The sequence below is a fragment of the Neobacillus drentensis genome (assembly GCF_036962125.1).
Lineage (GTDB): Bacteria > Bacillota > Bacilli > Bacillales > Cytobacillaceae > Neobacillus > Neobacillus drentensis_B.
Genome location: NZ_JBALOA010000012.1, coordinates 58,397 through 99,198 on the forward strand (window position 1 = coordinate 58,397; position 40,802 = coordinate 99,198).

Consider the following 40,802-nt stretch of genomic DNA (forward strand, 5'->3'; position numbering starts at 1 on the left):
CACACAAGGGAACTGGCAAAACGTCTATCGGGAGGATCCGATGGACAAAACGGCCCGAGGAACCAGATAAAACGTCCATCGGAAGGGAGCCGATGGACAAAACGACCCAAGGAACCAGGAAAAATGTCTATCGCAAAGGTTACGATGGACAAAACCACATAGAGAACCAGGAAAAATGTCTTCCAAAGAGATTCCTAGGATTACTCATAATAAGTCCAATTACGTACCCCTACCGTCTTGAAATGTCTCTCTAGAATTCTGCTTATTCTTTTCTTAGACTTAACCACCATACACCATTCGTGGACAACCTTGGTCGTTATTTTCAGATTAGGAAAGAGGATCTTAATCTCCTTCACATTACGTAAAACAGCAGATTCAACTATCTCTTTGCATCCACAATCATTACACGCAACATTCTTTCCCAAGGCAGTGATCATAAATGAACCACAATCTCTGCAAGTAATCCCCTTCTTCAGTTGCTCATAGTCATATGGCGGTACCTTTATAAATGAGGAGCCCCTTTGATGTAACGAAACTAGTTTTTCAGCTAGCTGTTTATTCTGGTTGGTTAATTTCGACGTAGTTGCATTTAATTCTTCCATTAATGTGTCTAACTGTGTTGGATAAATGATAGGTTCGTTAAGAGGAGCTTGGTATAAGGTAAACCGGGGGTTAATAAAAACAACTTTTCCCTCAATAGATACATTATATCCGTGCTTTTGGAGTAATTGGCGGAATAAGGACTTGCTGCGCTTCAACTGATAGAGCGGATTCTTTATTTCCTTTTCAGCGAGCGTTTCAAAGACACCGTCGCGAAAACAATAATCGCCTTCGGAATTTTTTACATCAAAAAGGCTAATTTTCTTTTGAAAAATGATCGTGGTATCTAATTGGAACGTTGTGTCATTAACCTTCAACACCAAATCATTTAAAATATAACACTCACTCTGAATCTTCTCTGTTAACAAATCAAACTGAACTTCACCCGCATAGCCTTTTTCTTGGTATAAATAATACCGTTTCTCCTCGGGTGATAGATTCATTCGGTTGTGTAGAATTCGTAGTTTGATTAATTCAACTGGGACTGTTCGGGCTTTAAAAGGCATTTCCCACTTCCTCTCTCACTTTCAAATCTCCATATTTATCATACAAAAATTAACAGTCGAAATGCGTGAATACTTTGTTAATCTTTTCTCGAACTTATTGCAATCGTTTTCAATTGCCGAAAATTTTAAACCTTCGTTTCCAAAGATATTAAACTCTTCCTTTTTTTAAATTTGTTAAAGTTAGGAACAGATAAACCAATATAGATAGGAGGTTAAAAGCTTGCAAGAGTTAATAAATACCCAAAAAGAAACCGCTTTAAAAATTCCGTCCGAAAAAAAAGCAGTATCGAAATTGAAAAGCAAAATCGATTATATCATCAAAAACTACCATCTTTATTTACTTATCGCACCAGCTGTTATTCTAACTATCATATTTAAATATATCCCTATGTATGGAGCCGTCATTGCCTTTAAAGATTTTAGTACGATCAAAGGGATATTAGGAAGCGATTGGGTGGGAGTAGAAAATTTCACTAAATTCTTATCCTCACCTAATTTCACTGACATATTTATGAATACACTTAAACTTAGTTTTTGGGGCTTAATCATAGGTTTTCCAGTCCCAATCATTCTTGCATTAATGCTTAATCAACTGCGCAGGGCAGCTGTTAAAAAGAATATTCAACTTGTGCTCTATGCACCAAACTTTATATCGGTAGTAGTAATCGTAGGTATGGTGTTCATTTTCCTATCACCAACAGGTCCCATCAATCAACTTGTTAGTTTCATAACTGGAAAGCCACTTATGTTTATGTCAAACCCAGATTACTTCCGGTCGATCTATATCATCTCTGGTATTTGGCAGGCTGCAGGCTGGTCATCAATTATCTATGTTGCCGCTTTAGCCAATGTGGACCCTGAATTGCACAATGCAGCAACAATTGATGGAGCAAACATTCTTCAAAGAATGATTCATATCGATTTACCGACACTGAAGCCATTAATGGCCGTGACCTTTATTTTGGCGGCGGGAGGGATTATGTCGATTGGCTTTGAAAAGGCCTATTTAATGCAAACCTCAATGAATTTACCTTCATCAGAAATCCTGCCTACTTATGTATATAAGGTAGGGTTGCAATCAGGTGATTATGCGTATTCGACAGCGGTTGGCCTATTTAACTCAGTCATTAACGTCATTCTATTATTTGTTGTAAATAAAATCGTGAAGAAATTAAACGAAGGAGAAGGTTTATATTAACGAAAAAGGAGTCTTGATATGAATATTAAGCACACCCGCATAGACCGAATCATATTAGGCTTTAATAATATCTTTCTATGCATTGCTGTATTAGTCGTGTTAGTGCCCTTGGTTTATGTCGTCCTAGCCTCATTCATGGATCCAACGGTTCTATTAAATAAAGGAATTTCATTCAATTTTTCAGAATGGAGTTTTAAAGGGTATCAGCTGATTTTAACCAATGATGCAATGGTGCGCGGCTTTATCAATTCGATTCTTTACTCGGTAGGATTCGCGATTATCACTGTTGTAGTCTGTATTTTCGCGGCCTATCCGTTATCGGTAAATGGTTTTGTCGGGAAAAACTTCTTCATGACCCTATTTATGATCACCATGTTTTTCGGAGGCGGGCTTATTCCCACTTACCTAGTTGTAAAAGACCTCGGGATGTTAAACACCCCTTGGGCGATTTTGATCCCCGGAGCCGTTAATGTTTGGAATATTATCTTGGCAAGGACTTATTTCAAAGGGATTCCGTATGAATTGCATGAAGCAGCTAAGGTTGATGGAGCATCTGACCTATTAATCTTCTTTAAAATCGTTTTGCCGCTTTCCAAACCAATTATCTTCGTTTTGGCGATGTATGCGTTTGTTGGTCAATGGAACTCGTACTTTGATGCAATGATTTATCTCGAAGATCCAAATTTACACCCATTACAATTAGTGCTGAGATCGATCTTGATTCAAAATCAAACCGGTCCTGGAATGATTAGTGACCAGCAAGCAATGGCTGAACTTAAAAAGCTCTCAGAAATGATTAAATACTCATCGATTGTCATTTCCAGTCTGCCGCTAATGGTTATGTATCCATTCTTCCAAAAATATTTTGAAAAAGGTGTCATGGTGGGCTCATTGAAATAATGAGCCAATTTAATAGATTTACTTGTAAATGCTTACACACAACATTTAGGAGGATAAGTATATGAAAAATGTGAAAAAAGTTATGGCTGCCTCGCTTGCTACGATTTTACTAGTTTCAGGTTGTAGTAACAGCGGCAAAAGTGAAACAGCATCGTCTAAAGAATACAAACTAAAGGATGTAACATTTCCATTAAAGGAAAAAGTAACATTGAATTTTATGACGCAAAGCTCGCCATTAGCGCCTGCTGACCCAAATAAAAAATTAATATATAAGCGTTTAGAAGAACAGTCTGGTGTTCATATTAAGTGGAAAAACTACACTTCAGATGCTTTTATTGAAAAAAGAAACCTGGCAGTGGCGAGCGGTGATTTGCCGGATGCAATCTTAGATGCTGGTTTTAATGACCATGATCTATTAAAGCTAGCAAAAGATGGGGCGATTATTCCAGTTGAAGATTTAATAGAGAAGTACATGCCTAACTTACAAAAGGTCCTTGAGGCTGCACCTGAATATAAAGCGATGATGACGGCTCCGGATGGACATATTTATTCATTCCCATGGATTGAGGAGTTAGGTTCGGGGAAAGAGAGTATTCACTCCGTCGATGATTTCCCATGGATTAATGTGGAATGGTTAAACAAATTAGGGTTAAAAATGCCGACAACAACTGAAGAATTAAAGCAAGTATTAATTGCTTTTAAAACAAAAGATCCAAATGGTAACGGAAAAGCGGATGAAATCCCAATGTCGTTTATTGGTAAGCAAGCAGGCGGAGAAGACTTAGCGTTCTTATTTGGTTCATTTGGCCTTGGGGAAAACTGGGACCATACGGTTGTAAGCAATGATGGGAAAGTCACATTTACTGCCTCAGACAAAGGCTATAAGGAAGGAATTAAATTCCTCAATGAGTTATATAAAGAAGGCCTAATCGATGTGGAAGCGTTTGAACAAGATTGGAATACGTATTTAGCAAAAGGCAAAGATAATCGCTATGGGTTATATTTCACTTGGGATAAAGCCAATATTACGGGAATGAATGACAAATATGACCTAATGAAGCCGCTGGCTGGTCCTGATGGTCATGTGAATGTAGCCAGAACCAATGGTATGGGCTTTGATCGAGGTCGAATGGTCATTACAAGTGCTGATAAAAATATTGAATTGACGGCAAAATGGATCGATCAATTATATGAACCAAAACAATCTGTTCAAGATAACTGGGGAACGTATGGTGATAAAACCCAGCAAAACATCTTTGAATTGGACGAAGCGGCAGGAATGCTCAAACATTTACCATTAGAAGGTGCTGCACCAGTTGAATTAAGACAAAAAACAAATGTCGGCGGGCCATTAGCGATTTTAGATGAGTATTATGGAAAAGTTACCACCAAACCAGATGATGCGGCATGGAGATTAGGGCTAATGAAGGATGTTATGGTACCGCATATGACTGCCGAAAATATTTATCCAAGAGTATTCTTCTCATTAGAGGATAGCGACAAGCTTACTACCATTGAAACAGATATGTTTGCTTTTGTGATGAGAAAACGTGCGGAATGGGTTCAAAATGGCAAAGTGGAAAAAGAGTGGGATGGATATGTGAAAGAATTAGACCGCTTAGGTTTACAAGATTGGCTAAAAATCAAACAAGCAGGATATGATCGGGCAACAAAATAATAGATTAAAAGATTTGGCTGAGGCTGTACAATGCAAGCATTCGTACAGCCTTCTTCCAATGTAAAATAACAAGGGAGTGAAACCAAATGACACAACGATATCAAGAAATGCATCGGCCGCAATTTCATTTTTCCCCTGAGGAAAAATGGATGAACGACCCGAACGGAATGGTTTTTTTTAATGATGAATATCACCTTTTTTACCAGTACCATCCCTTTGGTACAACTTGGGGACCCATGCACTGGGGCCATGCCGTTAGTAAAGATTTAATTCATTGGGAACAGCTGCCCATCGCACTTTATCCAGATGAGCATGGAGCCATTTTCTCAGGTAGTGCAGTCGTTGATTGGAATAACACATCAGGTTTTTTCCAGGATGAACCAGGGTTAGTCGCAATTTATACAAGTGCCGATACCTATCCGGACTCTGACCGGCCGCGTCAGCGTCAAAGTCTCGCCTATAGTGACGACAATGGCAGAACATGGACGAAATACGAAGGAAATCCAGTCCTGTCTGATGTCAACATAACCGATTACCGTGATCCAAAAGTATTTTGGCATGAAGAAACGAATAAATGGGTGATGGTTTTAGCAACGGGGCAAACCGTAACCATCTATACATCTGCTAACCTAAAAGAATGGAAGTTTGCTAGTGAATTTGGCCATCAGGCTGGTTCACATGACGGCGTTTGGGAATGTCCCGACCTGTTTCGTTTGCCAGTAGATGGTGATGAAGACAAGCAAAAGTGGGTCATGTTTGTCAGCATTGGTGATAACCCGGAATTTAAAGAAGGGTCAAGAACCCAGTATTTTATTGGTGATTTCGATGGTACCACATTCGTAAATGATAATTACGATGAAACGGTCCTCTGGTTAGATTATGGGCGGGATAATTATGCTGGTGTCAGTTGGTCAGATATCCCTTCAAACGATGGCAGAAGAATTTATATTGGCTGGATGAGTAATTGGCGCTATGCAAACCAAGTACCAACGGAAGAATGGCGCAGTGCGATGACATTACCTCGCACATTATCGTTAAGAGCGAGTGACGATGGGGTACGCTTAGTTCAAAAAGTGGTTTCAGAAATTGATTCGATTCGAAAAGATTCTAAAGTTTATCAAGATCTAACAATTGAATCAAATAATCCTATTATTTTTCATATGATGAGTTCATTATTGGAAGTAAATCTAGAGTTTGAAAAACAAGCGTCTAATTCATTTGGTCTTGTATTACAAGGTTCTGAAGACGAAAAGACAGTGATTCGGTATGATGCCGAAAAGGAACTAGTAGCAGTTGACAGAGCCAGCGCGGGCGACAATGTTTTTTCAGCATCATTCCCAGCCGTCCAAGAAGCTTCAGTTAAATTGGAGAATAACAGACTCAATCTTCAAATCATGATCGATACTTCATCGGTAGAGGTGCTGGTCAATGATGGTAAAGTTGCTTTGACTAGCTTAATCTTTCCTAATCAACCATATGAGCAGCTTGTTTTATTTTCAGAGGAAGGAAACACCTCGGTATCCTCATTGAAATTAACAGAACTAGAATCCATTTGGGGGAAGTAATTTCATTATTAAACCAAGCTCTAATCGTATATATCTGGTTAGAGTTTTGTTTTTGCAGGAAGAATGATTTTAAAAGAAAGGAAGTGTGAGAGGAAATGAAGACCAGTACATCCGTCATTTGTATCGGTGAATTATTAATCGATTTTTTCTGCACAGATGTAGACATCGATTTAGTTTCGGGACAAAATTTTGAAAAACAGGCAGGGGGAGCGCCTGCCAATGTGTGTGCAACGATTGTGAAACTAGGGGGCAGTGCCCTCTTCAGTGGGAAAGTTGGCAATGATCCGTTTGGGTATTATTTAAAAAATACATTAGACGAAGTGAATATCGATACCTCGATGGTGATCCTCGATGACGAGCATCCAACCACGCTGGCATTTGTTTCATTAAAAGCAAATGGCGAAAGAGATTTTGTGTTCAATCGCGGGGCCGATGCCTTTTTAACGAAGAATGATCTTGATAAAAATAGAATGATGGAAGCTGGTATTCTTCACTTCGGATCGGCCACTGCTTTATTAACGGATCCATTTCAATCGACCTATTTGAACGTCATGAAAGAAGCAAGAGAAAAAGGCAAATTTATCTCATTTGATCCTAACTACCGAATCGACTTATGGAAAGGTAGAAAGAACGATTTTGTGGACTTGTCAAAAAAAGGAATATCTATAGCAGATTTTGTTAAAGTCAGTGATGAGGAATTAATGATAATTTCTGGGATGAACGATATAAGGGAGGGCATCGCTGCCCTTCACCAAATAGGTGCCTCCGTCGTCGCCGTTACATTAGGAAAAGAAGGAACGATGATTTCTACTGGGAAAAATATTGAAATTGTTCCAAGTATAAAAGTCGAATCGATTGATTCTACTGGAGCTGGTGATGCCTTCGTAGGGGCAACTCTTTACCAATTGTCAAACAAAGCAGAACCGAGACAAGTTTTACAAGACTTCGAACAGGTAAAGAAAATCATTTCCTTTAGTAATAAAGTGGGTGCAATGGTTTGTACGAAAGTAGGCGCCATTGCTGCTTTACCATCCCAAGAAGAGGTTCACCAATTTTAAATGAGCTAGAGTCTGCCCTTCCTTTCTAGAGAAGGGCTTTTTGCGTATCCATTATTCCATCTGTCGATAAATACCTGGTGGTAAGAAATTACAGAAAAATATCACCTTAAGACCTTATGAAACAGGGGTATATATGTTAGAATAGAGGAATTAAAAAGGGGCTACTGGCCCTTTTTTTGCGTGGAATAGGATGTCCTATCTAAATGGAGAGCTAGAAATATCTAAATTGAAATGTAATTAAACAAAAGAATGATTTTTTACTGTAATCGCTTTCAAAATTAGAAAGCTTTGATTGTTTACTAAATAGTTTTTTGTTATGTTAATGATAATACTATTTTTATAATTTTGAAGGTAGAAAAAGTTTAGCAGAAAAGGGAGAAACCACAATGAGGACCCAACACATACACTTTAAATATAATTGGATGCTCATCTTTTGTTTAATCATGCTATCAGAACTAGCAGCGATTATTTTTCCGAGCATAAAAATAATCAAGTTTGCTTCCCTTTTCATATTAATCGGGATCCTTCCTTTTGTTATTTTTTCTTTAAAAGAAATGAAGAGAAAGGAAGACGAGCTTCGATTAAGTAAACTAAAATTAAAAAATATATTTGATACGCTAGATATAGCGATTTGGTCACATGATTTAAAGTCAGACTCCCTATTAATCACACCTGGGATAGAGAAGTTATATGGGTATTCGTACATCGACTTTTATAAAGACCTTAATCTATGGAAAAAAGTCATTTATCCCGATGACTTAGAAATCTTAGATGCAAGAGCCCAAAAACTAGCCAAAGGTGAAACGGTTACAAATGAATATCGGATTATTCGTCCTGATGGCGAAGTCCGCTGGATTCAGGATCGCGGGTTTCCTACGCTCGACAATAAAGGAAAATTTGTAGATTTCAATAGTGTATTGTTTGATATCACTGACCGTAAAGAAAGTGAAGACCGGTATCGTAGTTTAGTAGAAATGACGCCGGATATTATCGCGGTTGTTAGCCGGGAAAAAGTTGAATATATTAACGAGGCTGGCTGGAAGCTGGTTGGAGCAGAAAGTCCGGATGAAGTTATTGGTCAATCTGCCTTGAAATTCGCATCATCAAACATTATTAACTCGATTAGAGCAAATTTTGAGAAGCCGAACCACAACCGGATCAGGTTTGAATTCCAGGTGAAACGGCTCGATGGAGAACCCATTGATGTGGAAATGGCTGCAAATTATATCTTTTATGAAGGCAGGTCGGCTATACAAGTTGTTGGAAGAGATATCACGGAGAGAAAGAAAGCAGAGAAAACGATTCAATATATGGCCTTTTTTGATTCATTGACAGGCTTGCCTAATCGAAATCAATTTAGGAATCATCTAAATGAAGTATTAACGAAACAAGTGGACAAAATGCTTGCTGTTTTATTTATAGATTTAGACCGTTTTAAGATTATTAATGATACAAAGGGGCATACCGTCGGTGATTTTATTCTGAAAAAGGTTGCCAATCGCTTAGCAGACACCGTGAGCAGTGAAGGGATTGTTTCAAGGCAGGGCGGGGATGAGTTTATTATTTTACTAGACGACACTGATAAAGAAAATGCGACTCGTGTTGCTCAGCAAATCCTCACTGAATTTTCAAACCCGTTAGAAGTGAATAATCAAGAGTTTTTTGTTACTCCAAGTATCGGCATAAGTCTTTATCCGCTGGATGGGATGGATGTTGAAACCTTAATTAAGAATGCAGACACTGCGATGTACCAAGCCAAAGAACGAGGAAAGAATAACTTTCGGTTCTATTCCTCAAATCTGAATGGAATATCTGTTCGGAAAATGGAGTTGGAAAATGGGCTTCGAAAAGCGCTGGAAAAGAATCAATTGATGCTCCATTATCAACCGCAAGTATCATTGACAACCGGAGAATTGGTAGGAATAGAAGCGTTAATTCGTTGGCAGCATCCTGAACATGGTCTGATCCCACCATCTGAATTTATCCCGCTGGCAGAGGAAACTGGTTTGATTGTTCCAATCGGAAAATGGGTTCTCAGGGAAGCCTGCAAGCAACGTAAAATCTGGGAGTCGTTTGGGTTTCACAACTTTCCTATCGCTGTGAATGTTTCGGTCCGTCAATTTGAGGATGATCATCTTATTGACTATATTTCGGAATTATTGAATGAAATCGGTCTTGCTGGCTGCCAGCTAGAGTTAGAAATAACGGAGAGTATTATGCAAAATCTAGAGAATTCAATCATCATATTAAATCAATTAAAGGACTTAGGGGTACTACTTTCTATTGACGATTTTGGAACGGGCTATTCTTCATTAAGTTATTTAAAACATCTACCGATTGATAAAATTAAGATTGATAAATCATTTGTGGATGATATTATTTATCATTCCAACCAAGGAATTATGGTTAAGACGATTATTGATATGGGAATAAATTTAAACTTTGCAGTTATTGCAGAGGGAATTGAAACTGATGAACAGCTTCACTTCTTGAAGGAAAATGAATGTAAGATTGGTCAGGGCTATTTCTTTAGCAAGCCCATCTCCTCGGAGCAGATGGATGAGTATCTGTTAACTACACAAGGAAAGTTTAGTGGTATCCCCATTTAATTGGGATACCACTTTTTTATAAGATAAGAAATTATTAATTTCGACTTTGAGAATTGTCTAGCTCCAGCGCCCTAACGGCTAGTGTCCTTCGCTCTCCGCCCTATGATAAGTCAANNGCTCCAGGCCATACGCCGCTGACCAGGGCGCTTGCGCTTGTCTTAATGCCCCCATTTCATAGACACCCTTAAGGTGCAGCAGCTAGCAGGGGCGGTTGGGTCCGGATGAGAGGTGAGTTCGAAAATAACTCCAGAGGGAGTGAATTGGGTTTCGACATGTACTTTTAATCCAACTGTCCTAATTAAACGATCAACCTCCGCTTTTTTTCCTTGCTGGGCGGCACTCATCACTTTTCGAGCGAAGTCAAGGTCACCTAAACGGTCCAACAACCTACTCCCTTGCTCCATCAATAGTCGAAACGACTTGACAGAGCTCTCAAATATCTTTACATCAACTGGCGGATAACTTCTTGGATGTGGTTGAAACGGGCTTTGGGGCGTATAGGCAGGCGATGGAGGATAGACGGGATATTGATATGGGTAGTAGTAATACATGGTAACGCTCCTTCCATATTTAAAACACAAGCCAAAATAAGATATGTTATTTTAAGGTCTTTGGTTACTATTACAATCAGCGTAAAGACCACCTCTGGCGTAGAGATTCTTGAACTGGTTAATACTAATGCATCTTTTTCGATATTCGAAAGATTTTCATCATAAAAAAAGAAATTGTGGTATTCTTTGAATGGGAGGGAATCGACTACATGCTGCAAAAGTTAAATAAACAACTAGAAAGAATTATGCCATTAATTACTCCGGTTGGAGTATTAACAGGAGTCATTTTCAGTGTCCATCTAAGGGACTTTTCATACTTAATTCCGTGGATTTTTGCCTTTATGACCTTCGCGGGGAGTTTAGGCTCCAACTTCCGTTCATTAAAAGAAGTGATCGTTCGTCCGTTTCCTATTTTAATAGCGATGTTCATCCTCCATATTCTGATGCCAATATGGGCATGGAGTGTTGGCCATGTCGTCTTTCCTGGTGATATTTATACAATTACCGGCCTTGTTTTAGGAATGGCAATCCCAACAGGAGTGACAAGCTTTATGTGGGTGGCAATCTACAAAGGGAATATTCCGTTGGTCTTATCGATTATTTTAATTGATACCTTGCTTTCGCCAATTATCGTTCCATATTCATTATCCCTATTTTTAGGTGAAAAAATTGAAATGGATTTTATTAATATCATGAAGGGACTTCTAGAAATGGTTGTTATCCCTTCACTGGTTGGTATGTATTTAAACCAAGCGACAAAGGGGAAAATTAAAGACCAATTAGGGACACGCCTTGCTCCTTTTTCGAAACTTAGCCTTGGAATTGTCGTCATGCTTAATGGAGCGGTTGTGGCGCCATACTTAAAAAATATTAATCTTAAATTGGTTAGCATTACCTTGGTCGTCTTTTTAATTGCATTGACTGGGTATTTGTTTTCATTTTTAATTGGAAAGCTTGTCAAAGGTGGACGGGACAATATCATTTCATTGACGTTCGCTGGAGGAATGAGAAATATTAGTGCGGGAGCGGTTATTGCTGTTTCCTTTTTTCCTGCGGCGGTTGCTGTTCCTGTCGTGGTCGGGATGCTGTTTCAGCAAGTACTTGCTTCGTTAAATGGTCATTTTCTAAATAAATACTATGATAAAAAAGTTGAAATGAAGGATTCTGTTGCCTTATAAAAGAAATAAAATCCCCTTGCCCAAAACTGTGGCAAAGGGATTTTTTCTATTTAAATGGATTCGATAGCAATATGTTTAAATTTTGAGACATGGAAAAGTCCCTGGTCTGTAAGTTTTAGTTCTGGAATGACTGGAAGAGCTAGAAATGATAAGGTTAAGAATGGGTTGAAATTATTATTTGCTCCTAATTTATTAAGAGCAAGATTTATTTCATGAAGACTAGAATAAACCTCTTGATAAGGGCGATCTGACATTAACCCTGCAATGGAAAGTTCTAATGCGGCAATGACTTCTCCATGGTTGACAACCACTAGACCACCTTGCATATCTTTGATGGCATTTGCGGCGATAACCATGTCATCATCAGTCGTTCCAGCCATTATTAGATTATGAGAATCGTGGGCAATCGTTGTGGCAATCGCTCCTGATTTTAACCCTAAACCTTTGACAATGCCTAAACCAATTTGTTTTCTCAAATGATGGCGCTCAATTACAGCCAATTTTAATTGGTCATCTTTAATCGAGACTTGAAAATTTCCGCTTTTATTTGTCTCGACCTTTTCAATAATATGGCGTGTGATCAGACTATTTGGGATAATTTCAATAATATTCGCATTGGCTGTTTTTAGAGGAATCTGAAAATGGTTTTCCGTAAGATTTTCGTAACGAACAGAGCTTCTTAAGCGCTCTGTTTCCGTCACGGCAGGTTCTTGAAATTCAATCACTAATTTTTTATCCTCGACAATAGCCGCCCCATCTTTATAAACCTCGGTAATGTTAATTGTCTTCAAGTCATCAAACAGGATAAAATCCGCTTTGTATCCGGGGGCAATTGCTCCCTTATCCTCGAGACCAAAACATTCAGCGGCATTAATTGTGGCCATTTGAATGGCAGTAATGGCAGGGAGACCTGAGGCAATCGCCAGTCTCACATTGTGATCGATGCTCCCATCGTGGATTAGGTCATCTAAATGTTTATCATCTGTAACAAATAAACATCTTCTAGCATTGCGCTCATTAACAACGGGAATCAGTTGTAGTAAGTCCTTCGCAACTGTACCTTCGCGAATCATTAAGTACATCCCTCTCCTGAGACGCTCTTTTGCTTCCTCAGCTGTTGTGCTTTCATGATCGGTACGGATTCCAGCAGACATATATACATTTAAATCTTTGGCAGATAAACCGGCGGCATGGCCGTCAACTTTTTTACCAGCGCACTTTGCTGTTAGGATTTTTTCAACCATGTCATCTTCGGCATTTAGAACCGCGGGGAAATTCATGACTTCTGCTAGTCCTAAGACACGCGGCTGTTGATAAAAAGGTTTAAGATCTTGGGCATTAAGAGTAGCACCTGAATTTTCAAATTCAGTCGCTGGTACACTTGAAGGAAGCATAAAGTAAAAGTCAAACGGCAGGTTTTCAGAGGAATCCAGCATATATTGTATCCCATCAGCACCTAGTACGTTGGCAATTTCATGAGGGTCACAAATAGCCGTTGTTACCCCATGCGGAAGCAAGACCTTTGCAAATTCAGTTGGTGTCACCATTGAGGATTCAATATGAACATGGCCCTCGATAAAGGCAGGGGAGATATATCGGCCGTTTGCATCGATTACCTGATGCCCCTCATATTCTCCAATCCCCGCAAAATATCCATCAACAATCGCAAGATCTCCTTCAATAATTTCGCCATTAAAAACGTCGATAATTTTACCATTTTTAATCACAGTATCCGCAGGTTCTCTTTTAGCCGCTACAGAGATTCGTTTCTTTAATTGGTTTCCATCCATAGGACAACATCCTTTTTTGTTAAATTAATACTCCGTTTTATCTTTTACATTCTCCCAAGTTCTAAACGGTATGTCGCCATCTGGTGGAAAAAGCTTTTTCATCGGTATTTTTCGTTGCTCTTCTGGAAGCGAGAGCTGTTCATAGATAAATTGGTCATCGAAGCCTATCTTTGCTGCATCTTGTTTGGTGCAGGCATAATAAACAGCCTTGGGGCGAGCCCAATAAATCGCACCGATACACATCGGGCAAGGTTCACAGCTGGTATAAATTTCACAGTCGGTAAGCTGGAAGTTATTTAAGTTCCTGCAGGCATCGCGAATGGCTTGCACTTCCGCGTGTGCCGTTGGATCGTTTGTGCTGGTAACTTCATTTCTGCCGATACCAATAATTTTCCCATCCTTAACGACGACCGCTCCAAAAGGACCGCCGTGTTTTGTCAGAACATTATTTAATGCGAGTTCAATCGCCTTTTCCATAAAGTGTCCCTCTTTCATACAACCGCTCCTTCTATTTTTCAATTAATCTATTTAGTTGTCGTCAACTTGTGATTCATTCCTGCTTGATGAGTAGTAAGATTCACACCATGATTTAACTTAAAATACATTATTCTACAATGGACTCACAATTTCTCCATTGTTGTAAGACTTTCTGACAAAATATTTTGAGCCAATTTCCATGTAAGATTATATGACATTCTCGTAGATACTATTTCCCCTTTTGGATATCATAGTGAAAAAAGATGACATAAGGACGGGCATAATTGTTCGTCTACGATTTGTGCATCACCCCTTATTAGAAAATTGGCAAAGACATGGGTGTATTTTGGGAGGTCTATCAATATATATAGTGTTAGATAACTAGGAAGGAATAGGGGGGCATGGATGGAAGGGATTCATGAAATTTTAACTGCTTTATCCTCTGATACTTCTCTTAGAGGTGATGTCCTCGCTACCATCATTCACGTGGAAGGATCCGCGTATCAGAAAGAGGGCACGTCCATGTTGTTTCGGGGAGACGGGACACGGGTGGGGATGTTAAGTGCAGGCTGTCTTGAAACCGATTTATCCCATCGAGTTCAAGCAGCTAGGAATGAGGGTACTGCACGAACCGTTCGTTATGATATGCGGGAAGAGGACGACTTATCTTGGGGACATGGGGCAGGCTGCAACGGGGTCATTCACGTGCTTCTCGAACCTGTCGATGTGTTTTTACGTGACCAGCTTAGGAAGTTAAAGTTCCATTTGGATAATGGAAATCGGGTCACGATGATTAAAAAATTGACAAATGAGTTTGCTGTTTCTGATTATTTATTTTTATCAGATGATCTGCATCATTTTGGAAAATGGCATGGACCTGTTTCAAGGGAGTTAAAAAGTCTAATAAACAATCTTCATCAAGCCTTCCCGAAAAGCGGGATGAGATTTTTAACGGAATTATCAGCTACTGTTTATCTTCATTCTTTTGAACCGAAACCTCGATTAATCGTTTTCGGAGCGGGGGAGGATGCTGTGCCGTTGGTAAAGTTCGCTTCACATGCTGGCTTCAAAGTGATTATTGCGGATTGGCGCTCGGCAGTGTGCACTAAAGTGAACTTTCCAGATGCTGACCACTTGTTGGTCGGTTATCCTCGTGAAACGATCCCATTACTTGATTTGACCCGTTTCGATTCAGTCTTAATCTTTACTGACCAATTTCAACTGGATAAGGAGCTTGTGAATCAGTTGAAAAATCTGGAATTAAGTTATTTAGGCCTGCTTGGGCCATCATCATGGGCACAACTCCTGCTTGATGGGGAGAAAAGTCCAGTTCATATCAGCTGTCCTGCAGGTCTGCCAATTGGTGCTGAGGGTCCTGAGGAGATTGCCATCAGTATTGTTGCAGAATTAATTCAACGGCAGCGAAAAGAAAATGACCAAAAGGTGGTTTCAGTTGAACGGAAATGATGGAGTCATTGCAATCTATCTTGCAGCAGGTCTGAGCAGGCGGATGGGGATGAATAAACTTGAACTCCCATGGGGCGAGAAGACCATTGGTAATTCAGTTCTGGAAAAAGCGGTAAAGTCGGACTTAACTTGTACCATTGTGGTTACAAGGAGGAGTGATCGACTAGGCTGGATAGATGGTGCCCTTTTTCAACCTCCCCTCCGAGAAAAGTGGAAATCTGTCGTTTGCCCAGAGGCAGAAAAGGGTCAGGCTCATTCCTTGCATTGGGGATTACATGCAGCTATGGAAATGGGTCCGAAGGGGATTATGGTCCTTCTTGCCGATCAGCCCCTCCTCCCCTTAAGGACCATTAATCAATTGATTTTTCAATATCTCGAGTGTCGGCGGGAAAATATCAATATTCTGTTTCTGGCCGCAAGTTTTCAAGGGATTCCGAGACCGCCGATTATTTTTTCGCCACAGGCGGTACCTGAATTATTGAAACTAGAAGGGGATGAAGGGGCACGCCAGCTTTTCAAACAGGCGAAATTAAACGGTAAACTGGTTGATTATGAAAATGGTTGGGACTTTTATGATGTTGATACGAAAGAGGAGTATGAAATTCTAAAAGGGGGCGGCCACGAGTGGTGAATGACCAGAATAAGAAGGAAAGAGTATCACCAAACGTGAAGGTGCCTTCTGAGCTTGAAGAAAAAAAACTTTCAATAGAAAATGTAAACCAAATGGAAAAAGAAGAGTTTGTGAATAGAATAGGCTGGGTGTTTGAGCACTCCCCATGGGTGTCTTCGCAGGTATCGGTAAGTCGGCCGTTTAAATCTCGTGAAGAACTCTTTCAATCGATGGTGACGGTCGTGAAACATGCGGAGAAATCCCTGCAATTAGCCTTGCTACGTGCCCATCCTGACCTTGGAACAAGATTAATAATATCAGAGGTTTCACAAAAAGAGCAGGCCGGAGTCGGGCTGGATCAGCTATCAAAGGATGAATATAGGGAGTTTATTTCACTTAATCAAAGGTATGTTGATCAATTTAGCTTTCCGTTTATCATGGCCGTTAAGGGACAGACCAAACAGACAATCCTTGCGGCAATGCAACAACGAGTCTGCAATTCCTATGAACAAGAATTCCAGACCGCCTTAAGTGAAGTGTTTAAAATTGCCCGATTCCGTTTAAATGATGTTATTCAATAAAGGGGGATGATTGGATGCAAAGAACGATGCAATATGGGAAAGCAGATGTGTGGGTTTATCGTACGTACGCAGCCCCGCTTACAGGAGTACGCCAGATACCTGAGTCTGCCTTTAGGGGCAGGAGCAATATTCTATTTGGAATGAATGTTAAGGTTGCAATCGAAGGAGAGGCTTTCTTATCCTCTTTTACAGATGGGGATAATACATTAGTGGTGGCAACTGATTCGATGAAGAACTTTATTCTAAAACATGCTGGCGATTATGATGGTTCAACCCAAGAAGGCTTCCTTGAGTTTGTCGCCCGCCGTTTCCTTGAAACCTACTCACATATGAGTGGCGTAGAGATCTCCAGCGAACAAATTCCATTTGATGAACTTCAAGTGCCAACCAAAAATGGTTTTGAACCAAGTCCATTGGTGTTTCGCTACTCACAAAATGAACAATCGATGGCTTCAGTAGAGGTGAAACGTTCCGGAAAAGAGATTCTTACAACAAATCATCTCTGCTGTTTAAAAGGACTTAAGCTTCTAAAGGTACGGGGCAGCTCCTTTTACGGCTTTGTGCGGGATGAGTATACAACGCTGCCGGAATCCTACGATCGCCCGCTGTTTATCTTTTTGAATATCGGCTGGCGCTATAACGATTTTGAGGACGCAAAGGGCACAACGCCTGCTGGTTATGTTGCTGCAGAGCAAGTAAGAGATATTGCTTATACTGTTTTTCATGAAGAAAATTCTCCGTCTATACAAAACCTTATCTACCGCATTGGTCTTCGCGTATTAGAGCGCTTTCCACAATTAGCAGAGGTTCGCTTTGAATCCAATAACCGAACCTGGGAAACAGTGCTAGACGAAATTCCTGCCTCTGGGGAAGGGAAGGTATTTACTGAACCGCGACCTCCCTATGGTTTTCAATGTTTCTCCATGACACGTGAAGACTTAGAACATCCAAGGGAGTCACCCCAATGACCGGAAAGGTAACCACACATGTTCTTGATTTAAGTATTGGAAAACCAGCTAGTGGAGTGTTAGTTGAATTATGGGAGTCAGGTTCAGATAACACCTTTGATATTATTCAGATTAGCTATACAAATGAAGACGGCCGATTAAATCAACCTTTGCTCGAAGGGAGCAGGATAAAAACAGGAATGTATGAAATTCGTTTCCATGTTGGAGATTACTTCCGGAAGCGCGGTATGTTTCTTGGAGACCCTTCGTTCTTGGAATGCGTTCCGATTCGCTTTGGCATTTCTGATCCCGGCTCACATTATCATGTCCCATTGTTGATTTCTCCAGGCGGGTACAGTACGTACCGCGGGAGTTAAGGAGGTTCCTTAGATGAAAGAACTATGGGTGAAGAATGGGCTTGTTTTTACCGAAAGAGGTTTTCTAGAGGTAAATATTCGCATAATGGATGGGCGGATAGATTCTCTTATAAAAAGTGAATCAGGACCTTTGCTTGAGAAAACGGGACCGATGATTGATGCGAGCGGATGTCTTGTGGTGCCTGGCTTTATTGATGCCCATGTCCATTTTAATGACCCAGGAAGAACGGATTGGGAGGGAATCGAGACTGGAAGCCGTGCTGCCGCTATCGGTGGAACCACGACCATCTTTGATATGCCGCTGAATTGTGCCCCGTCTGTTACTGATTTAAAGACGTTGATGGATAAAAAAGAATATTTAACCTCAATGTCCCATGTGGATTATGCTCTTTGGGGTGGAATGACAGAAACAAACCTCACGAATTCGCTGGAACTCTCTGAGATGAGTGAGGGGATTATTGGGTGGAAAGCATTTATGAGTGAAAGCGGAATTGACGATTTCCGCTTTGTCTCACCAGATGGATTGAAGCAGGCCATGCAGGCAGCGAAGGATCATAACAGGATTCTTGCCCTTCATGCAGAATGGAATGAGGAGATTGATAAATTAACAGTTTTTTATAAACCTAGGTTAGGGATCAATGAACGACGGGCGTTTCTGGCAAGCAGGCCGATAGCTGCAGAAGCGAAAGCGGTCAGTTATGCGCTGGAGCTTGCTGCCCAATACGGAACAGCCTTACATTTTGTGCATATCAGCTCGGCGAGAGTCATTGAGCTCATCGAACAAGCAAAAAAAAGTGGAGTCAATGTTACGGTTGAAACCTGTCCTCATTATCTAATTTTTGACGAAGAGGATTTTATTAACTGTGGTGCGATTCTTAAATGTGCACCGCCATTACGACCGCGCGAAGAGGTAGAGGGGCTATGGGATTGTATTCAAAAAGGCTGGATCGACACAATTGGTTCCGATCATTCCCCTTGTCTTTATTCAATGAAAACGACGGAGTCAATCTGGGATGCATGGGGGGGAATTCAAGGCGTTCAATTTACATGGCTTTCACTAATGGATGAGGCACTAAAACGGGGAATTAAGCTGAAACAAATTCTACCATTAGGGACGGCGAATGTGGCTGAGCGGTTTGGCATTGCCCACAGAAAAGGGCGAATTCGTCCAGGCTTAGATGCCGACTTGGTGCTGTTCCGATTAAATGAATCTACGATTGCTGATAAACAGTCATTGGCTTTTCGAAATGCTTATTCACCCTATGAAAATAGAGAATTTTTACTCAAAGTGAAGAAAACGATTTTAAGAGGCAAGGTCATTTATGATGATCAATCCGGGGTGACCAAGGAGAAATTAGGTATTTGTCTTTGAGCAAGGAGGACCGGTATGATGCAATTTCCAACTAATTTGGCTGAAGCAATCGAGTGGCTTAGTTCGTTTGGAGCAGCGGGGGATGGCGGAGTGACTCGAACACTCTATTCCAAGCCTTGGCAAGAAGCCCAGCATGCTTTACGGGAATGGATGGAAGTGCTGGGTATTGAAACAAGATTCGATTCTATTGGTAATCTGTTTGGGCGTCTAGGGGCAGCAGATTCAAGGGCTCAAACCATTCTAGTTGGCTCCCATATCGATACGGTGTTATCTGGTGGAAAGTATGATGGGGCTTATGGAATTCTAGCGGCCATCCTAGCGTTAAGCCATCTAAAAAAAACATATGGCCAGCCAATGTTTAATCTTGAAGTGGTCTCGCTTTGTGAAGAAGAGGGGAGCCGGTTTCCGATTGCCTGTTCAGGGTCAGGGATTATCACAGGCGCCTATTCTTTTGCCGAGATTAAAGGGGTAAGCGATTCGGAGGGAATTGCGTTTGAGACAGCGATGAGAGAGGCAGGCTTTGGTGTCGAAGCTGAAAATTATAAGGTTCGAGATGACATTCATTCCTTCATTGAACTACATATCGAACAAGGCCCAAGCCTTGAAAAACTAGCGAAATCAATTGGCATTGTTGAAACGATTGTGGGACAAAAACGTTTTCGTGTGACGGTAAAGGGTGAATCCAACCATGCTGGAACCACATTGATGAAATGGCGAAAAGACGCCTTGCATGGAGCGGTGTTAATGATCCAAGACTTATATGAATGGGCTAAAGCTTATGATGAAAATCTAGTCACGACGGTGGGGCAGCTTCATGTAGAACCGAATGTTTCGAATGTCATCCCAGGTCAGGTAGTTTTTACAATCGATGCCAGACATCCCTTAGAATCGGTTCTAAGCACATTTTGCGAGAGTTTTACGAAACGATTTCTTGAAATTGCTTCGGCTCGTGATTTGCAAATAAACATGGAGCTGTGGCATGAAGTGCCTCCGGTCCAAATGGATTCAAACCTAAATAATAGGATACAGACGATTTGTAATGAACAGGAGGTTGCTTATCATGTGATGAACAGCGGGGCGGGGCATGATGCCCAGCTGTTTGCATCCGTTTGTCCAGCCACGATCATGTTCGTACCAAGTCAGGGAGGAATCAGCCATTCGCCTTTGGAGTATACCGCTACTGAGGCTCTAGAGATCGGTCTAGATGTCCTTATCCAATTATTACACCAATTAGCGTATGTGAAGTGATAAAGGAGGGGTTATATGAATCAGGATAAGGGAACTATCGTCCAATGGATTGATGAGCACCAAGAAGAACTAATTAATTTTTTGAAAAAAATTGTGCAGGTTCCTTCAGATAATCCTACTGGTGATTGTTATCCGATTGCCGCGTTTTTATACCAGCAGCTAGAGGAGCTCGGATTTGAGGATGTTTCTCTATTAGAGGTAGATGAACCGGACGTCAAAGCTTGTGGAATGATTAGTTTGGCCAATATTGTAAGCCGCACCGAGTTTGGGAGCGGAGCAGGAACGAATATTGCCTTAAATGCACATGGGGATGTGGTCCCACCAGGGTTAGGCTGGAGTGTCGACCCATACGGCGGTGAAATTATTAATGGTAAGATGTATGGCCGTGGCGTGGCTGTTTCCAAATCGGATATTGCTGCCTATTCATACGCCGTTTTAGCTTTAAAACACGCGGGAATCAGTCAACAGCTAGATGGGCAAGTCGATCTTGCTTTTACATTTGATGAAGAAACAGGCGGAGAATTAGGACCGAAAAGGCTCCTTGACCAAGGCATCCTTACTCCTGACCAAGCGATTGCAGCAGGCTTTACCTATTCAGCAGTGAATGCCCATAATGGCTGCCTGCATTTTGAGGTCAAAACAATCGGTAAGTCTGCTCATGCCGCTTTGCCGCATACTGGAATCGATGCGCTTGAGGCAACGACAAAAATTCTAAATAGCTTATATGAATACCGTCAGACACTAGCAGCTAAAAAATCTTCTGTGCCTGGGATTGACCACCCCACCCTTGTCGTCGGCCTGATTTCGGGTGGAATCAATACGAATGTTGTCCCTGATGAATGTACGATCAGGGTCGACCGAAGATTAATTCCTGGAGAAGACGGAGTACAAGCGGAAGCGGAATTCAGGAGTGTGGTGGAAGAAGCCGTTAAGAGTATTGAAGGTTTAAAACTGGAGATTCGAAAAATTTTACATGCAGAAAGCTTTGGGCCAGTTCCGGAAGAGTCCCCCTTAATTGCAGCCCTTACTTCAAACTGGAAGTCGCTTATGGAGGAAAAGGGGGAATTAGCCATTAACGGAGTACCAATCTATGCAGATGCTCGTCATTTTTATGAAAGGGGCATTCCGACAATCATGTTTGGTGTTGGGCCAAAAGTGCTGGAAGAGGCCAATGGACATCGTGCTGATGAACATATCCGGATTGCTGATTTGGTCGATGCCACGAAGATTATTGCCTGTACACTTTATGATCTACTGGCGGGAGGAAAAGGATGAAATTAACCCAGCGCGAGCAGGAAAAATTAATGATTGTCGTAGCAGCAGACATAGCGAGGCGCCGAAAAGATCGAGGATTAAAATTAAATTATCCGGAAGCTGTGGCTCTCATTACTTATGAAATTATTGAGGGAGCAAGAGATGGAAAATCGGTAGCTGAACTGATGAGTGAGGGAACAAAAATATTATCTAGCGAAGATGTGATGGAAGGGATACCAGAGATGATTCACGATATCCAAGTAGAAGCTACTTTCCCCGATGGAACCAAGCTGGTCACTGTTCATGAACCGATTCGCTAGCTTTAGAGCACTTGGATTGGGATTTGCTCTGATTTTACAAGAAGGATAGGTAGATTTTACAAAAGAGAGGGTTAATCTTACAAAAGACAATTTTATTTTACGAATGAGAAGTGCAATTTTACAAAAAATGAAATTTTTTTACGAAAACGAGGGTTGATTTTACGAAAAATGTAAAATCACTTCCAATTGAGGATAGGAAGTGAAAATAGTGATTCCAGGAGAATATCGATTAAGACAAGAGCCGATTATCTGTAACCAAGGCAGGACTCCTGCAAAGGTCATGGTACTGAATCAAGGCGACCGGCCCATTCAAATCGGCTCACATTTTCATTTTTACGAAGTAAATGACGCACTGAAATTTGAACGTGACCAAGCGTTTGGCAAGCATTTAAATATCCCAGCCGGCACCGCCGTTAGGTTTGAACCTGGTGATGCGAAAGAAATAGAACTCGTTCCATTCGCCGGTCAGCGTGAAGTCTATGGGTTAAATAATAAAACGGAAGGCCGATTGGACCAGGGAGAGGAGAACACGTAATGAGTTTTCGAATGTCGAGAAAGCAATATGCAGACATGTTTGGTCCTACAACAGGCGATGCCATCCGGCTTGCCGATACCGATTTATTTATCGAAATAGAAAAGGATTTTACCGTTTATGGGGATGAAGTTAAATTTGGCGGCGGAAAAGTAATTCGTGACGGGATGGGGCAGCATCCGCTGGCGACTCGGGCAGATGGGGTGCTCGATACCGTCATTACCAATGCCATTATTCTCGATTACAGCGGAATATATAAGGCTGATATCGGTATTCGTGATGGCCGCATCGCTGGGATCGGAAAAAGTGGGAATCCGCTCTTAATGGAAGGCGTAGACATGATTATCGGCGCTTCAACCGAGGTCATTGCCGGCGAAGGGATGATCGTTACGGCCGGCGGCATTGATGCCCATATCCATTTTATCAGCCCCCAGCAAATCGAAACCGCCCTTTCATCGGGGATTACCACCATGATTGGCGGCGGCACGGGACCGGCAACGGGAACAAATGCGACAACCTGTACACCAGGTGAATGGAATATTCACCGTATGTTAGAGGCTGCTGAAGAATTTCCTATGAATCTAGGTTTCTTAGGAAAGGGAAATTCGTCTGCTGAGGACCCGTTAATTGAACAAATTAATGCCGGTGTGATTGGTCTTAAATTGCATGAGGACTGGGGAACGACGTCATCAGCCATTGACCACTGCCTCAGGGTCGCGGATAAGTACGATATTCAGGTGGCCATTCATACCGATACATTAAATGAAGGCGGGTTTGTCGAAGATACTTTGGCAGCGATTAATGGCAGGGTCATCCATACGTACCATACGGAAGGGGCCGGTGGCGGACATGCTCCCGATATCATTAAGGTTGCAAGCTTCCCGTATATCCTGCCGTCATCGACTAATCCAACGCGTCCTTATACAAAAAACACTTTAGATGAACATTTAGATATGCTGATGGTTTGTCATCACTTAGACCCCGACGTGCCTGAGGATATTGCTTTTGCTGATTCTCGTATCCGAAAAGAAACAATTGCAGCGGAAGACATTCTCCACGATTTGGGCGTATTCAGCATGATCAGTTCCGATTCACAGGCGATGGGACGAGTGGGTGAGGTGATAACAAGGACTTGGCAAACGGCCGATAAAATGCGGAAGCAGCGGGGCAAGCTGCCTGAAGACAAGGGCGAGTGTGATAACTTTCGTGCCAAGCGATATATTGCCAAATATACTATTAATCCAGCGATAACGCATGGAATTGCTGAAGAGGTTGGTTCCGTGGAAGTCGGAAAATTGGCTGACCTTGTGATTTGGGATCCCGCCTTTTTCGGTGTTAAACCAGAAATCGTCATCAAAGGCGGCATGATTGCACACAGTTTAATGGGAGATCCGAATGCCTCCATTCCCACCCCACAGCCTGTTCTGTACCGGCCGATGTTTGCTTCCTTCGGAATAGCCAAATACACCACTTCAGTTACTTTCATGTCAAAAGCAGCGATTGAGCTTGGTGTGCCTGAAAAGCTTGGACTAAAAAAACAAATCAAACCAGTACAGGGAATCCGTCAGTTATCAAAACGAGATATGAAACTTAATGCTGAAATGCCAACCATTGAAGTGGATCCACAAACTTATGAAGTCATCGTCGATGGTGAACTTATGACCTGTGAACCAGCAGACGTATTGCCGATGGCCCAGCGCTATTTCTTATTTTAGGAGTGAGAAAATGATTATTGAAAAAGTAATTGGCAATATAGAAGAAGTTTCAACCACTGGACATCATGTGGAAAGGGTTTATTTGGCCAGTGATGACTTAGTGAAGCGAATTCAGCGGGTGACAACGGACCACGGGAAAGAACTTGGAATCCGCTTAAAGGAACCCAAAGACTTAATTGATGGCGATATATTATTCATGGATGACCGAAATATGATTGTCATCAGCGTCACCAGTGACGACTTACTGGTAATTCAACCGACAAGCATAAAGCAAATGGGGGAAATTGCTCATCAGTTAGGCAACCGTCACTTACCCGCACAATTTGAAGGGGAGGTAATGCTTGTCCAATATGACTATCTCGTTCAAGAACTGCTCGACCAATTAGAGGTCCCATACTCAAGAGAAGAGAGAAAAGTAAAAACGGCCTTCCGCCATATCGGACACTCACATGGATAATCAGCTTTTGGCATTACTGCAAATCGGAGATTCGAATTTTCCTTCTGGAGCTTTTTCTCATTCTTTTGGATTGGAAACATATATACAAGAAAACGCCGTCCATAGTAAGGATACCTTTTTTGAATGGCTGCGTATTTACTTGGAAAAACAAATGGCCTATACCGATGGACTTGCCTTCCGCTTGACCTTTGATGCTTTATTAAAAAATGAAATGGAGGAAATTTGGAGGTTGGATCAAAAATTATTCATGCAAAATCTCCCCAAAGAATCACGCGAGGCAAACCGAAGGATTGGAGAAAGATTGATTCGGACGGGGCTCGACTTATTTTCGATACCTTTATTGGAAGTATACCTAAAAAAAATCCGCGCCAAAGAGGTGCATGGTCATCAAGGGTTAGTGTTTGCGATTATCTGCCAGCACCTAGAAATAGAGAAAAGACAGGGGATATTGACCTTCCTTTATTCAAGTATGATGACTCTTATTCAAAATGGCGTGCGCGGGATCCCGCTTGGCCAAACAGCAGGTCAGCACATCCTCTTGGAATTACAACCTTATTTGTTAAAAACAACAGACAAAATTGAAAGCCTGGACCAGGATGACTTTGGGGCTGTTGCACCTGGAATCGAGATTGCACAAATGCGCCACGAAAGATTACATACCCGTTTGTTTATGTCCTAAATAATATGAAAGAAGGAGAGGAGAGAGAGGATGGAACCAATACGTATAGGAGTGGGCGGCCCAGTTGGAGCAGGAAAGACGTTGCTTGTCGAGCGCTTAACGAGATATCTCCATGAAGAATATAAAATGGCGGTTGTGACCAATGACATTTACACAAAGGAAGATGCCCAGTTTTTAGTAAAAAACAGTGTCCTCCCTGCAGATCGAATTATTGGTGTAGAAACCGGAGGATGCCCGCATACGGCAATAAGGGAAGATGCATCAATGAATTTTGCTGCGATTGATGAGCTAAAAGAGCAGCATCCAGATCTAGCGCTGATTTTTGTCGAAAGCGGAGGGGATAACCTAGCTGCTACTTTTAGTCCTGAACTTGTTGACTTTTCTATTTATATTATCGATGTAGCCCAAGGTGAAAAAATTCCCCGTAAAGGCGGTCAAGGGATGATTAAATCTGACCTGTTTATAATTAACAAAATCGATTTGGCCCCATATGTTGGAGCCAGCTTAGAAGTCATGGAGGCAGACACTCAGGTGGCGAGAGGCAAGAAGGCCTACATTTTTACGAACTTAAAAGAGGATGTCGGGGTAAACGAGGTTATTGATTGGCTCAAATCAAATGCATTATTGGAAGGGTTAAGATAGGTGGGAGAGCGTACTGGATACCTGCGATTAATAGGCTTGAAGAAAGGCAAGAAAACGATAGTAAAAGAGTCCTATTCAGAGGGTGCGTTAAAGTTAACAAGACCTTTATACCTGACAAGGAGTGGTGAAGCCTATCTTTATGTGATGAATCCAGGTGGAGGATACGTGGAAGGTGATTCCTATCAAATAGATATCCTGTTGGAAGAGAATGCTGAAGCGGTTGTGACGACTCAATCGGCTACTAAAATATATAAAACCCGTTCCTGTCCGGCTATTCAGGAAGTGGACATCCATTTAAAAGCCGGTAGTGTGCTAGAATATCTACCTGACCCAGTCATTGCTTATCAGCAGGCTTGTTTTAAGCAACGAACGGTCATTCGAATGGCACAAAGCTCTTCCCTTATTTGCTCGGATATTTATACTCCCGGCTGGGCATCTGATGGAACACTTTTTAAATATGACCTACTGCAGACCAAAATGGAAATTTACCTCGAAGACAAACTTATGTTATTTGACCATGTGAAACTAGTACCTGACACCACCATTAACGGGATTGGCATGATGGAGGGTTTTTCACATTTTGGGTCGATGCTTGTCATTGATCAGCGAATCGATGATGTTTTATTGGACCAATTACAAGAGATTTTCGATACTTTATTTGATGTTAGAATTGGCATATCGATGCTAGCCGTTACAGGGTTTGTTCTCAGGGTATTGGCAAATACCACACAGGACGTTGAAAAAGTCCTAAATATCTGCCATGAAATGATTAGAATCAGAGTGTTGGGAAAAGAACCTATTTTTTTAAGAAAATATTAATCGGCAGGTGTAATTAGCATCGCCGCTTTTTTTGTTTTTCCGATTACATTATGAATAGGCCTTTCATTGGATTATAATGGTGATATCGATGATGCTGAATTTTTGGGGAGGAAAAAGAAATGAGTAAACTTTTTGTTGACCAAACGATTGAAATCAATGCTCCAGCGACAAAGGTTTGGGATGTTCTTACGGTCAGTGAGTTTAATAACCGTTGGGCAACCGAATTTTCAAGCGGTGGACCACAGTTTCATCTCGATTCCACTTGGGAGCTTGGCAGCCCGGTATTATGGAAAGGCGAGGACGGAACTGTCATTGTTGAAGGGAACGTGACGGCTCTTGAGCCGAAAAAACTCCTTCGGTTTACTGTATTTGATGTTCGGAGTGAAGAAAAGGCGCTTGTCACGGAGGAAGACGGGATTACTTTCCAATTAGCAGAGGTGAATGGGAAGACGATTCTACATATTATACAAGGGGATTTTTCTGTCATGCCTGAGGGGAAAAAATACCGCGATTTAAGTGCTGATATTTGGGACAAAGTGCTTCCAAGTATTAAAAAGATGGCGGAATCAAACTAATTATTAAATTAAATTAAATTAAATTTGGAGGGCTGGGTATTTATCAACCTAGCTCGTTTTTGTTGTGTTAAAATTTTTATTAAAAAGGAGACAGTGCTGAATGAATATCATTGACTTACATTGCGATGCCTTAATGAAGCTTCAGGAAGCTCATGGTACATTACGTTTTGCGGACGCACCAGAATTACAAACCAATAAAGCACGTTTACAGCGAGGGCAAATTAAAGTCCAATGCTTTGCGATATTTATTGAACCCGAAATAAAGGGAGATCAGAAATTTCAAGTGGTCCTCGAGCAAATTGATTATTTTTACAAGGAAGTGCTTGGGAAAAACCCAGACATGGTCCATATCAAAGACTGGTCTGATTTTGATCGTTTGAAAATTGGGCAGATTGGCGCGATGTTAACGCTTGAAGGTGTGGATCCGATTGGCAACGATTTAGCGAAACTCCAGATTCTTTATCAATTGGGTATTCGTTCGGTTGGTTTGACTTGGAACCAAGCGAACCTAGCCGCCGATGGTGCCGGCGAACCGCGCGGCGGAGGATTGACGTTGTTTGGAAAGGAGATTGTTGAGTTTAATAACGAGCATCAAATCCTGACCGATGTTTCCCATCTAAGTGACAGAGGGATTTGGGAAGTCATTGAATTAGCCAAATATCCGATTGCAAGTCACTCGAATGCTCGGGCACTTTGTAACCATCTCCGTAATTTAACCGATGAACAGGCGCAGGCGATGTTTGCAAAAGGAGGCTTGATTCATGTGGTTTATCACCCACCTTTTGTTAAAGAATCTGGAGAGGTGACGATTTCAGATCTTATTAAACATATTGACCACTTTTGCTCATTAGGAGGGGTCAAACAAATTGGGTTTGGTTCTGATTTTGATGGAATAACCACTTTTATCACTAATTTAGAAGATGCTTCAAAAAGCCAAAATCTTATTAATGAATTATTAAAATATTACAGTGAAGAGGTCGTCCGTGGCTTTGCTTTTCAAAACTTTCTTGACCATCGGCCAGGGATTTTTCGATGAAGGTAAGATAAAAAAATCACTTTGGCAATACTGTTACGGGATAAATTCATATGTTAAAAAGAGGAGTAACCACATTGTACTTAACAATAAAAGAAACAGCAGAATATCTATCGGTCCCTGAGGCAACCGTCAAAAGCCTTATTCAACAAAAGAAAATACGTGCCCTCTTCGACGGAGAAGAATACCTTATCTACAAAGAACAATTCAGCACCCACCTTAAACAAGTAGAAAAATACAAACAACTAGTCGAAGAAATCCTAAACGAACCCATCCCCGAAAGCATCGACGTCAAGGACGAAGATTAAAATTGGGTACCATTGTGTGCCCATTGTGTGCCCTTTGGGACCTCCATTGGTACCTTCCATTGGTACCTGACACCATTCGTGGACAATTCAGTGAGTTTGTCCATACGGAGTGGACACTTGGGTCGTTGGGTATCTGACACTAATTGGAGGTGAAGTATGGATAATATTTTTATGAAAAGGGTCTATGAGCCTTATGAGGAAATGGATGGATGTAGAATTTTGGTTGACCGGCTCTGGCCGAGGGGGATTTCGAAGGAGGCAGCCAAGCTTTCTTATTGGTTCAAGGATTTAGCTCCGAGTAATGACCTGCGGAAGTGGTTTTGTCATAAACCCGAGCTATTTGAAGAATTTCGCGATAGATACCTTGATGAACTACGGACGGATGAACAGAAGCGTGAGTATATCAGTGAGATTATTGAAATGGCAGCTCGGGGACCAGTTACGCTTTTATACGGAGCAAAGGATCCGGTACATAATCATGCACTGGTTTTAATGGAGGAACTTGAAAGATTAGTTGAGGTGGATTTGAAATAAAAAAAGTGGGGGCTTCGGGCCTATGATGCCCATGAAGGCAGGAAAAATGGTTCAGCGGTAACCATAGGACACGTATGATGCCCGTGAAGGCTGGAAAAATGGTTCAGCGGTAACCATAGGACACGTATGATGCCCATGAAGGCTGAAAAAATGGTTCAACGGTAACCATAGGACACGTATGATGCCGTGAAGGCTGGAAAAAAGGAAAACCGGTAACTAGTGGGAGCGACTGATGCTCATGAAGCCCCCAAAAACACTCAACGGTAATCAGCGCCGTCATCTGATGCCCATGTGGCCTTAAAAAAATCATCAACGGTAATCAGGGCAGCGCCCCGCCCGACTAGTACCCTTTACCAATAACATGGGCATCTATCTTCCTCCCTAATCCCTGCGGAAATGCCCCATCACTTCCATCGTTTGCATGATATTTACAAACGCCTTCTGGTCCACCGTTCTAATCGTATGTTTGGTTTCGTTTAATTCATATTTGGTAATCACTGTGGTTAATACCTTTTTGGGCTTGTGGGTGTAGGCCCCTTCTGCATCCGTAACCGTGACCCCGCGTGCATGCAAGTGGATTAATGCTTCCGTAAGTTCTTCGTATTTATCCGTGACAATCGTTAGTGTTAATTTATTTTGATTTGTATAAACCATATCCACGGCCCGGCCGGCAACATAGATGGCGATTATCGTGTAAAGAGTAATACCCCATCCAAAAATTAATCCGGATATCCCCACCACTAAAAGATTCATACAAATATTTAAAAACCCAACCTGCAAATTACGTTTTTTAGCAAGAGTGAGACTAACAATATCTGTCCCTCCCGTTGAACCCCCAATTCGAATAATAAGCCCCACCGCAATCCCATAAAGGGCGCCTCCAATGATTGAAGAAAGCAGAATATCATGGCTAATCGGGTGAATCGGGATAAATTTCATACTAAACGACAAAACAAAAACAGCATACCCTGTCAGCAAAACAAATTTTTTCCCTAAGTATTTTAGACCTAATAAAAATAACGGTATATTAATAAGCAAAATAATCCAACCAGTATTGATATGTAAAAAATGATGAATAAAGAAGGCGATCCCTGTTACACCGCCAGAGGTCAGTTTATGCGGGATAAGGAAGGTGTTAAAAGCAAATCCAAATAGTATGGAACAAAGTCCAATCACAATCATTTGAAAAATCAATCGTAACAAGTCACACACCTCGATCTGTTGTTGGTGCTTCCTGTTTTTATTTTGTTCTCAATTAAAATATTTATTAAAAACAAAAAAACGCCTCATTGGGCGTTTTAGATAACATAGAGGAATACCGTTAAAAAATGGGCCAAGCTCCCTAGCAGAATGAAAATATGAAAAATCTCATGGAAACCCATGTATTTCGACTGCAAGAACTTAGGTTTGGCACCGTAAATAACGCCGCCAATTGTATAGAAGATGCCCCCAAGAATTAGCAAGACTAACCCGATTGGGTTCAAGCTGCCTGTGAGCGGTGAAAAAACAAATACAATCATCCAGCCCATTGCTAAATATAAAGCAGTTGAAATCCAGCGCGGGCAATTAAACCAAACCATTTTAAATACAACCCCGCTAATGGCAATCCCTGAAATAATCGAAAATAGAATCGCCCCTATTTTTCCGTTCAAGCTGATAAAACAAAATGGGGTATACGTGCCCGCAATTAAAATGAAGATCATCGAATGGTCAAGCCGTCGTAAAAAGGCAATTACTTTATCGCGAGCAATCACCATGTGATAGGTAGCCGAGGCTGAATAAAGCAGAATCATACTAACGCCAAAAATTATGACAGCGGTAATCTCAGTAGGTGAGCCGGTCGTTACGGACGCTTTAATAACCATCGCAAGGAGCCCGGCAAAAGCTAAGACTGCTCCAGCTAAATGGGTCAGGCCATTAATAGGTTCACGGATATAATTGTTCATTTAAATCCTCCTAATTACAACACGTAGTTTTTATAACTACTTATAATAATACTCATATATCTACATCTAGTCAATGGATATATCTTTAGGTATAATAAAAATACAAAAGAAAATGAACGGGGATAACTGCATGGAAAATATCAAACAAATTATTGAACAACTTGGCTTAGAAACGAGTTTATCGTTAGAGGAAATCCCACAGATTGATTTATATATGGACCAGGTCATTCAATTATTTGAAAATAAATTTACTGAAACAAAGCGAAATGAAGATGATAAGATACTCACTAAAACAATGATCAATAACTATGCGAAAGGAAAACTCATTTTTCCAATCCATAATAAGAAATATTCAAAAGAGCACCTCATCCTAATCAGTTTAATTTACCAATTAAAAGGCGCCCTTTCGATCAATGATATTAAAGCCACTCTAGCTGGAATTAATCAAAAAATAATCACTGAACAAATCGAGCTTGATTCTTTTTATCAAAGTTATCTCAATTTAACACATCAAAATGTTAAGGATTTCAAAGATGACGTTAAGGATAGAGTCAGGGGTGTTCAGGAAGAAATCAGCGTGAATCAAAAGGAGAATTCTCCTTATCTTGAGCAGGTGTTAATGATTTCTTCACTCGTACATATGAGTAATTTATATCGGAAAGTAGCCGAAAAATTGGTCGATCAAATTACGGAGGAAAAAGAAGCAAAGCGTCACAAATAGTTGTCGACGCTTTTCACATTTTCAAGAGTAATAACTGTGATATCCTTTCCAGCTACCACGGCCTTCGGAGCAGAGTTTTGGCTCATTACATCATGAATACGTACAGAATCAGCTCGATTTTCTCCACCAAATACTTTAATATCGCTCCCAGCCTTTTTGAAATTTTTAACAAAAATTTGTTTTAAGACGACATTTCTAGCTCGATATTGAACAGCAACAACCGGATTACCAGTGTAATCATAGTCAGGATCACCAATCAAAGTAAAATGGGTAACCACCACATTTTTATAAGCGGAAATCACCATGCCTCTAGGCGTTGAGTCTTTATATAACTCGGTAAAAATGGGGGCGATTGCGACAAGATTCGTTGCAATTATATTGTAAGCCGTTTTTGATTCAGGCTCTGCATTTTTGTGGTGTCCAATGTGCCGGAAATTAAATGAACGGTTATCGTTAACGGAAATATGCCCGACAATTTGTACATTTGAAGCAGCTGAAGAGTTTTCGTGCGCTTTAATTTCCACTCCGCCAAAGCACCTGGCAGAAGAATTATTGACAAGCAAAACATTCCTTGAACCATCATCGACCTCAATCCCATTGGAGTTTGAAAAGCCCTTCTTATGAGTACGGCCACTCGGATCACACATATGGCAGCGGGAAATAAAGATATAATCACTGTGATGAGTAGTGACCCCATCATCGCCGAAGCCATATCCGTTTAAGTTATCGAGCCAGACATACTTGCTGCCACCGCGGGCACGAAATCCGTCACCGGCATAATTGTATAAAGTCGACGAAATATCGAAACAATGCAGACCTGGATTCCGAGCTTCCACATCCTTCACCCAGCCATAGGTAACATTAGCATAAGTTAAGCAGCTCGAATGATTTCCCCATGTACTCGTTTTAGCTGCGTTTCCCAATCTTTCCACGTTCCAATCCAAGCTTAAGGAGCCGACGAAAAGGTGGTGGTTTCCGGTCCAATGATTCGCATTGGTGATGAGGCGTGTCCCCTTATCGGCGGAATCATGAAGTTTAATGGTCGTTACACCTTTTCCTGCCCCAACTAGGATTGTCCAAGAGGGCAGTTGGATTCCTTTTGTGATAAAAACTCCAGCAGGAACCACTACTTTTACTTTTCCGCTGCCAATTGCTTTTTTAAAGGCATTGGTGTTATCAGTCTTTCCATCGCCAACCGCTCCAAAATCTACAACATTGACTTCCTTCACCAAATTCTTATGTAAATTCGAGAGTTCTTCATCTAACAATTCTTTCCAAGCTGGAATTACATTTCCTTCAGGATCTACCTTTACCTTTATTAGATTATCAGGTTCAGTGGTCGTTGACAGGAGTCGAAAAAGAGCCGATGCGATTTTTTGCGGGAAACTTCCCCCTGAACGGTGAACATGATGTGTGGCTTTATTCACTCGTACTTGATTGAAAAGTTGTTCTGTTTCTTGGATGGTCTTTGTAAGATCGAGGACAATTCCATATTGCGCAAGGATTGCTGCGTTCTCTCTTGGGTCATGGTCTTTATCTAAATAAAGCAATAATTTCACTCCCAAAAAACAGTTTTCTTAAAAGTAGTATGACATTTTTCGTGGATAAAGTGAAACTGCCATCAGTGGGGGGGCCATCGCCCACTGATGGTTAGTTGAATATCGGGCTTTTACTGGCAGTTGATCCCCACCTATCATCTACGACACTGTAAACTTAGAATCTTGACGTAGGGGTCTTACTGCCAGTTAATGCGGGATAAATAAAATTTTCATTATTGGGGAAAAATCCTTTTGAATTAACTTTACTAGAAGGAGATTATCATTTGAAAAAATTAACGAAGAAATTTACCATAATGCTTTTGTCGATGGCCATAATTTTACCTGCAGTAAGTGTCAAGGCAGCCCCGCCACCGCCACCGCCAGTTGCTCAGATACAGATGAGCGAATCAGCTCACCAGTTTAAGTTTAATTTAAGAAGACTGTGGATGGAACATGCGATTTGGACAAGAAGTTATATTGTAAGTGCATTGTCAGGACTTGAGGATCAAGACAAGGTTTTAGCAAGGCTATTGAGAAACCAGGATGAAATTGGGAATGCGATTAAACCATTTTATGGGGAAGCAGCAGGTAAAAAGCTAGGACAATTGTTACGAGAACACATCCAACTTGCAGGAAAAGTGGTCACCGCAGCCAAAGCCAATAATCAAGCAGATTTAAAAAAATATAATGCCGCATGGTACAAAAATGCGGATCAAATTGCAGACTTCCTCAGCACTGCAAATCCAAATTGGAATAAAAATGTAGTGAAGCAGCTGTTTCATGCGCACTTAAATATGCTAACACAAAATGTAGTAGCTAGACTTAAAAAGGATTGGAATGGTGACATTCGCGCTTTTGATGAAGGGGAAATTCACATTATGAAAATCGCCGATGTTTTATCTGACGGGATCATCAAGCAGTTCCCGCAAAAGTTTTAGCACAGATATGATTGATTATAGAAATAAGTTCAAAAGGACCAAATCACTTTGGTCCTTTTGATAATTTTCACTGCTGTGGATTGCCGCTTGTGAGATGTACATCAAACATATCGATGATTTCTAAAAATCTATCCGCTTCACGGAAAACGTGGTCAGCTAATAGTGGATGGATGATACTTTGTATTTTACATTGTTCAATTAAATCACGCGCGGTTTTTTTAAAGTCACGAAGCGAGGAGACCGAGACCCGATTTTGATCAAGGAATTGATCTAAAAGAGGGACAGTTTGAGACTGCGGCCTCATGGATTCTAGGTCCCTTGCTTGATGTAATAATTGATCAAAATCATTGCTGAAATTTCGTGCCATATCAATCAGTTTTCTTTCTGATGGATCCAGCAAATGGCCAATAAATTTAGCGTGATCTGCCATAATCCTTAAGAAGAAGACATTTTCTTTAATAATGGCATCTGGAAGGGATTTCAATTTCCCTTCATTTAATTCTATTAACCGCTTTCTAAAATAGTTTGCCTCGCGGCTGGTATGATCGACCAACAAGGGAAAATTATTGGCCCCTGGTAATTTACATGTAAGAATTAATCCTAGTATTTTTCGTTTAAATACGAAAATATTGGCTGCAGCTGTTTGTACTTCTGTATTAAATCTTCTTATTTGTTCAGGGTCTGTTTGATTGTTAAAGGAATGTGCTCGTTGTTCGATGTTTTCAAACAATCGGTAAAATTGATTGGCCTCCTGAATCAGTTGTGTGTCTTCTGCTCTAAAACCCAGGCGAAGAAATAAAGAATGCTCTTTCATAATCCTAGCCCAAAACCGGATTTCATTTAAGGACCGCTCAACAAACATACTTGAGGTTACCCCTGTATCGGCATGTATTCTGGTTTCATCACCATGCATCTAAAACCCCCCCCTATAAGTCCATACATTCTAATCTTATTAAGAAAGTCCAATGAAAATACCAAAATAGATAGACTAGGGATGTGACTCTTTTGCCATTCACTTGATTTTACTCTGATGGTGTTTAGAGTTCTGAATGTTTTGTGAACATGGCGTTGTTGATTAGGGAAATGGTTCCGTTTGGTTTAGGATGTAATTAGGATAAAAGAGAAGAAATTTAAGGTGGGAGGGAACAAGCATGAAGAACCAGAAGTCTATTAGTATCCTTGTCTTTGTGATCACTATTTTATCAATCGGTGCCACTTCATATGGAATCTTTTCTAATCAAGGACCTGGAGAATATGAGTATCAATCTATTTTTGGAGAAACCATTTCGATTTATGGTGTAGGTCTATACAAACATGATTCGGTCTCGATGGCAGCCCAGGCAATTGCCCAGGATTACGTGACCTTATGTTTGGGCGTGCCATTGTTAATTCTATCGCTTTTTTTGTCCAGAAAAGGACGATTAAAAGGTCATTTACTCCTTACGGGAACACTGGGATATTTCTTGTATACTTACGCCTCTTATTCTTTTCTCTCTATGTATAACTCCCTATTCCTGGTCTATGTCATCCTTATGTCAGCAAGCTTTTTTGCTTTTACGTTGGCAATGATGTCGTTTGAGATTCCCAAATTACCGCTAGTTTTCAAAGAAAAACTGCCTGTCAAATTAATTGGCGGCTTCTTACTATTTGCTTCATTTGTGTTTGGTATGATGTGGTTGGGGAAGATTGTCAAGCCGCTCATGAACCATACTCCTGTAGTAGGAATCGAACATTATACGACACTTGTCATTCAGGCGCTTGACTTGGGATTTGTGGTTCCGATTGGGATTGTATCAGGAATTCTGTTAATAAAGCGCAGACCGTTTGGTTATCTCCTAGGACCCGTAATCATTATTAAAGATATCACCTTGTTAACGGCACTAACCGCAATGGTTCTCCTCCAAATTCAGACAGGAGTTGAAGTACAGCCCATCGTTGTCGCACTCGTTATTGGATTAAATCTGCTTGTCATCTTTCTATTGGTATTAATCTTGAAAAATGTGAAAGAGGTGTCAGGTACCACACATAACCACCGGGAGCAACGCTCGGTGTGAATATTAATAGTCTAATTATCTTGCTTGTTCATATAATGGAAAAATGATAAAAGGAGTATGATGGGGATGGGAAAAAAGGGATATCTTTTCGTCGTTTTTTTACTTATCTTAGTTTTTTTTGCTTCAGGGCAAATGCAAAAGGCTACTCCATATGAGAAATATTATTTATGGTACACAAATGAAATTGCCATCCCCATTGATCAGGCATTAAAAAAAACCAATGACTCTAACACGATAAAAGATTATCGGCAAGCTAGAAAAACCTTTTTACATGCCTTTGAAGAAGCGAGTGAATATCATTTACCTGACCAGAAACTGGATAAAACCCACGAGCAATTATTAGGCTACCTGGAATGGCGCATAAAGTATGTAGATGGTTTCATAGAATACTTACAGACAAAAAGCAGGGACACAAAGGCCGTAGTAAATAATTATAATGATGAGGGAAATATTCATTATTCGATTTTTATTAGCAATTTTAATGGGTATGCAAAAGAAAGTAATCACACCTTCATCACACCAGTTTATTTATATTGAAAGCCCTTCCGTTTTATTGCAGGAAGGGCTATTACTATAGGCATATATATATGTTCAGTTATTCACAAACAGAATCATTAAATAACAATTCCCGCAATTAGCAGCAAAACTGGAAAGATACTTACGAAAAAAATTCGGCTCGTATTAACTTGACCATACAAAACTACTGTACCAATTTGTTGATCCCATGTTGATTTTCCATTCTTTTTAAGATCAACATATGAAAAATAAGAGCAAATAAAATTAATTAATGGTACACCAAATCCCATACCGGCAGCGGTTACAAAAATACTTCGTTTAAGCGCTGTTAGAAAATCAAGAGGATTCCCGTTCACCGTTCTGATTCTTGTGTTGAGAATGGATTTACCCAAAGTGTTTCCGAAGATTGAGAGGATGATTGCCTCTACGAGGATATAGAGAATCAGGCTAAGGATAAAAATAAAAAGTGCTGATGATTGCACAACAAATTTTGGAGAGAAGATTGATACGAATGTAATAAGAAACAATGAAAATAATGAGAGATCGAAAAGTCTAGCTAAGCATCGGATAAAGGGTCTGCCATTCGGATAAGTATCCTTTTTTATTTCTCGCCATTGACCAGCTAAGTTGTTCGGAGGTTGTTCGATCTGTTCTGTCATGAAGAACTTATCGGAAAAATAAGATAGAGACTTCGCCATTTGCCAGCGTTCCATATCTTTCGTCCAAATAAATGTCTCTGCTGACAAGACGCCTTGTTCAAACATTTTTTCTAGTTCAAATAATCCCACAGGTCCCTGTTGATGATGATCCCGTATATAAAACCAACTATTTTCCTCCAATGGTTCCATTTAATTCCCTCCAATTCAGGTAAATTATACCATGAGGAGATATTTGAAATTTTTTTCTGTGACTATTAAATTTGAAGAATTTCTGACAATTACATATCAGGGATAAATTTATTAATAGGAAAAATACTAACAAATGTTCGGAGGTGAAATAATGGAAACAAGGGATTATGAGAAGATTTATCAAGAATACAAGCAGCAAAGTCAACAGCAAGCCCAAATGGAAGCAGAGAATAGTAACCCTGATGGCAAAGAAGAATTTGTGTCCGTAAGGAAAAATGAGGATGGAGATATTATTGCTTTTAAAACCAGTACTGGCCGTGAGTTGGATTATATTTCGGCTTTGAATGATGCCAAAGCGCGGAAGATTGCTCATGTGGATGTTTTCCATAAATATGGAAGAGATATTATCCGCAGTGAGCCAGATGGCATCAAGGAAAATAATCTAGACCAGCTGCCTGAATTTTAACAGCACAAAAAAATGAGCCTGGATTTCCAAGCTCATTTTTGTCCTTATTTAGAAGCAAGCTCATATTCTGCAATCTTATCTTCATACGTTAAGGTAACACCAATTTCATCCCATCCATTAAGGAGCATGACTTTAGGGTAGGGAGCAATCTCAAAAGATACCTTGAAACCTTCGTTATCATAAACTACTTGATTTTCAAGGTCGACCGTTAATTGATATTCTTCAGATTCAGCTTTTTTAATCAAGTATTGAACTTGTTCGTTACTAGCCTGTATCGGGAGAATCCCATTTTTCACACAATTATTTTTGAAAATATCAGCAAAACTTGGAGCAATCACTATTTTGAACCCAAAGTCTTGAACAGCCCACGGGGCATGCTCACGAGATGAGCCGCAGCCAAAGTTTTCACCAGCGACCAAAATGGATGCACTTTTATATTTTGGATTGTTTAACGAAAAGTCTTGGCGAAGATTTCCTTCGTCATCAAAACGCCAATGATAAAATAGGAATTGGCCGAAACCACTGCGTTCAATCCGTTTTAAAAATTGCTTCGGAATAATTTGGTCGGTATCAATGTTCGAGCGGTTAATTGGATAAACCAAGCCTTGATGTATCTTTAATGGTTCCATAACTATCTGACCTCCTGTGCTGCAGAGAATTGGCGGACATCCACGAAGTGACCAGCGATAGCGGCAGCAGCTGCCATTTCAGGACTCACAAGATGTGTTCTGGCGCCATTTCCTTGGCGACCTTCAAAGTTTCGGTTAGAGGTGGAGGCACAGCGTTCGCCAGGTGGAACGATATCATCATTCATCGCTAAGCACATACTGCAGCCGGCTTCGCGCCATTCAAACCCAGCATCTGTAAACACCTTATCTAAGCCTTCTTTTTCAGCAGCAAGCTTGACACTAAAAGAACCTGGGACAACGATGGCAGTCACATTAGCGTTAACCTTTAAGCCGCGAACCACATCTGCTGCACTTCGTAAGTCACTTAAGCGGGAATTTGTGCAAGAGCCGATGAAAACATGGTCAATTTTCACATTAGAAATCGGCTGACCTGCTTCTAAGCCCATGTATTCAAGTGCACGCTGGATTTCATCCTTTTCACTAGGTTTATCTGTTTCATCAGGATTCGGAACATTAGCCGTAATTGGGATACACATACCTGGATTTGTTCCCCAGGTTACTTGTGGCTCAACTTCGGCTGCTTCAATCTCAACAATCCTGTCATAGGCAGCACCGTCATCTGTTGCAAGAGCTTTCCATTCTGCAACCGCTTGTTCAAACGCTTCTCCCTGTGGTACATGGCGCCTTCCCCGTAAGTATTCAAACGTGGTTTCATCAGGAGTGATGAGTCCTGCTCGAGCCCCAGCTTCAATCGACATATTACAAACGGTCATCCGTTCTTCCATCGAGAGCGAACGGATTGCCTCACCTGTATATTCCATCACATAACCTGTTCCAAATTGGACACCGAATTTACCTATGATCGCAAGAATTAAGTCCTTCGCAGTAACACCAGTACCAAGTTTTCCATTGACCTTCACATTTAAGGTTTTCGGGGGTGCCTGCCAAAGGGTTTGGGTGGCAAGAACATGCTCGACTTCGCTTGTACCTATCCCAAATGCAAGCGCACCAAACGCACCGTGTGTAGACGTATGACTATCGCCGCAAACGATTGTTTTACCAGGCTGGGTCAGCCCAAGCTCAGGTCCAATGACATGGACAATTCCGTTATCTGGGTGGTGAATATCTGCAAGCGGAACCCCGAATTCCTGACAATTTTGCTGTAGGGTATCAATTTGATTTTTCGAAACAGGGTCATTGATGACCAGACGCTGGCGGGTTGGAACATTATGATCCATCGTTGCAAAGGTAAGGTCGGGGCGGCGTACTTTTCGCCCATTCATTCGTAAGCCCTCAAAAGCCTGAGGAGAGGTTACTTCGTGAACAAGGTGTAAATCAATATATAATAAATCTGGCTTTCCATCCTCTTGATGTACAACATGCTTTTCCCAAATCTTTTGGATAATATTTTTTGGTGTTTGCATAGCGTCCTTCCTCACATAAATGAATTTTAATTCCTTGGATAAATTTAGGGGTAAACCGCCAACAAGACGGTTTACCCACCAAAAAAAATGAAAAAGTATAAGTTATTGAACTTAGTTTACTGCCTAGCTCCAGCGCCCTAGC

At 40.9% G+C, this 40,802-nt stretch carries 40 protein-coding genes and 1 pseudogene; 30 read left to right on the plus strand and 11 right to left on the minus strand.

Annotated features, from left to right (window positions below):
- Positions 1-200 precede the first annotated feature (200 nt).
- Complete coding sequence (locus tag V7121_RS11160; RefSeq protein WP_335546577.1) at positions 201-1,106, minus strand: nuclease-related domain-containing protein; 906 nt, start codon at positions 1,104-1,106, stop codon at positions 201-203.
- Between the two features lie 262 nt (positions 1,107-1,368).
- Between V7121_RS11160 and V7121_RS11165 the strand changes: the two genes are divergently transcribed.
- From V7121_RS11165 to V7121_RS11190, 6 genes are all read left to right on the plus strand, one after another.
- Positions 1,369-2,304: an ABC transporter permease gene (locus V7121_RS11165; protein ID WP_335546624.1), complete on the plus strand. Its 936-nt coding sequence runs from the start codon at positions 1,369-1,371 to the stop codon at positions 2,302-2,304.
- Positions 2,305-2,322: 18 nt separating this feature from the next.
- On the plus strand, positions 2,323-3,204 hold the full coding sequence (locus tag V7121_RS11170) for a carbohydrate ABC transporter permease (protein ID WP_335538283.1): 882 nt from the start codon (positions 2,323-2,325) through the stop codon (positions 3,202-3,204).
- A gap of 61 nt (positions 3,205-3,265) precedes the next feature.
- Positions 3,266-4,882, plus strand: a complete 1,617-nt coding sequence (locus tag V7121_RS11175) for an ABC transporter substrate-binding protein (RefSeq protein ID WP_335502801.1) — start codon at positions 3,266-3,268, stop codon at positions 4,880-4,882.
- Between the two features lie 86 nt (positions 4,883-4,968).
- Positions 4,969-6,447, plus strand: a complete 1,479-nt coding sequence (locus tag V7121_RS11180) for a glycoside hydrolase family 32 protein (protein WP_335546579.1) — start codon at positions 4,969-4,971, stop codon at positions 6,445-6,447.
- A gap of 95 nt (positions 6,448-6,542) precedes the next feature.
- Positions 6,543-7,505, plus strand: a complete 963-nt coding sequence (locus V7121_RS11185) for a carbohydrate kinase family protein (protein WP_335546580.1) — start codon at positions 6,543-6,545, stop codon at positions 7,503-7,505.
- A 386-nt stretch (positions 7,506-7,891) separates the two neighbouring features.
- Positions 7,892-10,114, plus strand: a complete 2,223-nt coding sequence (locus V7121_RS11190; RefSeq protein ID WP_335502808.1) for a sensor domain-containing protein — start codon at positions 7,892-7,894, stop codon at positions 10,112-10,114.
- 158 nt (positions 10,115-10,272) lie between these two features.
- Here V7121_RS11190 and V7121_RS11195 read toward each other — a convergent pair whose 3' ends face one another.
- Positions 10,273-10,665: a hypothetical protein gene (locus tag V7121_RS11195; RefSeq protein ID WP_335546583.1), complete on the minus strand. Its 393-nt coding sequence runs from the start codon at positions 10,663-10,665 to the stop codon at positions 10,273-10,275.
- A 209-nt stretch (positions 10,666-10,874) separates the two neighbouring features.
- On the opposite strand from V7121_RS11195, the gene V7121_RS11200 reads away from it, so the two are divergent.
- The gene (locus V7121_RS11200) at positions 10,875-11,843 is read left to right on the plus strand and encodes a bile acid:sodium symporter family protein (RefSeq protein WP_335546585.1); all 969 of its coding nucleotides are present in this window, start codon (positions 10,875-10,877) and stop codon (positions 11,841-11,843) included.
- A 50-nt stretch (positions 11,844-11,893) separates the two neighbouring features.
- Here V7121_RS11200 and ade read toward each other — a convergent pair whose 3' ends face one another.
- A complete protein-coding gene (gene ade / locus V7121_RS11205) occupies positions 11,894-13,633 on the minus strand; it encodes an adenine deaminase (protein ID WP_335546587.1) in 1,740 nt (579 codons plus the stop codon).
- Positions 13,634-13,657: 24 nt separating this feature from the next.
- A complete protein-coding gene (locus V7121_RS11210; RefSeq protein ID WP_335502944.1) occupies positions 13,658-14,128 on the minus strand; it encodes a nucleoside deaminase in 471 nt (156 codons plus the stop codon).
- 387 nt (positions 14,129-14,515) lie between these two features.
- Here V7121_RS11210 and V7121_RS11215 point away from each other — a divergent pair, with 387 nt between their 5' ends.
- From V7121_RS11215 to V7121_RS11305, 18 genes and pseudogenes are all read left to right on the plus strand, one after another.
- On the plus strand, positions 14,516-15,577 hold the full coding sequence (locus V7121_RS11215; protein WP_335546589.1) for an XdhC family protein: 1,062 nt from the start codon (positions 14,516-14,518) through the stop codon (positions 15,575-15,577).
- A complete protein-coding gene (locus tag V7121_RS11220; RefSeq protein WP_335546590.1) occupies positions 15,564-16,208 on the plus strand; it encodes an NTP transferase domain-containing protein in 645 nt (214 codons plus the stop codon). Before V7121_RS11215 ends, V7121_RS11220 begins: the two co-directional genes overlap by 14 nt.
- Positions 16,209-16,300: 92 nt before the next feature.
- Positions 16,301-17,736 (plus strand): annotated as a pseudogene (gene pucL / locus V7121_RS11230) (factor-independent urate hydroxylase).
- On the plus strand, positions 17,733-18,092 hold the full coding sequence (uraH, locus tag V7121_RS11235; RefSeq protein ID WP_335546597.1) for a hydroxyisourate hydrolase: 360 nt from the start codon (positions 17,733-17,735) through the stop codon (positions 18,090-18,092). The pseudogene pucL and the gene uraH overlap by 4 nt, the downstream one beginning before the upstream one ends.
- A gap of 13 nt (positions 18,093-18,105) precedes the next feature.
- Positions 18,106-19,464: an allantoinase AllB gene (gene allB / locus V7121_RS11240; RefSeq protein ID WP_335546600.1), complete on the plus strand. Its 1,359-nt coding sequence runs from the start codon at positions 18,106-18,108 to the stop codon at positions 19,462-19,464.
- Between the two features lie 15 nt (positions 19,465-19,479).
- Positions 19,480-20,712, plus strand: a complete 1,233-nt coding sequence (locus tag V7121_RS11245) for a Zn-dependent hydrolase (protein WP_335502833.1) — start codon at positions 19,480-19,482, stop codon at positions 20,710-20,712.
- Positions 20,713-20,727: 15 nt separating this feature from the next.
- Entirely contained in the window at positions 20,728-21,987 is a 1,260-nt protein-coding gene (locus tag V7121_RS11250) for an ArgE/DapE family deacylase (protein ID WP_335502836.1), read from the plus strand.
- Positions 21,984-22,286: an urease subunit gamma gene (locus V7121_RS11255; protein ID WP_335502838.1), complete on the plus strand. Its 303-nt coding sequence runs from the start codon at positions 21,984-21,986 to the stop codon at positions 22,284-22,286. Before V7121_RS11250 ends, V7121_RS11255 begins: the two co-directional genes overlap by 4 nt.
- Positions 22,287-22,494: 208 nt before the next feature.
- Entirely contained in the window at positions 22,495-22,821 is a 327-nt protein-coding gene (locus tag V7121_RS11260; RefSeq protein ID WP_335502947.1) for an urease subunit beta, read from the plus strand.
- Positions 22,821-24,533, plus strand: a complete 1,713-nt coding sequence (gene ureC / locus V7121_RS11265) for an urease subunit alpha (protein WP_335546602.1) — start codon at positions 22,821-22,823, stop codon at positions 24,531-24,533. The genes V7121_RS11260 and ureC overlap by 1 nt, the downstream gene beginning before the upstream one ends.
- Before the next feature lie 10 nt (positions 24,534-24,543).
- Positions 24,544-24,990, plus strand: coding sequence for an urease accessory protein UreE (gene ureE, locus V7121_RS11270; RefSeq protein ID WP_335502844.1), 447 nt, complete (start codon positions 24,544-24,546; stop codon positions 24,988-24,990).
- Positions 24,983-25,669 (plus strand): urease accessory protein UreF, encoded by a 687-nt coding sequence (locus V7121_RS11275; protein WP_335546605.1) that lies wholly within the window; start codon positions 24,983-24,985, stop codon positions 25,667-25,669. Before ureE ends, V7121_RS11275 begins: the two co-directional genes overlap by 8 nt.
- A gap of 30 nt (positions 25,670-25,699) precedes the next feature.
- Positions 25,700-26,311 (plus strand): urease accessory protein UreG, encoded by a 612-nt coding sequence (gene ureG, locus V7121_RS11280; protein ID WP_335546607.1) that lies wholly within the window; start codon positions 25,700-25,702, stop codon positions 26,309-26,311.
- Entirely contained in the window at positions 26,312-27,130 is an 819-nt protein-coding gene (locus V7121_RS11285; RefSeq protein ID WP_335546609.1) for an urease accessory protein UreD, read from the plus strand. It abuts the gene before it with no gap.
- Positions 27,131-27,249: 119 nt separating this feature from the next.
- Positions 27,250-27,705: an SRPBCC domain-containing protein gene (locus tag V7121_RS11290; RefSeq protein WP_335502856.1), complete on the plus strand. Its 456-nt coding sequence runs from the start codon at positions 27,250-27,252 to the stop codon at positions 27,703-27,705.
- Between the two features lie 100 nt (positions 27,706-27,805).
- Entirely contained in the window at positions 27,806-28,741 is a 936-nt protein-coding gene (locus V7121_RS11295; RefSeq protein ID WP_335546611.1) for a dipeptidase, read from the plus strand.
- 74 nt (positions 28,742-28,815) lie between these two features.
- Positions 28,816-29,046, plus strand: coding sequence for an excisionase family DNA-binding protein (locus tag V7121_RS11300; protein ID WP_335502862.1), 231 nt, complete (start codon positions 28,816-28,818; stop codon positions 29,044-29,046).
- 156 nt (positions 29,047-29,202) lie between these two features.
- Entirely contained in the window at positions 29,203-29,580 is a 378-nt protein-coding gene (locus tag V7121_RS11305) for a DUF488 domain-containing protein (protein WP_335546613.1), read from the plus strand.
- 381 nt (positions 29,581-29,961) lie between these two features.
- On the opposite strand, the gene V7121_RS11310 is transcribed toward V7121_RS11305, so the two are convergent.
- Positions 29,962-30,783, minus strand: coding sequence for a YitT family protein (locus V7121_RS11310; RefSeq protein WP_335502869.1), 822 nt, complete (start codon positions 30,781-30,783; stop codon positions 29,962-29,964).
- A 95-nt stretch (positions 30,784-30,878) separates the two neighbouring features.
- The gene (gene trhA / locus V7121_RS11315) at positions 30,879-31,526 is read right to left on the minus strand and encodes a PAQR family membrane homeostasis protein TrhA (protein WP_335502872.1); all 648 of its coding nucleotides are present in this window, start codon (positions 31,524-31,526) and stop codon (positions 30,879-30,881) included.
- Positions 31,527-31,656: 130 nt separating this feature from the next.
- Between trhA and V7121_RS11320 the strand changes: the two genes are divergently transcribed.
- Positions 31,657-32,247, plus strand: a complete 591-nt coding sequence (locus V7121_RS11320; RefSeq protein ID WP_335502875.1) for a DUF1836 domain-containing protein — start codon at positions 31,657-31,659, stop codon at positions 32,245-32,247.
- Here V7121_RS11320 and V7121_RS11325 read toward each other — a convergent pair.
- Positions 32,238-33,797 carry a glycosyl hydrolase family 28-related protein gene (locus V7121_RS11325; protein ID WP_335546615.1) on the minus strand — a complete coding sequence of 520 codons (1,560 nt, stop codon included), beginning with the start codon at positions 33,795-33,797 and terminating at the stop codon, positions 32,238-32,240. The genes V7121_RS11320 and V7121_RS11325 overlap by 10 nt on opposite strands.
- Positions 33,798-34,183: 386 nt before the next feature.
- Between V7121_RS11325 and V7121_RS11330 the strand changes: the two genes are divergently transcribed.
- A complete protein-coding gene (locus tag V7121_RS11330; RefSeq protein WP_420490640.1) occupies positions 34,184-34,723 on the plus strand; it encodes a glycosyltransferase in 540 nt (179 codons plus the stop codon).
- Between the two features lie 67 nt (positions 34,724-34,790).
- Here the strand turns inward: V7121_RS11330 and V7121_RS11335 are convergent, their stop codons facing one another.
- Complete coding sequence (locus tag V7121_RS11335) at positions 34,791-35,636, minus strand: DUF2935 domain-containing protein (RefSeq protein WP_335502883.1); 846 nt, start codon at positions 35,634-35,636, stop codon at positions 34,791-34,793.
- Positions 35,637-35,874: 238 nt separating this feature from the next.
- On the opposite strand from V7121_RS11335, the gene V7121_RS11340 reads away from it, so the two are divergent.
- Positions 35,875-36,777, plus strand: coding sequence for a hypothetical protein (locus V7121_RS11340; RefSeq protein ID WP_335546616.1), 903 nt, complete (start codon positions 35,875-35,877; stop codon positions 36,775-36,777).
- A gap of 66 nt (positions 36,778-36,843) precedes the next feature.
- A complete protein-coding gene (locus V7121_RS11345; RefSeq protein ID WP_335546619.1) occupies positions 36,844-37,314 on the plus strand; it encodes a hypothetical protein in 471 nt (156 codons plus the stop codon).
- Between the two features lie 77 nt (positions 37,315-37,391).
- On the opposite strand, the gene V7121_RS11350 is transcribed toward V7121_RS11345, so the two are convergent.
- Positions 37,392-38,141: an RDD family protein gene (locus V7121_RS11350; RefSeq protein ID WP_335502893.1), complete on the minus strand. Its 750-nt coding sequence runs from the start codon at positions 38,139-38,141 to the stop codon at positions 37,392-37,394.
- A 151-nt stretch (positions 38,142-38,292) separates the two neighbouring features.
- Between V7121_RS11350 and V7121_RS11355 the strand changes: the two genes are divergently transcribed.
- Positions 38,293-38,607, plus strand: a complete 315-nt coding sequence (locus tag V7121_RS11355) for a DUF3892 domain-containing protein (protein ID WP_335546622.1) — start codon at positions 38,293-38,295, stop codon at positions 38,605-38,607.
- Between the two features lie 44 nt (positions 38,608-38,651).
- On the opposite strand, the gene leuD is transcribed toward V7121_RS11355, so the two are convergent.
- Together leuD and leuC are read right to left on the minus strand one after the other, a co-directional pair.
- Positions 38,652-39,236: a 3-isopropylmalate dehydratase small subunit gene (gene leuD, locus V7121_RS11360; RefSeq protein WP_335502897.1), complete on the minus strand. Its 585-nt coding sequence runs from the start codon at positions 39,234-39,236 to the stop codon at positions 38,652-38,654.
- Positions 39,237-39,238: 2 nt separating this feature from the next.
- Entirely contained in the window at positions 39,239-40,660 is a 1,422-nt protein-coding gene (gene leuC / locus V7121_RS11365; RefSeq protein ID WP_335502899.1) for a 3-isopropylmalate dehydratase large subunit, read from the minus strand.
- Positions 40,661-40,802 lie beyond the last annotated feature (142 nt).

Coding starts and splice junctions, on each gene's coding strand:
- V7121_RS11160 (WP_335546577.1), bottom strand. CDS start 1,106: ATGCCTTTTAAAGCCCGAACAGTCCCAGTTGAATTAATCAAACTACGA.
- V7121_RS11170 (WP_335538283.1), top strand. CDS start 2,323: ATGAATATTAAGCACACCCGCATAGACCGAATCATATTAGGCTTTAAT.
- V7121_RS11175 (WP_335502801.1), top strand. CDS start 3,266: ATGAAAAATGTGAAAAAAGTTATGGCTGCCTCGCTTGCTACGATTTTA.
- V7121_RS11180 (WP_335546579.1), top strand. CDS start 4,969: ATGACACAACGATATCAAGAAATGCATCGGCCGCAATTTCATTTTTCC.
- V7121_RS11185 (WP_335546580.1), top strand. CDS start 6,543: ATGAAGACCAGTACATCCGTCATTTGTATCGGTGAATTATTAATCGAT.
- V7121_RS11190 (WP_335502808.1), top strand. CDS start 7,892: ATGAGGACCCAACACATACACTTTAAATATAATTGGATGCTCATCTTT.
- V7121_RS11195 (WP_335546583.1), bottom strand. CDS start 10,665: ATGTATTACTACTACCCATATCAATATCCCGTCTATCCTCCATCGCCT.
- V7121_RS11200 (WP_335546585.1), top strand. CDS start 10,875: ATGCTGCAAAAGTTAAATAAACAACTAGAAAGAATTATGCCATTAATT.
- ade (WP_335546587.1), bottom strand. CDS start 13,633: ATGGATGGAAACCAATTAAAGAAACGAATCTCTGTAGCGGCTAAAAGA.
- V7121_RS11210 (WP_335502944.1), bottom strand. CDS start 14,128: ATGAAAGAGGGACACTTTATGGAAAAGGCGATTGAACTCGCATTAAAT.
- V7121_RS11215 (WP_335546589.1), top strand. CDS start 14,516: ATGGAAGGGATTCATGAAATTTTAACTGCTTTATCCTCTGATACTTCT.
- uraH (WP_335546597.1), top strand. CDS start 17,733: ATGACCGGAAAGGTAACCACACATGTTCTTGATTTAAGTATTGGAAAA.
- allB (WP_335546600.1), top strand. CDS start 18,106: ATGAAAGAACTATGGGTGAAGAATGGGCTTGTTTTTACCGAAAGAGGT.
- V7121_RS11245 (WP_335502833.1), top strand. CDS start 19,480: ATGATGCAATTTCCAACTAATTTGGCTGAAGCAATCGAGTGGCTTAGT.
- V7121_RS11250 (WP_335502836.1), top strand. CDS start 20,728: ATGAATCAGGATAAGGGAACTATCGTCCAATGGATTGATGAGCACCAA.
- V7121_RS11255 (WP_335502838.1), top strand. CDS start 21,984: ATGAAATTAACCCAGCGCGAGCAGGAAAAATTAATGATTGTCGTAGCA.
- ureC (WP_335546602.1), top strand. CDS start 22,821: ATGAGTTTTCGAATGTCGAGAAAGCAATATGCAGACATGTTTGGTCCT.
- ureE (WP_335502844.1), top strand. CDS start 24,544: ATGATTATTGAAAAAGTAATTGGCAATATAGAAGAAGTTTCAACCACT.
- V7121_RS11275 (WP_335546605.1), top strand. CDS start 24,983: ATGGATAATCAGCTTTTGGCATTACTGCAAATCGGAGATTCGAATTTT.
- ureG (WP_335546607.1), top strand. CDS start 25,700: ATGGAACCAATACGTATAGGAGTGGGCGGCCCAGTTGGAGCAGGAAAG.
- V7121_RS11290 (WP_335502856.1), top strand. CDS start 27,250: ATGAGTAAACTTTTTGTTGACCAAACGATTGAAATCAATGCTCCAGCG.
- V7121_RS11295 (WP_335546611.1), top strand. CDS start 27,806: ATGAATATCATTGACTTACATTGCGATGCCTTAATGAAGCTTCAGGAA.
- V7121_RS11305 (WP_335546613.1), top strand. CDS start 29,203: ATGGATAATATTTTTATGAAAAGGGTCTATGAGCCTTATGAGGAAATG.
- trhA (WP_335502872.1), bottom strand. CDS start 31,526: ATGAACAATTATATCCGTGAACCTATTAATGGCCTGACCCATTTAGCT.
- V7121_RS11320 (WP_335502875.1), top strand. CDS start 31,657: ATGGAAAATATCAAACAAATTATTGAACAACTTGGCTTAGAAACGAGT.
- V7121_RS11330 (WP_420490640.1), top strand. CDS start 34,184: ATGAGCGAATCAGCTCACCAGTTTAAGTTTAATTTAAGAAGACTGTGG.
- V7121_RS11335 (WP_335502883.1), bottom strand. CDS start 35,636: ATGCATGGTGATGAAACCAGAATACATGCCGATACAGGGGTAACCTCA.
- V7121_RS11340 (WP_335546616.1), top strand. CDS start 35,875: ATGAAGAACCAGAAGTCTATTAGTATCCTTGTCTTTGTGATCACTATT.
- V7121_RS11345 (WP_335546619.1), top strand. CDS start 36,844: ATGGGAAAAAAGGGATATCTTTTCGTCGTTTTTTTACTTATCTTAGTT.
- V7121_RS11350 (WP_335502893.1), bottom strand. CDS start 38,141: ATGGAACCATTGGAGGAAAATAGTTGGTTTTATATACGGGATCATCAT.
- V7121_RS11355 (WP_335546622.1), top strand. CDS start 38,293: ATGGAAACAAGGGATTATGAGAAGATTTATCAAGAATACAAGCAGCAA.
- leuD (WP_335502897.1), bottom strand. CDS start 39,236: ATGGAACCATTAAAGATACATCAAGGCTTGGTTTATCCAATTAACCGC.
- leuC (WP_335502899.1), bottom strand. CDS start 40,660: ATGCAAACACCAAAAAATATTATCCAAAAGATTTGGGAAAAGCATGTT.